Source organism: Streptomyces pseudoechinosporeus (assembly GCF_054783935.1).
The window spans coordinates 16,687-67,489 of the sequence record NZ_BAAGPS010000051.1 but is presented as its reverse complement, the minus strand read 5'-3'; the positions used below and the strand labels follow the sequence as shown (position 1 = coordinate 67,489).

47 protein-coding genes are annotated in these 50,803 nt (G+C 69.7%); 23 read left to right on the top strand and 24 right to left on the bottom strand.

The window, feature by feature from the left end:
- Positions 1-41 precede the first annotated feature (41 nt).
- Positions 42-446 (bottom strand): hypothetical protein, encoded by a 405-nt coding sequence (locus ACYVO6_RS35965; protein ID WP_461068733.1) that lies wholly within the window; start codon positions 444-446, stop codon positions 42-44.
- 205 nt (positions 447-651) lie between these two features.
- Between ACYVO6_RS35965 and ACYVO6_RS35960 the strand changes: the two genes are divergently transcribed.
- The 4 genes from ACYVO6_RS35960 to ACYVO6_RS35945 all read left to right on the top strand — a co-directional run bounded on the left by ACYVO6_RS35960 (position 652) and on the right by ACYVO6_RS35945 (position 4,713).
- Entirely contained in the window at positions 652-1,140 is a 489-nt protein-coding gene (locus ACYVO6_RS35960) for a hypothetical protein (protein ID WP_461068731.1), read from the top strand.
- A 7-nt stretch (positions 1,141-1,147) separates the two neighbouring features.
- Positions 1,148-2,629 (top strand): efflux RND transporter periplasmic adaptor subunit, encoded by a 1,482-nt coding sequence (locus ACYVO6_RS35955; RefSeq protein WP_461068729.1) that lies wholly within the window; start codon positions 1,148-1,150, stop codon positions 2,627-2,629.
- 129 nt (positions 2,630-2,758) lie between these two features.
- Complete coding sequence (locus ACYVO6_RS35950) at positions 2,759-3,445, top strand: ABC transporter ATP-binding protein (RefSeq protein WP_461068727.1); 687 nt, start codon at positions 2,759-2,761, stop codon at positions 3,443-3,445.
- A complete protein-coding gene (locus ACYVO6_RS35945; RefSeq protein ID WP_461068725.1) occupies positions 3,442-4,713 on the top strand; it encodes an ABC transporter permease in 1,272 nt (423 codons plus the stop codon). The genes ACYVO6_RS35950 and ACYVO6_RS35945 overlap by 4 nt, the downstream gene beginning before the upstream one ends.
- Positions 4,714-4,779: 66 nt before the next feature.
- Here the strand turns inward: ACYVO6_RS35945 and ACYVO6_RS35940 are convergent, their stop codons facing one another.
- Together ACYVO6_RS35940 and ACYVO6_RS35935 are read right to left on the bottom strand one after the other, a co-directional pair.
- Positions 4,780-6,444, bottom strand: coding sequence for an IS1182 family transposase (locus tag ACYVO6_RS35940; protein ID WP_461068723.1), 1,665 nt, complete (start codon positions 6,442-6,444; stop codon positions 4,780-4,782).
- Between the two features lie 103 nt (positions 6,445-6,547).
- The gene (locus ACYVO6_RS35935; RefSeq protein ID WP_461068721.1) at positions 6,548-6,934 is read right to left on the bottom strand and encodes a hypothetical protein; all 387 of its coding nucleotides are present in this window, start codon (positions 6,932-6,934) and stop codon (positions 6,548-6,550) included.
- Positions 6,935-6,992: 58 nt separating this feature from the next.
- On the opposite strand from ACYVO6_RS35935, the gene ACYVO6_RS35930 reads away from it, so the two are divergent.
- Entirely contained in the window at positions 6,993-7,211 is a 219-nt protein-coding gene (locus ACYVO6_RS35930; RefSeq protein WP_461068719.1) for a hypothetical protein, read from the top strand.
- A 461-nt stretch (positions 7,212-7,672) separates the two neighbouring features.
- Here the strand turns inward: ACYVO6_RS35930 and ACYVO6_RS35925 are convergent, their stop codons facing one another.
- Both ACYVO6_RS35925 and ACYVO6_RS35920 read right to left on the bottom strand, forming a co-directional pair.
- On the bottom strand, positions 7,673-9,325 hold the full coding sequence (locus ACYVO6_RS35925) for a hypothetical protein (RefSeq protein ID WP_461068717.1): 1,653 nt from the start codon (positions 9,323-9,325) through the stop codon (positions 7,673-7,675).
- Between the two features lie 270 nt (positions 9,326-9,595).
- The gene (locus ACYVO6_RS35920; RefSeq protein ID WP_461068715.1) at positions 9,596-10,369 is read right to left on the bottom strand and encodes a PH domain-containing protein; all 774 of its coding nucleotides are present in this window, start codon (positions 10,367-10,369) and stop codon (positions 9,596-9,598) included.
- Positions 10,370-10,538: 169 nt separating this feature from the next.
- Between ACYVO6_RS35920 and deoC the strand changes: the two genes are divergently transcribed.
- The 4 genes from deoC to ACYVO6_RS35900 all read left to right on the top strand — a co-directional run bounded on the left by deoC (position 10,539) and on the right by ACYVO6_RS35900 (position 14,627).
- Positions 10,539-11,498 (top strand): deoxyribose-phosphate aldolase, encoded by a 960-nt coding sequence (gene deoC / locus ACYVO6_RS35915; protein WP_461068796.1) that lies wholly within the window; start codon positions 10,539-10,541, stop codon positions 11,496-11,498.
- A gap of 5 nt (positions 11,499-11,503) precedes the next feature.
- Positions 11,504-12,940 carry an aldehyde dehydrogenase family protein gene (locus tag ACYVO6_RS35910; protein WP_461068713.1) on the top strand — a complete coding sequence of 479 codons (1,437 nt, stop codon included), beginning with the start codon at positions 11,504-11,506 and terminating at the stop codon, positions 12,938-12,940.
- Positions 12,933-13,829 (top strand): aldehyde dehydrogenase family protein, encoded by an 897-nt coding sequence (locus tag ACYVO6_RS35905; protein ID WP_461068711.1) that lies wholly within the window; start codon positions 12,933-12,935, stop codon positions 13,827-13,829. The genes ACYVO6_RS35910 and ACYVO6_RS35905 overlap by 8 nt, the downstream gene beginning before the upstream one ends.
- A 153-nt stretch (positions 13,830-13,982) precedes the next feature.
- Entirely contained in the window at positions 13,983-14,627 is a 645-nt protein-coding gene (locus ACYVO6_RS35900; protein WP_461068709.1) for a uridine kinase family protein, read from the top strand.
- Between the two features lie 253 nt (positions 14,628-14,880).
- Here ACYVO6_RS35900 and ACYVO6_RS35895 read toward each other — a convergent pair whose 3' ends face one another.
- A complete protein-coding gene (locus tag ACYVO6_RS35895; protein WP_461068707.1) occupies positions 14,881-15,639 on the bottom strand; it encodes a SigE family RNA polymerase sigma factor in 759 nt (252 codons plus the stop codon).
- Between the two features lie 275 nt (positions 15,640-15,914).
- Between ACYVO6_RS35895 and afsQ1 the strand changes: the two genes are divergently transcribed.
- The 5 genes from afsQ1 (at position 15,915) to ACYVO6_RS35870 (ending at position 19,982) form a co-directional block, all read left to right on the top strand.
- A complete protein-coding gene (gene afsQ1 / locus ACYVO6_RS35890; protein ID WP_128380879.1) occupies positions 15,915-16,592 on the top strand; it encodes a two-component system response regulator AfsQ1 in 678 nt (225 codons plus the stop codon).
- Positions 16,589-18,211 carry an ATP-binding protein gene (locus ACYVO6_RS35885; protein WP_461068704.1) on the top strand — a complete coding sequence of 541 codons (1,623 nt, stop codon included), beginning with the start codon at positions 16,589-16,591 and terminating at the stop codon, positions 18,209-18,211. The genes afsQ1 and ACYVO6_RS35885 overlap by 4 nt, the downstream gene beginning before the upstream one ends.
- Positions 18,208-18,855, top strand: coding sequence for a hypothetical protein (locus ACYVO6_RS35880; protein ID WP_461068702.1), 648 nt, complete (start codon positions 18,208-18,210; stop codon positions 18,853-18,855). The genes ACYVO6_RS35885 and ACYVO6_RS35880 overlap by 4 nt, the downstream gene beginning before the upstream one ends.
- A gap of 284 nt (positions 18,856-19,139) precedes the next feature.
- On the top strand, positions 19,140-19,688 hold the full coding sequence (locus tag ACYVO6_RS35875; RefSeq protein WP_461068700.1) for a VanZ family protein: 549 nt from the start codon (positions 19,140-19,142) through the stop codon (positions 19,686-19,688).
- Positions 19,689-19,778: 90 nt separating this feature from the next.
- Positions 19,779-19,982 (top strand): PspC domain-containing protein, encoded by a 204-nt coding sequence (locus ACYVO6_RS35870; protein WP_033325258.1) that lies wholly within the window; start codon positions 19,779-19,781, stop codon positions 19,980-19,982.
- A gap of 82 nt (positions 19,983-20,064) precedes the next feature.
- Here the strand turns inward: ACYVO6_RS35870 and ACYVO6_RS35865 are convergent, their stop codons facing one another.
- Positions 20,065-20,337: a hypothetical protein gene (locus ACYVO6_RS35865; protein WP_461068697.1), complete on the bottom strand. Its 273-nt coding sequence runs from the start codon at positions 20,335-20,337 to the stop codon at positions 20,065-20,067.
- 122 nt (positions 20,338-20,459) lie between these two features.
- Entirely contained in the window at positions 20,460-21,614 is a 1,155-nt protein-coding gene (locus ACYVO6_RS35860; RefSeq protein ID WP_461068695.1) for an adenosine deaminase, read from the bottom strand.
- A 113-nt stretch (positions 21,615-21,727) separates the two neighbouring features.
- Here ACYVO6_RS35860 and ACYVO6_RS35855 point away from each other — a divergent pair, with 113 nt between their 5' ends.
- Entirely contained in the window at positions 21,728-22,489 is a 762-nt protein-coding gene (locus tag ACYVO6_RS35855; protein ID WP_461068693.1) for an alpha/beta hydrolase, read from the top strand.
- A gap of 28 nt (positions 22,490-22,517) precedes the next feature.
- On the opposite strand, the gene ACYVO6_RS35850 is transcribed toward ACYVO6_RS35855, so the two are convergent.
- Positions 22,518-23,471 (bottom strand): LysR family transcriptional regulator, encoded by a 954-nt coding sequence (locus ACYVO6_RS35850; RefSeq protein ID WP_461068691.1) that lies wholly within the window; start codon positions 23,469-23,471, stop codon positions 22,518-22,520.
- Between the two features lie 62 nt (positions 23,472-23,533).
- On the opposite strand from ACYVO6_RS35850, the gene ACYVO6_RS35845 reads away from it, so the two are divergent.
- Both ACYVO6_RS35845 and ACYVO6_RS35840 read left to right on the top strand, forming a co-directional pair.
- The gene (locus ACYVO6_RS35845) at positions 23,534-24,829 is read left to right on the top strand and encodes an MFS transporter (RefSeq protein WP_461068689.1); all 1,296 of its coding nucleotides are present in this window, start codon (positions 23,534-23,536) and stop codon (positions 24,827-24,829) included.
- Positions 24,830-24,989: 160 nt separating this feature from the next.
- Positions 24,990-25,997, top strand: a complete 1,008-nt coding sequence (locus tag ACYVO6_RS35840; protein ID WP_461068687.1) for a sigma-70 family RNA polymerase sigma factor — start codon at positions 24,990-24,992, stop codon at positions 25,995-25,997.
- Here the strand turns inward: ACYVO6_RS35840 and ACYVO6_RS35835 are convergent.
- The 9 genes from ACYVO6_RS35835 to ACYVO6_RS35795 all read right to left on the bottom strand — a co-directional run bounded on the left by ACYVO6_RS35835 (position 25,890) and on the right by ACYVO6_RS35795 (position 36,064).
- Positions 25,890-26,276 carry an STAS domain-containing protein gene (locus ACYVO6_RS35835; protein WP_461068685.1) on the bottom strand — a complete coding sequence of 129 codons (387 nt, stop codon included), beginning with the start codon at positions 26,274-26,276 and terminating at the stop codon, positions 25,890-25,892. The two genes, ACYVO6_RS35840 and ACYVO6_RS35835, sit on opposite strands and share 108 nt — an antisense overlap.
- A 68-nt stretch (positions 26,277-26,344) precedes the next feature.
- Entirely contained in the window at positions 26,345-27,628 is a 1,284-nt protein-coding gene (locus ACYVO6_RS35830) for a thymidine phosphorylase (protein ID WP_461068683.1), read from the bottom strand.
- A 17-nt stretch (positions 27,629-27,645) separates the two neighbouring features.
- Positions 27,646-28,041 (bottom strand): cytidine deaminase, encoded by a 396-nt coding sequence (locus tag ACYVO6_RS35825; RefSeq protein ID WP_461068681.1) that lies wholly within the window; start codon positions 28,039-28,041, stop codon positions 27,646-27,648.
- Positions 28,038-29,303, bottom strand: a complete 1,266-nt coding sequence (locus ACYVO6_RS35820; RefSeq protein WP_461068679.1) for an ABC transporter permease — start codon at positions 29,301-29,303, stop codon at positions 28,038-28,040. Before ACYVO6_RS35820 ends, ACYVO6_RS35825 begins: the two co-directional genes overlap by 4 nt.
- Positions 29,300-30,430, bottom strand: a complete 1,131-nt coding sequence (locus ACYVO6_RS35815) for an ABC transporter permease (protein ID WP_461068677.1) — start codon at positions 30,428-30,430, stop codon at positions 29,300-29,302. Before ACYVO6_RS35815 ends, ACYVO6_RS35820 begins: the two co-directional genes overlap by 4 nt.
- Positions 30,430-32,013 carry an ABC transporter ATP-binding protein gene (locus ACYVO6_RS35810; protein WP_461068675.1) on the bottom strand — a complete coding sequence of 528 codons (1,584 nt, stop codon included), beginning with the start codon at positions 32,011-32,013 and terminating at the stop codon, positions 30,430-30,432. Before ACYVO6_RS35810 ends, ACYVO6_RS35815 begins: the two co-directional genes overlap by 1 nt.
- Before the next feature lie 225 nt (positions 32,014-32,238).
- Complete coding sequence (locus tag ACYVO6_RS35805) at positions 32,239-33,285, bottom strand: BMP family lipoprotein (protein WP_461068673.1); 1,047 nt, start codon at positions 33,283-33,285, stop codon at positions 32,239-32,241.
- 204 nt (positions 33,286-33,489) lie between these two features.
- Entirely contained in the window at positions 33,490-34,533 is a 1,044-nt protein-coding gene (locus ACYVO6_RS35800; RefSeq protein WP_461068671.1) for a BMP family lipoprotein, read from the bottom strand.
- A 310-nt stretch (positions 34,534-34,843) separates the two neighbouring features.
- A complete protein-coding gene (locus ACYVO6_RS35795) occupies positions 34,844-36,064 on the bottom strand; it encodes a M20 family metallopeptidase (protein ID WP_461068794.1) in 1,221 nt (406 codons plus the stop codon).
- A 310-nt stretch (positions 36,065-36,374) separates the two neighbouring features.
- Between ACYVO6_RS35795 and ACYVO6_RS35790 the strand changes: the two genes are divergently transcribed.
- Positions 36,375-37,022 (top strand): class I SAM-dependent methyltransferase, encoded by a 648-nt coding sequence (locus tag ACYVO6_RS35790; RefSeq protein ID WP_461068669.1) that lies wholly within the window; start codon positions 36,375-36,377, stop codon positions 37,020-37,022.
- Positions 37,023-37,080: 58 nt separating this feature from the next.
- Here the strand turns inward: ACYVO6_RS35790 and ACYVO6_RS35785 are convergent, their stop codons facing one another.
- From ACYVO6_RS35785 to ACYVO6_RS35770, 4 genes are all read right to left on the bottom strand, one after another.
- Positions 37,081-38,259 (bottom strand): hypothetical protein, encoded by a 1,179-nt coding sequence (locus tag ACYVO6_RS35785; protein WP_461068792.1) that lies wholly within the window; start codon positions 38,257-38,259, stop codon positions 37,081-37,083.
- Between the two features lie 286 nt (positions 38,260-38,545).
- Entirely contained in the window at positions 38,546-39,484 is a 939-nt protein-coding gene (locus ACYVO6_RS35780) for an N-acetylneuraminate synthase family protein (RefSeq protein WP_461068667.1), read from the bottom strand.
- An 11-nt stretch (positions 39,485-39,495) separates the two neighbouring features.
- Positions 39,496-40,794 (bottom strand): cytidylyltransferase domain-containing protein, encoded by a 1,299-nt coding sequence (locus ACYVO6_RS35775; protein WP_461068665.1) that lies wholly within the window; start codon positions 40,792-40,794, stop codon positions 39,496-39,498.
- A gap of 56 nt (positions 40,795-40,850) precedes the next feature.
- Positions 40,851-42,158: a DUF6716 putative glycosyltransferase gene (locus tag ACYVO6_RS35770; RefSeq protein WP_461068663.1), complete on the bottom strand. Its 1,308-nt coding sequence runs from the start codon at positions 42,156-42,158 to the stop codon at positions 40,851-40,853.
- Positions 42,159-42,356: 198 nt separating this feature from the next.
- Between ACYVO6_RS35770 and ACYVO6_RS35765 the strand changes: the two genes are divergently transcribed.
- Genes ACYVO6_RS35765 through ACYVO6_RS35755 form a run of 3 tightly spaced genes read left to right on the top strand, consistent with a single transcriptional unit; the run spans position 42,357 to position 45,843 of the window.
- Positions 42,357-43,334: a glycosyltransferase family 2 protein gene (locus ACYVO6_RS35765; RefSeq protein WP_461068661.1), complete on the top strand. Its 978-nt coding sequence runs from the start codon at positions 42,357-42,359 to the stop codon at positions 43,332-43,334.
- A complete protein-coding gene (locus ACYVO6_RS35760) occupies positions 43,331-44,665 on the top strand; it encodes an alpha-2,8-polysialyltransferase family protein (RefSeq protein ID WP_461068659.1) in 1,335 nt (444 codons plus the stop codon). Before ACYVO6_RS35765 ends, ACYVO6_RS35760 begins: the two co-directional genes overlap by 4 nt.
- Entirely contained in the window at positions 44,662-45,843 is a 1,182-nt protein-coding gene (locus tag ACYVO6_RS35755) for an acyltransferase family protein (RefSeq protein ID WP_461068657.1), read from the top strand. The genes ACYVO6_RS35760 and ACYVO6_RS35755 overlap by 4 nt, the downstream gene beginning before the upstream one ends.
- A gap of 20 nt (positions 45,844-45,863) precedes the next feature.
- Here the strand turns inward: ACYVO6_RS35755 and ACYVO6_RS35750 are convergent, their stop codons facing one another.
- Positions 45,864-46,499 (bottom strand): TetR/AcrR family transcriptional regulator C-terminal domain-containing protein, encoded by a 636-nt coding sequence (locus ACYVO6_RS35750; protein WP_461068790.1) that lies wholly within the window; start codon positions 46,497-46,499, stop codon positions 45,864-45,866.
- An 80-nt stretch (positions 46,500-46,579) separates the two neighbouring features.
- Between ACYVO6_RS35750 and ACYVO6_RS35745 the strand changes: the two genes are divergently transcribed.
- Positions 46,580-48,061: an FAD-dependent oxidoreductase gene (locus ACYVO6_RS35745; protein WP_461068655.1), complete on the top strand. Its 1,482-nt coding sequence runs from the start codon at positions 46,580-46,582 to the stop codon at positions 48,059-48,061.
- On the opposite strand, the gene ACYVO6_RS35740 is transcribed toward ACYVO6_RS35745, so the two are convergent.
- Positions 48,037-49,617, bottom strand: coding sequence for an acyl-CoA mutase large subunit family protein (locus tag ACYVO6_RS35740; protein ID WP_461068653.1), 1,581 nt, complete (start codon positions 49,615-49,617; stop codon positions 48,037-48,039). The genes ACYVO6_RS35745 and ACYVO6_RS35740 overlap by 25 nt on opposite strands.
- 253 nt (positions 49,618-49,870) lie before the next feature.
- On the opposite strand from ACYVO6_RS35740, the gene ACYVO6_RS35735 reads away from it, so the two are divergent.
- Complete coding sequence (locus ACYVO6_RS35735; protein ID WP_461068651.1) at positions 49,871-50,740, top strand: L,D-transpeptidase family protein; 870 nt, start codon at positions 49,871-49,873, stop codon at positions 50,738-50,740.
- Positions 50,741-50,803 lie beyond the last annotated feature (63 nt).

Sequence of the window (50,803 nt, the reverse complement as noted above, 5' to 3'; positions counted from 1 at the left end):
TCACGGGTTTCTCGTCGGGCGCCCGGTGGGCGCCGGTCGGCTCAGGCGTACCAGTAGGCCGAGGAGATGGTGTTCTGGAAGTTGGAGGACGCGTTGCCGACGTGCCCCTCCGGGATGGACCCTTGGGTCCCGAACCCGTAGGTACCGGTGTAGACGTACCAGGTCCAGTTGTCCCTGTTGCGGTACGACAGGGTGTTGTTGTCAGGGCTGAGGCTGCTGTTGGTCGGGTACTTGTCGTTGCCGAAGTCCCGGTCCGAGTACTCCAGGTCGAAGACCAGACCGCTGGAGCCGTAGTAGTAGTAGAAGCCCATCTCACCGGAGTTGACGGTGCCGTCGGTCGCGGCGGCGGAGGCCGTGCCAGCGGTGGCGAGGGCGCCGACGGCGAGGGCGGCGCTGGACAGGCCCAGCGCCGCCAGGCGCTGGAGGTTTCTGCGGTGTGCTCGCATGAGAACTCATCCCCCATCTGATCTGTTGCTTCTGATCGGTTCTGTTGCTTTGATCGCGAATGCGATCGACTCTGTGTGCCCTGGAACTCCAACATGATCAAAAGGTGGTGTCTACTGGCGCAACTGCCAGTATGAATCCCAGAAGTAACGCCCTAGCATGTGCGGAATGGTGGTTTTTGATGAGTTTCGTAGCCGAGGTGGCCTGGTGATCCGAACGCGTATGGCCGCGGCCGCCGTCGCACTGTCCTTGTGCGCCGTGGCCACCGGCTGTACGGCGGGCTCCGAGGACATCTCGTCCGGGTCGGCCGCCAAGGCGGCGCAGGACGCGTACTCGGACTGCCTCGCCGATCAGGGCCTGGTCATGGAGAAGACCACCGAGGGAATCGAAGTCCCCGACAAGACCGCCAACTCCCCGGAGGCTCTGGACTCGGGCACGAAGCGGTGTGCGCACCTCATCCCCGGCGACCAGTCGTCGCCGCCCGCGGAGATCCTGGCCCAGGCGCGCGAGGAGTCGAAGTGCATGCGCGCCAACGGCGTCGAGGACTACCCGGATCCCGATCCCGGCACGGCGGACATCGCCCTCTCCGACTCGCTCGGCGAACGGCTCAAGTCCGACCCCGAAGCACTCGCGGCGGTGCAGAAGTGCCTCGCCGGAAACACCAACAGCGACGGAACGACCATCGAAGGCGGCTGAGACGGCGGTGCAGGAACTCGCTCCACCGAATGCGGACGACCGCCACGATCTCTCCGACCGCGGCCTCGACCGGCGTCGGCGCTGGGTCGTCGTGGTCGCGGTCGGCGCGGCGCTGCTCGCCTCGGCGGGCGTGGCCGCCTCCTCCGTGATCAAGTCACCGGCGCAGGCGGCGGCGGAGGCCCGGCCGCCCGCCGAGAACGTGCTGACGGCCGTCGTCGAGAACCGGAGACTGATCTCCTCCGTGATCACCCGCGGCGAGGTGATCGCCGGCCAGTCCGTGGCGGTCTCGCCGCAGGTGTCGGGTGGGGACGAGGGCACGGTGGGCGCCGTCATCACCAAAATCTCGGTCGAGGCCGGGGAGACGGTGAAGAACGGGCAGGTGCTGATGGAGGTCTCCGGCCGCCCGGTGTTCGTACTGCGCGGCAAACTCCCTGTATACCGGGATCTGCGGCCGGGTGCCACCGGCGACGACGTGGCGCAGTTGCAGAAGGCCCTCGGCGACCTGGGGCACGGCACCGGCTCCGACACCGAGGGCACGTTCGGGGCGGGCACCAAGTCCGCCCTCGAATCCTTCTACGCGTTCATCGGCTACGACCCGCTGCCCGCCGTGGACGACGACGGTGAGACGCTCAAGGCCGCCGCCGACGCCGTGAAGGCCGCCGAACGCGCGCTGGAGGACGCGCGGGACGCGCTCGGCTCGGCCGCGTCAGGCGACGGTACGAACGGCGAGAGCGGCGAGACCGGTGATCTGCGGAAGGCCGTGGAGCGCGCGGAGGAGGACCTGGCCGACGCGCGCAGCGTGCACGCCGAGGCGCAGGCCGAGTCCGGTCCGATGCTCCCGGCCGGGGAGGCCCTTTTCCTGGAGAGCTTCCCGGCCCGGGTGGACTCGGTGTCCGGCGCCGTGGGCGGCGAAGTCTCCGGGACCGTGATGAGCGTCTCGTCGGGAAGGCTCGTCGTACGGGCGTATGTCCCGGAGTACCAGAAGGGGCTGCTGCGTCCCGGCCAGAAGGTGACCATCCTCTCGGAACTCAGCGGGATCTCGGCCACCGCGAAGGTCACCTCGGTCGCCGACACGATGACCACCGCCGGAGAGGGTGGCAGCGGCGAGCGCGGCGAGGGCGAGGACGCGGCGACTGCCGGGGAGTCCGGCTACCTGGTGCGCGTTACCCCGGACAAGACGCTCGACGCCCAGCTGACCGGCCAGGACGTCCGGCTGACCATCGAGGCCGCCTCCACGGACGGCAAGGCCCTCGTCGTGCCCATCACAGCCATCACCTCGGGCGCCGACGGCAGGACCGTCGTCACGGTGCTCGAAGAGTCCGGCGAGCGCCACCGGGTCGAGGTCCGGCCAGGCACGACCGGTGACGGATTCGTGGCCGTGGAGCCCATGCAGAACGGCGCTCTGGCCGCCGGGGACCGCGTGGTCACCGGAGTCTCCACGACCACTCGGGACACCGGCAACGCTCGGGACACTGGAGACGCCGGATGACCGCACGCGAGCCCGGCCCGGCGTCGGCGTCCGGCTCGGCGCGGGCATCCGACCCGGTGCCGATACCCGGTCCGGCGTCCGCGTCGATACCCGGCCCGGTGTCGGCACCCGCCCCCGACGCGCCCCCCCGTGATCGCATTCCGGCAGGTCGGGCTGACCTACCCGGGGCCGCCGCCCGTTGAGGCTTTGCGGCCGTGCGATCTGACCGTTCGGCGGGGCGAGTTCGTGGCCGTTGTCGGTCCCTCAGGCTCGGGCAAGTCGACGTTCCTGAACATCGCCGGGCTGCTGGACGCGGCCACGACGGGCACGTACCTTCTGGACGGCCTGGACACCGGCACGCTCAAGGACGCGGACCGCACCGCGCTGCGTGGGCGGCGGATCGGGTTCGTCTTCCAGTCCTTCCATCTGCTGCCGCACCGCAGCGCGCTGGAGAACGTCACGATGGCCATGGTCTATACGGGCGTGCCGCGCCGGGAGCGCCGGGACCGGGCGGCCGAGGCGCTGGAGCGGGTCGGACTCGGTCACCGCATCGGGTCGTTGCCCACCCGGCTGTCGGGCGGGGAACGGCAGCGGGTCGCCATAGCCCGCGCCCTGGTCGGCCGCCCGTCGCTGCTGCTGTGCGACGAACCGACCGGAAACCTCGACACCGCCAACGCCCAAGCCGTACTTCGGCTTCTGGAACAACTGCACGCGGACGGCATGACCGTCCTGGTCATCACGCACGATCCGGAGGTGGCGGCGAGGGGAGCCCGTACGGTGTCGATCCGCGACGGAGTGCTCAGTGAAGTCGGGGCGAACACGGTGGCGACCGGGTGACCCGACGCCTGCTCCGCCTCCGTACCCGTACGCGCACCCGCCGGGCCGGGCGTCCCGTGCCGCCCTCGGTCTTCTCCACCCGCGATCTGTTCTCCGAAGCGCTCGCCGGCATGCTGCAACGGCCCGCCCGTTCCACGCTGACCGCGCTCGGCACGGTGCTCGGCGTCGGAACCTTCGTGGCGATCCTCGGCCTGACCGCGACGACCTCTTCGCAGATCGACGCCCGCTTCAACAGCCTCACGGCGACCGAGGTCACCATCGAGGACGTCGCCGCGGAGCAGGACCAGTACGCCGGGTACGCCTTTCCCGACGACGCCGAGAGACGTGTCGAGCGGCTGAACGGCGTCCGCAGTGCCGGGGTGTACTGGCCGGTGCGCCTCGACAGCGACACCGTCGTGCGCTCCGCACCGGTGGGGAGCGCGGCGCAGGGCGAGCCGACGGAAGTGGTGGCCGCGTCCCCGGGAGTACTGGAGGCGGCCGGACCCACCGTCGCCCAGGGGCGTATCTATGACGACCGCATGTCCAAGAACGCCGACTTCGTGGCCGTCATCGGCTCCGGAGTGGCCGAGCGGCTCGGGATCACCACACTGGAGACCCGGCCCGCGGTCTTCATCGGCGACCAGCCGCTCACGGTCACGGGCATCATCACGGACACCAGGCGCAAGGCCGACCTGCTGGCGTCGGTGGTCGTTCCGCACACGACGGCGCGGAAGATCTGGGGAGAGCCCGGCGACGGGTCGGCCGCGATGCTGGTCTCCACGGAACTGGGCGCGGCCCAGCAGATAGCCCGGCTCGCCCCGACGGCACTGCGACCCGACCACCCCGAGTATCTGAAGGCCGTACCCCCGGCGGACCCCCGCACTCTCCGGTCGAGTGTGGGCAGCGACCTCAATCAGCTGTTCCTGCTGCTGGCGGCGGTCTGCCTGGTCATCGGTGCGGTCGGCATTGCCAACACCACCCTGGTCGCGGTTCTGGAGCGGACCGGCGAGATCGGTCTGCGCCGCGCGCTCGGCGCACGGAGCAGGCACATCACCGCCCAGTTCCTCGCCGAGTCGGCCGTGTTGGGGGGACTCGGGGGGCTGGTCGGCAGCTCTCTCGGCGTGATCACGGTGGTCTGCGTGGCACTGGCCCGCGACTGGACCGCCGTCGTCCATCCGGCGACGGCCGCGGCGGCTCCGGGGATCGGTCTGCTCACCGGCGTACTCGCCGGTCTGTACCCGGCCTGGCGCGCATCGCGGGTCGAGCCCGCGGAGGCCCTTCGCCGCTGAGGCCCAGCCGTGGATACGCGGGTCTTCGAAGTCAGGCGCAATGCCGTGACTCTGTTGGTGATCTTGTCAGGCTGGTGCGGGGAACATGGTCGTGCACAGAGCGTGGAAGCATCCTTCCCGGCGGCGCTTCCTTGGGGCACTGTCGAACCAGTCGGCGAGGCGGTGGAGGTTGCAGGCCATGGCGGTCAGGACATGCTGGACATGGGTGCGGGCGAGTCCTCGGTAGCGGGTTCTGCGCAGGCCGCAGGTGCGGATGTTCTGCGAGAGGGTGGCTTCGATACCGGCGCGGATCGCGTACCGCTGCTGCCATTCCTCGGTGGCCTGCTCAAGCCGGTTGTGCGTCTGGATCTCATGCAGGGGCCGGGGCAGGAGTGCGAGTGCCCGTGGCCGGACGGCGGAGTCGGTGCACTGGGCGCGGACCGGGCAGGCCAGGCAGTCCGCCTTGGCGAACTTGACCTGGATATAGTCGTGTCCGCTGATCCGTAGCGGTCTCCATTCCCGGCTGACGGCGCCTTGGGGGCAGGTGGCCTGCCGGTTGTCCCAGTCGATGGTGAACGCGGATTTGTCGAAGCCCTTCTCGGCCCGGGCCTGGTGGCTGTGGTCGGGGACGATCGGCCCGAGCAGGGTGATGCCGTGCACCCTGCGCGCCCGTTCGATATGGGCGGGCGAGAGGTAGGCGGTGTCCACCACGTGCTCGGCCGGGGCCAGGCCGCGGGCGGCGAGGTCGTCGTGGATCTGCTCGGTCACCTGCCCGTCCTGCACGGGGGCGATGGTGGTGGCCACATGCACCACCAGATGCGGTGCGTCCTGGTCACACGTCTCGGTGAGGTGGGCCCGGTAGCCGCTCCAGGAGGTGTCCCGTTTGACGCAGTAGTGCGCATCGGGGTCGTGGGGCGAGTCGAACCGCAGCGAGGCGGGCGGCAGCGCGGTCCCCTCCCGCCAGCGCAACTCTCCCTGCGGGTCCCAGTAGTAGTGGTGGAGCCAGACCTGTCGCAGGACCTCCACCTGCGGCAGCATCCGCAGGCGGGGCGGGGCGTCGGCCGCCCAGGCGGCGGTGAGGAGCTTTCGGCCGTCCCGGCCGAACTCCTCGGCCCGTGCCACCACGGCCGCCTTCCCGCCGGGCACCCGTGCGATCTCCACCTTCCGGCCGTAGCGTTTGGCCCACTCCGGTTCGATCAAGGGTGCCAGCCAGTCCGGGCCGGCCTCGGCGAGCTCCTCCAGCGCGGCCCGCACGGTCTCACCCGCCAGTTCCAGTCGGCTCAACCGCCGTACCGTGGCCAGCACATGGGTGGCATCGGTGCGCTGCCTGCCTCGCCCCGTGAGCAGCCCGGCCGTGACCAGCCGGTCGAGCATCACCCGCAGCAGCTGGTCGGCCCGGTCGCCTTCGGCGAGCCGGGCCCGGAACTCGCTGAGCACCGAGTAGTCGAACCCCGGGTCCTCCAGCTCCAGGCCCAGCGCATACTTCCAGTCGATCCGGGTGCGGACCGCGTCCGCCGCCGCGCGGTCGGAGAGGTTCTCGGCGAACTGCAGCACCGACACCAGCGCCAGTTGCCCCGGTGACAGCCCCGGCCGGCCGTCCGCCGGATACAAATCCGCGAACTCCTCGTCCTCGAACAGCACCTCCAGCCGGTCCCGCACCAGCATCGCAGGCGTTTCTTTCGGACACGCCGCCCGCGCCGTGCGCGCGGTCCTCGGTGGTATGCGCTGGTAGCTCTTGGGCCGTAGAGACATCACACTCGCCCCGATCCACATCTCACCCGGCCCCTCCAGCGAAGCACCACCGAGCCCCGCCGTCAGCACCTACAACATCACCAACAGAGTCATGCCGTTGACTTTAGGTGTCTGGGGCTGGTGCGGACAGGTAGACCAAGGAGACGGCGTCGAGGGGTCGTTTGCGGGGCTGCGGCGGCCGTGGGCGCTCGGGGTTCCAGGCGAGAAAGCGTGAGATCTTGCGCTTGACCTGTCGGATGACCGTGCGTAGCCGACGCGGCGGGTTGAGTTCCTCCAGCAGCTCGGCCTCCAGCCGTGCCCGGGCGGCGGGCGGATCCTCAGGGGGAAAGGCCCTGGGGGTGAGGCTGCGGTGGACGGCGCGCAGGGCGGCGGTGAAGGACAGCCGGTCGGGATCGAGGGGTGGGTCGCTGCGGGTGGCGGTGCGGTGCATCAGCGCGCGGATGCCGGCGTGGACGGCGAGGTGGGCGTAGATCTCCCGCCGATTCCGCAACTACTACACCAACCGGTTCAAGGGTAACGGCACCGACGCCGTCGACATCATCCGCAACATGCTCACCGCGGAAGACGACCCACCGATCAGCGCAGGCCGCATCTATCTGATTGAGCGCGTCGTCGACGGCGGAGCCAAGCTCCTGCCTTCGATGCTGCCGGCCGATAAGTTGACGGAGTTCTGCCAGGGCTTCGCCGACATCCTCCTGGAGAAGGTGGGCCAGGAGAACACCCTGTTCAAGCGGCGCCTGGCCGCTCTGCAGTCAAAGACCTCATAACGAAGATTTCGTAACGAAGAACTCGCAACGGAGCACGCCGTTTTCGTAACAGCCATCTTCCTGTCCATCCCCGCAGCCCTGTTCCTCGGCGGCAAGGCGATCACCTTCTGCTGACGCGGAGACTCACCTTCTCCCGCACCAAGGCGGCGCAATGGGGTGAAGGCGCCCTGCTGTGCCTGTGTGTGGCACTACTCGCCTTCACCGCAGGAAGCATGAGCGGTTTCGAAACCGATCCCGTACGAGCCTGTGAGACGCGCCGCACCGGGACATTTGACCCACAGTCCTTCCGGGACCCCGAGGCGGCCGGCATCACGGTCGCCTCGCGAACCTTCCCGCCCTCGACCACCTGCACATGGCCCGACGGCACACGTGTCGAGCTGGTCCCCCCGTGGGTCAACCCGCTGCTCATTGTCTCGTTGGCCGGTGCTGTCGTCCTCGCCGGATACGCCATGCGTGTCAGCTCACCGCAGCACCATCACCGCAACCACCCACCCCAGCGCCAGCACCACGGCCAGCGGCCACAGCGGGCGCCCCCGTTCGGGCGCCGTGCTCTCCCCGGTCGGCCGCAGCGCGGGATCTGTACGCATCGCGCTGAGCTCGGCGGCCAGTGCGTCGTACGGGTGGACCAGGCCGCGGGTGCGCTCCAGCCAGCCCCAGTGGGGGGCGGCGACAGCCCAGTTGTCGCCGCGCCAGCGCAGCTTCAGCTCGAAGCGTCGGCGTCGTACGGAGCGGAGGTCCTCCCAGGGGACGTGCTGAGGTCCGCGCAGCCCGGTGACCCATAGGCCCGTACGGTCGGCTGTGATGCGCCAGGCCAGCTTCACGGGGACGCGGACCGCGCCGTAGACGCCGAGTACGACGACGAGGGCCAGCTTCCACACGGCGGTGCCGGATTCGGTGAACCAGGCCCAGCAGAGCCAGATGCCCCAGGCCACCAGCAGCGCGGCCGCCAGCCGGTCCAGCCACCCGGCATGCCAGCGGCGCACTGCCACGGGTGTCCGGGTCCCGGCCAACTCCCTGGCCTGCTCCTCCAGTTGGCGGCTCTGCGCCTCCCGGACCTTCTCCCGCTCGATACGCCGCCGGCCCGCGCTCAGCGACAACGGGCGTACGGGCCCCGTCGACCACTCGATCAGCGGAGGCTGGGCCGGGTCCACGTCGGCGCTGAGGACGAGGACCTCGGCGCCGTCGAAGGGCACGCCGTAGAGGACGGCTTCGCGGACCGGGCCCGGGGTGTCGGCGTCCACGACCTCCAGGAGCCGCTCGAGCTCCTCTTCGTCGTCCTCGCCCTCGTCTTCGTCATCCGCCTCGTCCTCCTCATCGTCGTCGAACGAGGTCAGGTCGACCGTGAACAGGGGGCGGATGGCTCGGACGTCGTCCGCCGCGTACACCTCCGTGCTGCCCTCCGCGTCGTCGCGCACGAGGACGCGCAGTACCGGTGCGGGCTCCCGGCGCAGTCCGACGGCCCGGTGCCGGCCGAACCAGGCCGAGGCCAGGGCGGTCGCGCCGAGGCCGGCCACGAAGAAGGCGGCGGCCCAGGCGCCCCGGCGGTCGGCGGCCGAGCCCCAGAGGCCCGAGGTGGCACCGGTCAGCACGCCGAGGGCGAGGACCACGAGGCCGAGGTTGCGCAGGAAGCTGCCGCGCCGCACCGGTTCCTCCGCGTCCGGCAGCCACGCCGTGATGCCCTCGGATGCCTCCAGCGCCCGCTCGTACTGCGCGCTCCGGGCCCGCAGGCGTACGGCGACGACCGCCCAGGCAGCCCCGACGACGAGCACGAAGAGTGCCGTCACCACCCACGGCTGCGACGGTGCCTGGAACGCGAGCGCGAGGAGCAGCGCGGGAGCCCCGGCCCAGACGAGCTCGGGGCGGGCGAGCACCCACAGGACGTACACCGCGAAGGCCGCCGCGAGGAACGGCCACATCCCGCCGAGCAGCACGGCCCAGCCGCCCGCGCACAGCGCGAAGGTGGTCGCTCCGGCCGCGACCGACCTGCGTACGCGCAGGAACGTCCAGCGCGGCGGCAGCGCCGCCGACCAGACCCCGGCCTGCCCGGCCGTCCAGTCCCGGCAGCCGTCGGGTATCGCCATGGCGGGCAGCCGCAGAGGCTCGTCGTACGACACATCTACTCCCTCGGTGCGTGGCTACGCCGGTGACGCCTGAACCGGTGGTGACGGGACACCCGGACGGCGAAGGAGCCACCACCCTCTCGTACGGCCGAAATCGCCCATCTCCTCAAGATCCCGGGTATGCGGGCCGCATCCTCGGCGCCTGACCGGGTGTGCGGACCGCCTCGGTCCCCTGAGCGCGCGGCCTCGACGGATCGGGATCGCTGACCGACGCGCGAGGTCACCGTAGCCCCATCGGCCCCAGTCGCCTCGTGGCCCGAGCGGTCACCCCATCGCGAGCAGAATGGCCAGCAGCACCGCACCGGCCAGCGCCGGCGCCACGATCTCATAGGCCCACCGCACCGACGGCTCGCCCTGCGCCCGCTTGTCCGGCCCACGCGCCGCCACCAGCTCGCGCAGCTCGTCCATGATCTGGTCGGCATGGGCGCGCACGGGCCCGGTCGGCTCCGGCATCCGCGACGGACGGACGGCGCCGCCCTCCTTGTCCGCGCGGGCCTGCTGCCGCGCCGCCTTCTTGCGGGCGCGCAGCGAGACGGGTATCGCCCACAGCTGGTACCTGGTGCCGGACTTGTCGAGCACCTCGTTCGAGTAGCCGGAGCGCAGTGTCTCGACTGTGCCCCAGGGCAGCACGATGATGCGGAAAGGGTTGCGGATGCGCAGCCGGTCCTCGTTCGCGAAGACGGCCGGGCGCAGGGTGAAGGCGACGACCAGCGGGACGAAGAAGACGAGCCCGGCGAGCGCCAGCCACGGCGTCCGGCCCTCCCCCACGATCAGCGCGTCGATACCGAGCCAGCCCGCGATGGCGAGCAGCAGCACACCGCCCGCGATACCTGCGGGCGACCGATAGATCCGGTCCTTGTATTCCGGACCCGAGGGCCGCGACGCTTCCGACGAGCCTGGGGAATCAGGAGAGCCCTGGGAATCCGGGGTACCAGGAGAAGCCGGGGTACCAGGAGAACCCGAAGTGCCCGGAGTCTCCGGGGAGTCCGAAGATCCCGAGGAGTCCGGTGGCGGTGACTGATGGTCCGGGTTCGTCATGCTCCCGATTCTGCCCGACGCCTCTGACAACGCTCATCCGCGGTCCCCGAGCCCTCGATGAGCGCCGGGCTCAATTCTCGACGGGCACCAGGCCGAGCTCTCGACGAGCGCCGGAAAGCCCATGGGGCTGTACAGCTGCTACGCGCGTAGATATGCTCCCCTCGTGACCATGCCCACCACAGCACCAGCCGCACACGCACTCGGCGACGTAACCGCGTCCGACAGCACGCTGCGCCGCTTCCTCCACGGGCTGCCCGGCGTCGACGCGGTCGGCCTGGAGGCGCGCGCCGCCTCGCTCGGCACCCGTTCCATCAAGACGACCGCGAAGGCGTACGCCATCGACCTCGCCATCTCGATGGTCGACCTGACGACGCTGGAAGGCGCGGACACCCCCGGCAAGGTCCGGGCGCTCGGCGCCAAGGCCGTCCACCCCGACCCCACGGACCGTACGACCCCCACCACGGCGGCCGTCTGCGTCTACCCCGACATGGTGGCCACCGCCAAGGAAGCCGTCGCGGGCTCGGGCGTGAAGGTCGCGTCCGTCGCCACCGCCTTCCCGGCCGGCCGCGCCGCGCTCGGCGTCAAGCTGGCCGACGTACGCGACGCCGTCTCGGCCGGGGCGGACGAGGTCGACATGGTCATCGACCGCGGTGCCTTCCTCGCGGGGAACTACATGAAGGTGTACGACGAGATCGTCGCCGTGAAGGAGACCTGCGGGACGAGCGCCCGCCTGAAGGTCATCTTCGAGACCGGCGAGCTGTCGACGTACGACAACATCCGGCGCGCCTCCTGGCTCGGCATGCTTGCGGGTGCCGACTTCATCAAGACGTCGACCGGCAAGGTCGCCGTCAACGCGACGCCCGCGAACACCCTGCTCATGCTGGAGGCCGTACGTGACTTCCGCGCGCAGACCGGGGTACAGGTCGGGGTGAAGCCCGCGGGCGGGATCCGCACCAGCAAGGACGCGATCAAGTTCCTGGTCCTGGTGAACGAGACGGCGGGTGAGGACTGGCTGGACAACCACTGGTTCCGCTTCGGCGCGTCCTCGCTCCTGAACGACCTGCTGATGCAGCGCCAGAAGCTGGCCACCGGCCGTTACTCCGGCCCCGACTACGTGACGGTGGATTGATCATCATGGCTTCCGTATTCGAGTACGCGCCGGCCCCCGAGTCCCGGTCCGTCGTCGACATCGCGCCCTCGTACGGCCTGTTCATCGACGGCGAGTTCACCGAGGCCGCGGACGGCAAGGTCTTCAAGTCGATCTCGCCCTCCACCGAAGAGGTCCTCTCCGAGGTCGCCCAGGCGGGCGCCGAGGACGTCGACCGTGCGGTGAAGGCCGCCCGCAAAGCCTTCGAGAAGTGGTCCGCGCTGCCCGGCTCCGAGCGCGCCAAGTACCTCTTCCGTATCGCCCGCATCATCCAGGAGCGCAGCCGTGAACTGGCCGTCCTGGAGACGCTGGACAACGGAAAGCCCATCAAGGAGACACGCGACACCGACCTCCCCCTGGTCGCCGCGCACTTCTTCTACTACGCGGGCTGGGCGGACAAGCTGGACCACGCCGGCTTCGGCGCGAACCCGCAGCCCCTGGGCGTCGCGGGCCAAGTCATCCCCTGGAACTTCCCCCTCCTCATGCTGGCGTGGAAGATCGCCCCGGCCCTCGCGACCGGCAACACGGTGGTCCTGAAGCCCGCCGAGACGACCCCCCTCTCGGCGCTGTTCTTCGCGGACATCTGCCGCCAGGCGGGCCTGCCCAAGGGCGTCGTCAACATCCTTCCGGGATACGGCGACACGGGCGCGGCCCTAGTCGCGCACGAGGACGTGAACAAGGTCGCGTTCACAGGCTCGACAGCCGTCGGCAAGGAGATCGCGCGCACCGTCGCGGGCACCCGCAAGAAGCTCACCCTCGAACTCGGCGGCAAGGGCGCCAACATCGTCTTCGACGACGCCCCCATCGACCAGGCCGTCGAGGGCATCGTCACGGGCATCTTCTTCAACCAGGGCCAGGTCTGCTGCGCGGGCTCCCGTCTCCTCGTACAGGAGTCGATCCAGGACGAGCTGCTGGACTCCCTGAAGCGCCGCCTGTCGACCCTGCGCCTGGGCGATCCCCTCGACAAGAACACCGACATCGGCGCGATCAACTCCGCCGAACAGCTGGCCCGTATCACCGCGCTCACCGAGCAGGGCGAGGCGGAGGGCGCCGAGCGCTGGTCCCCGGCCTGCGAACTGCCGTCCTCCGGCTACTGGTTCGCCCCGACGCTCTTCACGAACGTCACCCAGGCGCACACCATCGCCCGCGACGAGATCTTCGGCCCGGTCCTGTCCGTACTGTCCTTCCGCACGCCGGACGAGGCGGTCGCCAAGGCCAACAACAGCCAGTACGGCCTCTCGGCGGGCATCTGGACGGAGAAGGGCTCCCGGATCCTGGCCGTCGCGAACAAGCTCCGCGCGGGCGTCGTCTGGTCCAACACGTTCAACAAGTTCGACCCGACCTCGCCGTTCGGCGGCTACAAGGAGTCGGGCTTCGGCCGCGAGGGCGGTCGTCACGGCCTGGAGGCGTACCTCGATGTCTGACGCAAGGCTCAGTGTCTTCAAGACCTACAAGCTGTACGTAGGCGGGAAGTTCCCGCGTTCCGAGAGCGGCCGGGTGTACGAGGTGACGGACTCCAAGGGCAAGTGGCTGGCGAACGCACCCCTTGCGTCCCGTAAGGACGCCCGTGACGCGGTGGTCGCCGCCCGCAAGGCGTTCGGCCCCTGGTCCGGCGCTACGGCGTACAACCGCGGCCAGATCCTTTACCGCATCGCCGAGATGCTGGAGGGCCGCAAGGAGCAGTTCGTACGCGAGGTCGCGGAAGCGGAGGGCCTGTCGAAGTCCAAGGCTGCCGCCCAGGTCGACGCGGCGATCGACCGCTGGGTCTGGTACGCGGGCTGGACCGACAAGATCGCCCAGGTGGTGGGCGGTGGCAACCCGGTGGCGGGCCCGTTCTTCAACCTGTCGACGCCGGAGCCGACGGGCGTCGTGGTAGTACTCGCGCCGCAGGAGTCGTCGTTCCTGGGCCTGGTCTCGGTGGTCGCCCCGGTGATCGCGACCGGCAACACCGCGATCGTGGTGGCGTCCGAGAAGTCCCCCCTCCCGGCCCTCTCCCTCGGCGAGGTCCTGGCCACCTCCGACCTCCCCGGCGGCGTGGTCAACGTTCTCTCCGGCCGTACGGCGGAGATCGCGACGCCCCTCGCGGCCCACCAGGACGTCAACGCGATCGATCTGGCCGGCGCGGACGGCGTACTCGCGAAGGAGCTGGAGATCGCGGCGGCGGACAACCTCAAGCGGGTTCTGCGTCCACAGCCTGTGGATAACGCGGATTACTTCGCGAATCCCGGCGCCGAGCGCTTGACGGCCTTCCTGGAGACGAAGACGGTCTGGCACCCGACGGGATCGCTGGGCGCATCCGGTTCCTCGTACTAGCCGTACTGGGCACGCTGGGCGCGTCACGGACCGCACAAGCCAGCAGCCCTGGCCCTCCTCCGTCCAGGAGAGCCAGGGCTGCGATGTGATGCGTGCTCCAAAGGCGACTCGCAGGGTCGGCAAGGAGCCCTCGATGCCGCACACTGTTGCCTCGTGAGTTCCCATCCCCCGATACCCACCCGGGTCGTGCTGCTGTGCGGCCCTTCCGGCTCCGGCAAGTCCCTCCTCGCGGCCCGCTCCGGCCTCCCGGTGCTGCGGCTCGACGACTTCTACAAGGAGGGCGGCGACCCGACGCTGCCGCAGGTGGCGGGCAGTTCGGACATCGACTGGGACCACCCTCTGTCCTGGGACGCGGACACGGCCGTCGCGGCGATCGCCGAGCTGTGCCGCAGGGGGCGTACGAAGGTTCCCGTGTACGACATCTCCCTCAGCGCCCGTACCGGCGAGGAGACCGTCGACATCGGGCGGACTCCACTGTTCATCGCGGAAGGCATCTTCGCCGCCGAGATCGTCGAGCGGTGTCAGGAGATCGGGGTGCTGGCGGACGCGCTGTGTCTGAGCCGCGGGCCGGTGCGTACCTTCCGCCGCCGCTTTCTGCGGGACCTCAAGGAGGGCCGCAAGTCCGTCCCGTTCCTGCTTCGCCGCGGCTGGCGCCTGATGCGCGCCGAACGCTCCATCGTGTCCCGCCAGACATCCCTGGGCGCCCACGCCTGCGACAAGGACGAGGCACTGGGCAGGCTGGCAGCCGCCGCTGCGGGAAGGTGTGTAAAAGCGAGGAACACCGCAACCATCAATTGAGGAACCCCGACGGCGAGCAATCAGGTCCGCGAGAGCGGCGCCGGTTTAGGCGCAAAAGGGGAGCGGGACTGGATGGACCCCCCGGCCCTCCAGTCCCGCTCCCTTTTCCCCGTGATCCCCCGTGGTCCCCCGTTGACCCCGTGATCCCCCCTGCAGTGCCCCCGTTACCTGTCCGCCGCCTCCCCCCAGAGTGACGAACAGCCCCCGTGCTTCCCCCGTACTTTCTTTCCCCCGTTGCCCTCGGGCGGGCCTGTCAGGCGACAAGCTCCCCGAAGGACTCCTCCTCGTCACGGCCGAAGCTGAGGACCTCGTCCTCACGCAGCCGGCGGAGAGACCGCCAGATGCTGGACTTCACCGTGCCGACACTGATGTCGAGGATCTCCGCGATCTCCGGGTCCGTGCGGCCCTCGTAGTAGCGCAGGACCAGCATGGTGCGTTGGAGTTCAGGCAGCCGTGCGAGCGCCTGCCACAGGACGGCGCGCAGCTCGGTGCCGCGCATCGCGTCCGTGTCGCCGGCCGTCTCCGGCAGTTCCTCGGTCGGGTACTCGTTCAGCTTGCGGCGGCGCCACGCGCTGATGTGCAGATTGGTCATGGTGCGGCGGAGGTAGCCCCCGACCGCGGCCTTGTCACTGATCCGGTCCCATGCCTTGTACGTCGAGAAGAGGGCGCTCTGCAGCAGGTCCTCGGCCTCGAAGCGGTCACCGGTCAGGTGGTAGGCGGTTGCGTACAGGGAGGCGCGGCGCTCCTGGACGTAGGCGGTGAACTCCGCCTCCGACACCGAACGACGCTCCCCCGAGTCCTCCCCGTACGCGGATCCCCCGTGCGTTCCCCCGTTGCCCCCCACCAGATGTGCGTCAACCACCGTCATGTACGACCCGGTGTGCTGACGCCCGGTGCCGCGAGCGCACCCCCGCCCGCTCACGGCACCGGACTTCTCGGTGTTGCGCGTGACGTCGTGAAGACGCGTGACAACTGCGACCGCGCTAGTGCTGGTGCTGTGCAGCGTGTTCATCTCGCGCCCCCCGTCGTGGAGTTCCGGTTTCTCGGTACTGCTCTGTGGTGCTTCCTTGCCTGTGCCGAAAAGCTTGCCTACGCGACTTCATGACGGTGTCAGCCGACTGTCACAGGCGTGCAACAGGGTGGGGCCCAGGCGCAGCACAGGTTGATCACAGAGAAGCGTCGTACGGCTACGCATTCGGTATCTCGGACGATCACTCCTATGGGTGAGATGTGTGGGAGCGCTCCAGGAGTCGATACGGCGCCATGTCATGAGACAGAATGACGTCCGTGCCTTCCCTGTTGCTGATCGAGGACGACGACGCCATCCGTACGGCCCTGGAGCTGTCGCTGACGCGCCAGGGGCACCGTGTGGCCACCGCTGCCACCGGCGAGGACGGTCTGAAGCTGCTGCGCGAGCAGCGGCCGGACCTGATCGTGCTGGATGTGATGCTGCCCGGCATCGACGGGTTCGAGGTGTGCCGGCGCATCCGGCGCACGGACCAGCTGCCGATCATCCTGCTCACCGCCCGCAGTGACGACATCGACGTGGTGGTCGGGCTGGAGTCGGGGGCCGACGACTACGTCGTCAAACCGGTACAGGGGCGGGTGCTGGACGCCCGCATCCGGGCCGTGCTGCGGCGTGGCGAGCGGGAGGCCAACGACTCGGCGACGTTCGGCAGCCTGGTGATCGACCGCGCGGCGATGACGGTCACCAAGAACGGCGAGGACCTCCAACTGACGCCCACCGAGCTGCGGTTGCTCCTGGAGCTCAGCCGCCGACCGGGACAGGCGCTGTCCCGCCAGCAGTTGCTGCGACTGGTGTGGGAGCACGACTACCTCGGTGACTCACGGCTCGTCGACGCCTGTGTGCAGCGGCTGCGCGCGAAGGTGGAGGACGTGCCGTCCTCGCCGACGCTGATCCGTACCGTACGCGGCGTGGGGTACCGGCTGGACAGTCCTCAGTGACCCCATCGCAGGGCAAGCTCCGCGGCTGGGCCGCGGCGCGCAGGACGATACTGGCGGGGCTGCGCTTCACGAGCCTGCGGCTGCGTCTGGTCGTCGTGTTCGGGCTCGTCGCGCTCACCGCGGCGGTGTCGGCGTCGGGAATCGCGTACTGGCTCAACCGCGAGGCCGTGCTGACCCGTACGCAGGACGCGGTGCTGCGCGACTTCCAGCAGGAGATGCAGAACCGCGCGAGCGCGCTGGCGGTGCACCCGTCGCGGGACGATCTGGAAGCCGCCGCACGCCGGATGGCGAACAGCCCGCAGGGGTTCAGTGTGCTGCTGATCGCCGAGGACGAGGCGGGGCGGACCGTCGTCGGCAACTCCGATCTGGACGACTTCTCCCTGGCCGATGTGCCTAAGTCCCTCCAGAAGGCGGTGAACAGGGAGCAGGAGCTCACCTCGGGCAACAAGCACCCGTACCACCTGTACTGGCAGCGGATCGTCGACGGCGACAAACCGTATCTGGTGGGCGGCGCGAAGGTGATCGGCGGCGGGCCGACCGGCTACATGCTCAAGTCCCTGGAGCCGGAGGCCGAGGACCTCAACTCCCTTGCCTGGTCGCTGGGTATCGCGACCGGGCTCGCGCTGATCGGTTCGGCGCTGCTCGCGCAGGCCGCCGCGACGACCGTACTCAAGCCGGTGCACCGCCTCGGCACGGCGGCCCGGCGGCTCGGCGAGGGCAAGCTGGACACCCGGCTGCGGGTGTCGGGCACGGACGAACTCGCGGATCTGTCACGGACGTTCAACCGTGCCGCGGAGGCGCTGGAGAAGCGGGTCGCGGACATGAGCGCGCGCGATGAGGCCTCCCGCCGCTTCGTGGCGGACATGTCGCACGAGCTGCGGACGCCGCTGACCGCGATCACCGCTGTGACCGAGGTCCTTGAGGAGGAGCTCGACGCGGAGACCGGCAGCGTGGACCCGATGATCGAGCCCGCCGTACGCCTCGTCGTCAGCGAGACACGGCGCCTGAACGACCTCGTGGAGAACCTCATGGAGGTCACCCGCTTCGACGCGGGCACGGCCCGGCTCGTCCTGGACGACGTCGACATAGCCGACCAGATCACCGCGTGCATCGACGCGCGCGCCTGGCTGGACGCGGTGGAGCTGGACGCCGAACGCGGCATCACCGCGTGTCTCGACCCGCGCCGCCTGGACGTGATCCTGGCGAATCTGATCGGCAACGCCCTCAAGCACGGCGGCTCTCCGGTGCGCGTGTCCGTGCGCGAGGAGGGGGACGACGTGCTCATCGAGGTGCAGGACCACGGCCCCGGCATCCCTGAGGAGGTCCTCCCGCACGTCTTCGACCGCTTCTACAAGGCGAGCGCCTCCCGCCCGCGCTCGGAGGGCAGCGGCCTGGGCCTGTCCATCGCCCTGGAGAACGCGCACATCCACGGCGGCGAGCTCACCGCCGCCAACTCCCCCGAGTCGGGCGCGGTGTTCACCCTGAGACTGCCGCAGGACGCCTCGGTTCTGACGGACCAGGAGGACCGGCAGGACCGGGGAGGCCGGGGAAACCGGAAGAAGAACGGTAAGTCCGGCAAGTCCTGTGAGGGCAATGGCTCCAAGGGGGAGGCGCGATGACCGTACGCGGCCGATGGGGCGTACGCGGCTCACAGGGCGTACGCCGGTTGCGTACCGCCCTGCTCGCCGTGACGTTGCTCGCCCTGGCGTCGGCCGGGTGCGGGATCCGGCCGACGGAGGTGCCGACCGAGTTCGGGCCCGCGCCGTCCCGGTTGTCCTGTACGGCGAGTGGCCCGGATCTCGCTACGCAGTCCCCTGGCGGGATACTCGTCCAGGTCTTCCTGCTGTGCTCCTCGCAACTGGTGCGGGTCGACCGGATCGTGCGCGTCACCGACGGCACCACGGAGACGGACCGTGCACAGGCCGCGCAGGCGCTGCTCGACCAGCTGACCGCGGACCCGGCCGAGGCCGAGCGGCAGGCGGGCTACACGACGGACGTCCAAGGCGGCCTGACGGTCGGCGAGCCGCGCCCGGAGGACCCGGAGGGCGCGCTGCGGCTGAGCACCGAGCCCGCCGCGCTGACCTCGTACGCGCTGGCCCAGATCATCTGCACCTTCAACGCTTCGGCCGCCGCCTCCGACGGCGGCGCGGTCATCCTCGGCGGCCCCGGCATGGACCCCGTACGCCGCTACGAGTGCACGCCTGAGGTCCTCTCCCGGCCGGGCACCGAGTCCCCGCCGTCGACGGAGGTCGGCGGGCCCTGAGGACCGGGCGGGGGCGGGCGCGTCCCTTCTGAGCGGCTTTTGGCGCCGGTGCGGTATCGCGCCCGTTTGAGGGGCCGCAGGCCCCGATAGGGGCGCGGGGCTGTGACATATGCGGCTCCGCCGCGATGGGGGTCCCCCCGCTCGAGCGAAGCCGAGAGTGGGGGAGCGACCAGCCCCCACCGGCCCGCAGGTTCATCACCATGCTTCCAGCGGAGCGCACCCGTGTGAGGCAAGCCCTTGCGACACACGGAACCGATCCTGCCGAAGGCCGCGTCTTGGGGGGCGTGCGTCAAGGCTCAAACGGCGGCAGCGCCGCGTTCCGCATCCGTGCGGCGGGAGGTGTTCTTCTCGTCGCACATCTCGCGCTCGTCGCCTGGCTCACGCTGCGTCCCCTGGACGTGCCGTGGGTGAGCGCCGCGAACCTGCGTCCGTTCGCGAGCATCAGAGCCGATCTGGCCCTGGGCCCAGAGGCGGCGGCCCGCAATATCGGCAAGGGGCTGCTGCTGCTCGCTCCGCTCGGCGTACTGCTGCCCATGGCCGGCGGCAGACTGTCCGCCTCCCCACTGCTGTCCCTGCTCCGTACGGTCGCCGCCGGCGCCCTGCTCTCCATGGGCATCGAGCTGCTGCAGACCGGGGTTCCCGGCCAGGTCGTGGACGTCGACTCGCTGCTGCTCAACACCGTGGGCGTGGCCCTGGCCCATGTGGCGTTCGTCCCCGCCGCGCGCGCCGTACTGCGCCGCCGGACGGAGACGCGGCGCCGGGCCGCCCTCCACCGGGAGGATGCGGCTCAGGGTCGGACCCCGACGATTCCCAGGGTCGGCATCGCCCCGTAGAGCGACGCTTTGTCCCCTTCGTGGTCGTAGCGTGGAAGGCAGATGAGGCAGCCAGAAGGGAGGCCTCGTACGCTCACGAAGGAGCCGTAGATGAACCGCCTTGCCCGCCCCACGAACGACCGGATGATCGGCGGAGTGTGCGCTGCGCTGGCACGGCGCTTCGGTACCTCCGCGACCACGATGCGCGTGATCTTCCTGGTGTCCTGTCTGCTGCCGGGTCCGCAGTTCCTGCTCTACATAGCGCTGTGGATCCTGTTCCCCTCGGAGGGCAAGGCGGCTCGTACGGCCTGGTGATCCACGCACCCCATACGCACGTACGCCGATGGGGCGCCCCTCGGATTCGAGGAGGCGCCCCACGGCGCGTACAGGTGCGGACTCAGGCGGGGGGAAGCCCGAGGCCCGCGGCCGGCGCGGTCAGGCCCGTGACCGGCGCGGCCGCGTCCGTGACCAGCGCGGCCTGGTCCGTGACCGGCGCGGCCGCGTCCGTGACCAGCGCGGCCTGGTCCGTGACCGGCGTGGTGACGGCGCCCACGACCCCGGAGGGGGCGGGCACGGCGGCCGGGGCCGCGTTGGCGGCGCCCGCACCGGCGGCGGCGAAGGCGGCACCGAGAACGGCGACACCGAGGGTCTTGACAGCAGACTTCTTCATCTTCGTCCTTGCGCTGTGACGGATTCGAGCGGTTCGAAACCGTAAGCACGGGGGAGCGCGCCCTGCAAACGTCGAAAAGCGGCCGTGTCGGCATGCGCCCGGCCGCTTTTCCTACGAGCCGATCAGCCCGCTTCGACCGCAGAACCGCTGGTCGAAGCGGTCTGCCAGAACAGCCATTCGGACTTCAGCTCCGCATAGCCGGGCTTGATCACGTCATTGATCATCGCCAGCCGTTCGTCGAAAGGAATGAATGCTGATTTCATCGCATTGACTGTGAACCACTGCATGTCGTCGAGCGAATAACCGAAGGCGTCGACAAGGTGCTCGAATTCCCGGCTCATACTGGTGCCCGACATCAACCTGTTGTCCGTGTTCACGGTCGCCCGGAAATGCAGCCGTCGCAGCAGCCCGATGGGGTGCTCGGCGTACGAGTCGGCGGCACCCGTCTGGAGGTTGGAGCTGGGGCACAGCTCCAACGGGATGCGCTTGTCGCGTACGTACGAGGCGAGGCGGCCGAGCTTCACGGAGCCGTCGCCGCCGACGTGGATGTCATCGATGATGCGCACCCCGTGGCCGAGCCGGTCGGCGCCGCACCACTGGAGGGCCTGCCAGATGGAGGGCAGCCCGAAGGCTTCGCCGGCGTGGATCGTGAAGTGGTTGTTCTCCCGCTTCAGATACTCGAAGGCGTCCAGGTGACGGGTGGGCGGGAAGCCGGCCTCGGCGCCCGCGATGTCGAAGCCGACGACGCCCACGTCGCGGTAGCGGTTGGCGAGTTCGGCGATCTCCAGGGCGCGGGCCGCGTGCCGCATGGCGGTCAGGAGGGCGCCGACGCGGATCCGGTGACCGCTCTCGCGGGCGAGCCGCTCACCTTCCCGGAAGCCCTCGTTGACGGCTTCGACGACCTCTTCGAGGGTGAGCCCCTTCTCCAGGTGCTGCTCGGGCGCGTACCGCACCTCGGCGTAGACGACGCCGTCCTCGGCGAGGTCCTGGGCGCACTCGGCGGCCACCCGCACCAGCGCCTCGCGGGTCTGCATGACGGCGCAGGTGTGCGCGAAGGTCTCCAGATACCGCTCCAGGGAACCGGAGTCGGCGGCCTCGCGGAACCAGACGCCGAGCTTGTCGGGGTCGGTCTCGGGGAGGTTGGTGTAGCCCGTCTCGCGGGCGAGGTCGACGACGGTCCCGGGGCGCAGGCCCCCGTCGAGGTGGTCGTGCAGCAGGACCTTGGGGGCCCGGCGGATCTGGTCCGCACCGGGTGTGTGCTGGTGCTGGCTCGTCATTTCCGAATCCTAACGCCTACGCGCGTAGATCCCTTCCTCGGGAGATCCGTCGATACGCAACGGTGACCCTGCGGACGACTCACGTACACCCTTGCTTCTGACAATGTTCTGTCATGGCACAGCAAGTGACGCCGGTTCGCAGGGCCCGGCTGGGGCGGGCACTCGGCACGGAACCGACGGCGGTGAGCGGCGTGGTGCTGCTGCTGCCGGGCGGTGAGGAGACCTCCGCCCGCAGACCGTCACCGATGCTGGCGACCGCCTCCGTACGCTCGCTGGGGCGCCGCCTCACGCGCGCGGGGCGTACGGACGGGCTGGTCGCGCACGTGGTGCACTACAGGTTTCGCGGCTGGAACGGCAGCGAGGCGCATCTCGCACATGACGCCGCCTGGGCCGCCGATGAGGTCGTACGCCGCTACGGAGACGTGCCCGTGTGTCTCGCCGGGCTGGACATGGGCGGTCGGGCTGCCCTGCACGCGGCCGGGCACACCGCCGTCAACTCCGTGCTGTCGCTGTCCCCTTGGCTGCCGGAGGACGACGTGGCGGCACCCGAGGAACCGGTGAAGCAGCTCGGGGGACGGCGGGTGCTGATCGTGCACGGGACGATGGATGCGCGCAGTGATCCGGAGCTGTCCTTTCGGCTCGCGGCGCGGGCGAAGAAGGCGAACCGGGACATCTGCCGGTTCGAGGTGCACTCCGACGGGCATGGGCTGTCCCAGCATCGGGAGGAAGTTCTCGCGCTTGCCGAGGACTTTGTGATGGGGGCGTTGTTCGGGCGGGGGTTTTCCCGGCCTGTGGAGGACGCGTTTGCGGCTCCACCTCCGCTTGGCTTGCGGATGCCGTTGGCTTCTGGGTTCGGGAAGTCGTTGCGGCGGTGAGCGCCGGGAGAGCGCAAGCACGCCAGTGTCAGTCCGGGAGCAGGTTGCCCCTTCTCGACAGCAGGAACTTCTTGAAGGCTGCCACCGGTGGGGTGTCCGGGTGGCCGTCCAGCCAGGCGACGCCGATCTCGCGGGCCGCTCGTGGGGCGGTGACCGTCAGTTCGACAACTCCTGGGCGCGGTACGGCCGGTGGTGGCAGGAGGGCTACTCCCAGTCCCGCCGCCACCAGGCCCCGTAGCGTTTCGGCCTCCTCGCCCTCGAAGGCGATACGGGGGCGGAAGCCGGCCTCCTTGCAGAGGTCGTCGGTGATGCGGCGCAGGCCGTAGCCGGGTTCGAGGGTGACGAAGGTTTCGTCGGCGGCCTCGGCCAGGCGGGCGCGTTTGCGGCCGGCGAGGCGGTGGTCGGCGGGGACCACGAGGCGCAGCTTCTGCTCGTCGAGGCGGCGGGCGACGAGGTCGGGGGCGTCCGGCATCGGCGAGGTGAGGCAGAGGTCCAGCTCGCCCGAGCGCAGCCCCTCGATCATCGCCTCGCCGTAGTTCTGTACGAGGCTGAAGCGGACCCGTGGATGGTCGGCCCGGAAGGCGCGGATGAGCCCGGGCACGGTCTCGGAGCCCATGGTGTGCAGAAAGCCGAAGGCGACCTTGCCGGAGGTGGCGTCGGCGTCGGCCCGTACCGCGTCGGCCGCCCGCTCGATCTCGGCGAGCGCCCGCTCCACGGAGGCGAGGAACGTACGCCCGGCGGGTGTGAGCGAGACCGTACGGCCCCGGCGGGCGAACAGGTCGACGCCCAGGTCCTGTTCGAGGCGGACCATGGCGCGGGACAGGGTCGACTGCGGGACCTGCATCTCCTGCGCGGCGCGGGTGACGTGCTCGGTACGGGCGACTCCCGCGAAGTACGCCAGGCGTGGGGCGAGCAGCGCGACGATGTCTTCTGTGTCACTGGATGGTGACAGGTGAGGCTCTGACCTTTGCTGATGCTTCATGGGAACGATTATGGCGATTCCATGCATTGGACGGATGAGAGGTCGTTCTTTAGGTTCGAAGCATGCCTTCCGCCAGTACCGAGGCGTCCACCACCGTGGGCGCCGCCTCGACCGTTTCCGTCACTTCCGCCGCTTCCACCACCGACTCCCGTATGACCCCGGGCGGGCCCGGCTACCGCCGGATGAGCTTTGCCCTGTTCCTCGCGGGTGTCGCGACCTTCGCGCTGCTCTACTCCACGCAGGCCCTTCTCCCGCTGATCTCCAGCGACTTCGGGGTGACGGCGAGCGCGGCGAGCTGGACGGTGTCGGCGGCGACCGGCGCGCTGGCGCTGTTCGTCCTGCCGATGAGCGCGCTGTCGGAGCGGTTCGGTCGGCGTACGGTCATGACGGCGTCCCTGGGGATCGCGGTGACCGTCGGTCTGCTGGTTCCCTTCGCCCCGTCGGTCGGCACGCTGATCGCGCTGCGGGCGGTGCAGGGTGCGGCGCTGGCCGGGCTGCCGGCTTCGGCGACGGCGTATCTGGCGGAAGAAGTGCGGCCGAAGGCGCTGATCACCGCGATCGGTCTGTTCGTCGCGGGCAACAGCGTCGGCGGCATGAGCGGCCGGGTCATCACCGGCTGGGTCGCGCAGGAGTGGGGCTGGCGGGTCGCCGTCGGCGCGATCGGGGTCGTCGCGGTGGCGTGCGCGGTCGCGTTCCGGCTGCTGCTTCCGGCGCCGAAGCACTTCAAGGCGGGCTCGCTGCAGCCGCGGGTGCTGGCCCGCACGGTCCGTGCACACCTCTCGAATCCGCTGATGCGTCGGCTGTACGCGATCGGTGCGCTGTTCATGACGGTCTTCGGGGCCGTCTACACGGTGATCGGTTACCGGCTGACCGACGCTCCGTTCTCCCTCCCCCAGGGGATCATCGGCTCGATCTTCCTGGTCTACCTGGTCGGTACGGTCTCGGCGTCGACGGCGGGCAAGCTGGTGGGCCGCCTCGGCCGCCGCGGCTCCCTCTACCTGGCGGGCGGCACGACGACAGCGGGTCTGCTCCTGTCGCTGGCGGACTCGCTGGTGCTGGTGCTGCTCGGCCTGGTCCTGATCACGGCGGGCTTCTTCGCGGGCCACGCGGTCGCCTCGTCGTCCGTGAGCCACACGGCCAAGGAGGGCCGCGCTCAGGCTTCCGCCCTGTACCAGTCCGCGTACTACGTCGGGTCCAGCGCGGGCAGCACGCTCGGGGCGGTCGCGTTCCATGCGGGGGGCTGGGGCGGGACGGTTGCGCTTGGGCTGCTGGCGGTGGTCGGGGTCGTGGGGATCACGGTGCTGGGGTCGCGTGCGGCTCGAGTGCAGGCGCGGCGGGGTCTGCTGGCGGCGCACTGACGCCGACGCGCTGGCGCGGGCCGTTGAGCGGCGGGGCGGACCCACCCTGACCTGGGCCTTCGTGTGGTTCGGGGGCCATTGTCAGTGGGCTGCTGTAGCTTCCGAAGTGGTGGCGCGCAAAGGTGCGTGCGAGGGACTGAGCCACAGGGGTGGGTTGGCCATGAGCGACGGTACGGCGACTGCAGCGGATCTCGATGTCCGGCTGGAGAAGCACCGGGTCGAGCTGACGGGGTACTGCTACCGGATGCTCGGCTCGTCCTTCGAGGCGGAGGACGCGGTGCAGGACACACTGGTGCGCGCCTGGCGCAGCTACGACAAGTTTGAGGGCCGTTCCTCGATGCGTTCGTGGCTGTACCGAATCGCGACGAACGTATGCCTGGACATGCTGACGGCGGGCAACAAGAGGGCCCGTCCCATGGACCTGACGGACTCGACACCACTGGCGCAGGCGGCACTGACCCCGCGCCCGGACAACACCTGGCTGGAACCCATGCCGGACAACCGCGTACTGCCCACACCCAGCGACCCGGCCGAGGCGGCGGTGGCCAAGGAGTCGGTGCGCCTCGCCTTCATGGCCGCCCTCCAGCAACTGCCGCCCAAGCAGCGGGCCGTACTGATCCTGCGCGAGGTCCTGGCCTGGAAGGCGAGCGAGGTCGCCGAGCTGCTCGACACCACGGTCGCCTCGGTCAACAGCGCGCTCCAGCGGGCCCGCGCGACCCTCGCCGAGCGCGACGGCGCGGCCGAGGAGGGCGCCGTCTCCGACCCGCTCGACGAGGAGCAGCAGAAGCTCCTGGAGCGCTATGTCGCGGCGTTCGAGGGGTACGACATGACGGCGCTGACGGCGCTGCTGCACGAGGACGCGGTGATGACGATGCCGCCGTTCGACCTGTGGCTGAGCGGCCACGAGGACATCACGGGCTTCATGACGACACTGGGCGCCCCCTGTGCGAACTCGCGCCTGGTGCCGGTCGAGGTCAATGGGCTGCCGGGCTTCGCGCAGTACAAGCCGGATCCGGACGAGGGCGGCTACATGCCGTGGGCGGTGCAGGTCCTGGAGATATCAGGGGGCCGGATCGCGGGGTTCCACTGCTTCCTCGACACGAAGCGGTGGTTCCCGCTCTTCGGGCTGCCCCTCCACCTCGAAGCGGAGGCCGACCAGAGCGAGTAGCGCGTGCAGGGCCGGGTCGGGGTCGCGCAGGCGTATCCGGCCTCCGGCCCGGCGGGCGGCGAGCTGGAGTCTGGCCAGTACGTCGACGGTGGTCAGTCCGGGCGGACCGAGGCCCGCGACATCGCAGACCACGACACCGGCGCCGGAGGCCTCCAGTCTCGCGCGCACGTCCTCGCACAGCCGGGGCACGTCATCACGGGTGACGGAGCCGGGCAGCACGAGTACGGCGGGTGTCATGGAGTTCACGAACGGTAGACCGGGCGACGGCGCGGAACTCATCGCCGAGCCGACGTGAGGTCGCGTCGTCCAAGGTCACATTGACCTGACCGAGGAGCCCCGTGCCCAGGTCAGGCAATACGTTCCAGCACCACCGGCGCAGCCGTGAACTCCGTGCCCGGCGCCGCGACGTCGTACGAACCCTCGACCGCCTCCAGCGCGTACGCGAAGCGCTCCGGCGTGTCCGTGTGCAGCGTCAGCAGCGGCTGGCCCTCCGTCACCGTGTCGCCCGGCTTGGCGTGGAGTTCCACGCCTGCGGCGGCCTGGACCGGGTCCTCCTTGCGGGCGCGGCCTGCGCCGAGGCGCCAGGCGGCGATGCCGATGGCGTAGGCGTCCAGGCGGGTCAGGACGCCCGAGGAGGGAGCCTTGACCACGTGTTGCTCACGCGAGGTGGGCAGTGGAGCCTCCGGGTCGCCGCCCTGGGCCGCGATCATGCGGCGCCATACGTCCATCGCCGAGCCGTCCGCCAGTGCCTTCGCCGGGTCCGCGTCCTTCACGCCCGCCGCGTCGAGCATCTCGCGGGCCAGGGCGAGGGTCAGTTCCACCACGTCCGACGGACCGCCGCCCGCCAGGACCTCCACCGACTCGCGGACTTCCAGGGCGTTGCCCGCCGTCAGGCCCAGCGGGGTCGACATGTCCGTCAGCAGGGCGACCGTCTTCACACCGTGGTCCGTGCCCAACCCGACCATCGTGGACGCCAGTTCACGCGCGTCCTCGATCGTCTTCATGAAGGCGCCCGTACCCACCTTCACGTCCAGGACCAGCGACCCCGTGCCCTCCGCGATCTTCTTCGACATGATGGACGAGGCGATCAGGGGGATCGACTCGACCGTCCCCGTCACATCCCGCAGCGCGTACAGCTTCTTGTCCGCCGGGGCCAGACCGTCGCCCGCCGCGCAGATGACCGCGCCGACGCCGTCCAGCACGTTCAGCATCTCCTCGTTCGACAGCAGCGCCCGCCAGCCCGGGATCGACTCCAGCTTGTCCAGGGTGCCGCCGGTGTGGCCGAGGCCACGCCCCGACAGCTGCGGGACCGCCGCGCCGCACGCCGCCACCAACGGAGCCAGCGGGAGCGTGATCTTGTCGCCCACGCCGCCCGTGGAGTGCTTGTCGGCCGTCGGCCGGGAGAGTGCCGAGAAGTCCATGCGCTCGCCGGAGGCGATCATCGCCGCCGTCCAGCGGGCGATCTCACCCCGGTTCATGCCGTTGAGCAGGATGGCCATCGCAAGGGCGGACATCTGCTCGTCGGCGACCTCACCGCGGGTGTACGCGTCGATGACCCAGTCGATCTGCTCGTCGCTGAGCTCACCACGGTCCCGCTTGGTGCGGATGACGGAGATGGCGTCCATGGCCACGGCTTTCCTTCCAGAGTTCACTTGGTGAGATGGCCCGGCCCGAAAGCCTGCGGCAGCATCTCCGACAACGGCACGATCCCCGCCGGGGTCTCCAGGAGCAGATCGGGGCCCCCGAACTCGTACAGCAGCTGGCGGCAGCGCCCGCACGGGACCAGGATCTCGCCGCGGCCGTCCACGCACGTGAAGTGCGTCAGCCGACCGCCGCCGGTGAGCTGGAGCTGCGAGACCAGCCCGCACTCGGCGCACAGCCCGAGCCCGTACGACGCGTTCTCGACATTGCAGCCCGACACCGTGCGGCCGTCCTCGACCAGGGCCGCCGCACCGACTGGGAAGCCCGAATACGGGGCGTACGCACGGGACATGGCCGTACGCGCCGCTTCCCGGAGGGCCTCCCAGTCGACTGGGGGTGTCACTTGCCCTGGCCCTTGCGATACGGCATGCCGTTCGCCCTCGGCATGCGCAGGCGCTGCGCGGAGAGTGCGAGAACAAGCAGCGTGATGACGTACGGAGTGGCGGAGACGACCTGGTTCGGGACCTCGTCGGTGAGGGCATACCAGGTGAACACCAGCGCGCCGACGGCCAGGGTGAGCACGGCGGCCACGTACTTCTTCTTGACCACCAGCCAGATCGCGCCGATGACCAGCAGGATGGCGGCGAGCAGCAGCAGCGCGTGGACGTTCTCGGCGCCGCCGCGCAGGTTGAGGCTGTCGGTGTAGCCGAACAGGCCGGCGCCGATGGCGAGTCCGCCCGGCATCCAGTTGCCGAAGATCATCGCGGCGAGGCCGATATAGCCGCGTCCGCTGACCTGGCCCTCCAGGTAGAAGGGGTTGGCCACGATGGAGAGGAAGACGCCGCCGAGGCCGGCCAGTCCGCCGGAGATGATCACGGCCAGGTACTTGTACTTGTAGACGTTCACGCCGAGCGACTCGGCGGCGACCGGGTTCTCGCCGCAAGAGCGCAGCCGCAGACCGAAGGGCGTACGCCACAGGATCCACCAGGTGGCGGGGACCAGCGCGACGGCGATCAGGGTCAGCCAGGAGACGTTGGTGACCAGGCCGCCGAGGAGGCCCGCTATGTCGGAGATCAGGAACCAGCCCTCGCGGTTGAGGTCACTGAGCCCGTCGGAGAGGCCGGGCACCGTGAAGTCGCCGAGGGACTCCACCGGCGGGGACTGCTTGGCCGAGCCGCCCTGGGTGCCCTCGAAGGCGAGTGGGGCGAGGTAGCGGGTGGCGCCGAGGGCGAGGATGTTGAGGGCCACACCGGAGACGATGTGGTTGACGTTGAAGGTGATGGTGACGACGGCGTGCAGCAGTCCACCGACGCAGCCGCCGATGATGCCGACGAGGATGCCGGTCCACGGACCCCACTGGTAGCCGGCCCAGGCGCCGAACCAGGTGCCGAGGATCATCATGCCCTCGAGGCCGATGTTGACGACGCCCGCGCGCTCCGCCCACAGACCGCCGAGACCGGCGAGGCCGATCGGGACGGCCAGTTCGAGCGCGGTGGACATCTGGCTGACGTTGGTGATGCCGTCGGCGCCGGTGATGATGCGGACGATCGAGGTCAGCGCCAGGGCGCCCGCGATGATCAGCAGGAGGACGGGGAGTGTCAGGCGACGGCCGACGGGGGCCGCGGGCTGCAGCGTGGGCTGGTTGAGGTCGGTTGCGGTGGTCATCGGCCCGCCACCTCCTTCTCGGTCGAGTTGTCAGAGGAGGCGCCGAGGACGTGGCCCGCGGCGAGTTCCGCGCCGACGCGGCGCTGCTGGCGGCGCAGACCCCATTCGCGTACGGCCTCGTAGGAGACGACGACCGAGAGCACGATCAGGCCCTGCATGATGACCGCGATCTCCTTGTCGTAGTCGTGGAAGTCCAGCTCGGGCGAGGCTTTGTCGAGCCAGGCCCACAGCAGGGCCGCGAAGGCGATGCCGGTCGGGTTGTTACGGCCGAGCAGGGCGATACCGATGCCCAGGAAGCCGATGCCGGTGGGGAAGTTGAGGCTGTACGTGTGTGTGTCGCCGAGCAGGATCGGCAGGCCCGCCATTCCCGCGAGACCGCCGGAGAGCAGCATGGCGGTGAGCACCATGCGCTTGGGGTCGACTCCGCTGGCCGCGGCGGCGGTCTCCGAGGCGCCGGAGGAGCGCAGGTCGAAGCCGAAGCGGGTGCGGTTGAGGACGACCCAGTAGCCGATGCCGAGCAGCACCGCGATGATCACGAAGCCGTAGATCTCGCCGGCCGCGCCCATGTCGATGCCGGGCATCCAGCCGGACTCGTGCATCTCGCCGGTGGTGTTGTTGTTGCCGACCTTCACGCCGAAGACGTTGGGCAGCCACAGGTAGCCGATGACGGAGGTGGCGATCGCGTTGAGCATGATCGTCGCGACGACCTCGCTGACGCCCCGGGTCACCTTCAACACGCCCGCGATGCCCGACCAGAACATGCCGGTGAAGACCGCGGTGAGGATCAGCAGTGGGATCTGCAGGGCCGCCGGCAGCGCGACATGGGCGCCGACGATCGCGGCCATCATGGCGGCGAGCTGGTACTGCCCGTCCACGCCGATGTTGAACAGGTTCATCCGGAAGCCGATGGCCACCGCGAGCGCCGCGATGTAGTACATCGAGGCCTGGTTGATGATCAGGACCTGGATGTCGGAGAACGTGGCCTGCTCGAACATCAGCGTGTACGGCTCGACCGGGTTCTTGCCGGAGGCGACCAGCACGATCGAGGTCAGGGCCACGGCCACGACGAGCGCGATGACCGGCCCGGCCACCGCGAGGAGCACGCGCTCCCTGTCGAACTTCTTCATCAGCGGGCCTCGTCTTCCGGGGCGTCTGCCTTGGTCATCGCCGGACCGTCTGCCGGGGGCTGTGCGTCCTCGTCGTGTTCGAGGTGTCCGGAGGCGGCGCCGGTCATGGCCGAGCCGAGTTCCTCCGGGGTGATGGTGGCCGGGTCGGCGTCCGCGACCAGCCTGCCGTTGTAGATCACCCGGAGGGTGTCGGAGAGACCGATCAGCTCGTCCAGATCGGCGGAGATCAGCAGCACGGCCAGGCCCTCGCGGCGTGCCTCGCGGATCTGGTCCCAGATCGCGGCCTGCGCGCCGACGTCCACACCGCGGGTGGGGTGCGCGGCGAGCAGGAAGCGCGGCTTGTGGCTCATCTCGCGGCCGACGATCAGCTTCTGCTGGTTGCCGCCGGACAGGGAGGCGGCCGTGACGTCGATACCGGGAGTGCGGACGTCGTACGCCTCGACGATGCGCCGTGTGTCCTCCTGCGCGGCCTTCGGGTCGAGCCAGATGCCCTTCGCGTTGGGCCGCTCGGTGACGTGGCCGAGGATGCGGTTCTCCCAGAGCGGGGCTTCCAGGAGCAGTCCGTGGCGGTGCCGGTCCTCGGGGATGTAGCCGACGCCCTGCTCACGGCGCTTACGGGTGGGCCAGGCGGTGACCTCTTCCTCCCCCAGCTTGATGGTGCCGGAGTCGGCGTGCTTGAGGCCGATGAGCGCGTCGACCAGCTCGGTCTGTCCGTTGCCCTCGACTCCGGCCAGGCCCAGAACCTCGCCCGCGTGGATGGTGAAGCTGATGTCGTCGAGCAGGGCCTTGCCGCCGGCCATCTCCAGACGCAGGTCCTTGACGGTCAGTACGGGGCGGTCGGTGACCGTGGACTCCGCCGTCTCCGGCGTCGGCAGTTCGCTGCCCACCATCATCTCGGCGAGCTGACGCGAGGTCGTCTCGGCGGGCACAGCCGTACCGACCGTCGTCCCGCGCCGGATGACCGTGATCTCGTCGGCGACCGAGAGCACCTCGCCCAGCTTGTGGGAGATGAAGATGACCGACAGGCCCTCGGACCTGAGCTCCCGCAGGTTGGCGAAGAGCGCGTCCACCTCCTGCGGTACGAGTACGGCGGTGGGCTCGTCCAGGATCAGTGTGCGGGCGCCGCGGTAGAGGACCTTGAGGATCTCCACGCGCTGGCGGGCGGCCACACCGAGTTCCTCGACCAGGAGGTCGGGGCGCACGCCGAGGCCGTACCGCTCGGAGATCTCCTGGATCTTGCGGCGGGCCTTGCCGCCGATGCCGTACAGCTTCTCGCTGCCCAGCACGACGTTCTCGAGGACGGTCAGGTTGTCCGCGAGCATGAAGTGCTGGTGCACCATGCCGATGCCGCGGGCGATGGCGTCGGCGGGCGACGAGAAGGTCACCTGCTGGCCGTCGATCGCGATCGTGCCCTCGTCCGGCTTCTGCATACCGTAGAGGATCTTCATCAGGGTCGACTTGCCGGCGCCGTTCTCGCCGACGAGCGCGTGGACGGTGCCCTTGTGGACACTGAGGTGGATGTCGTGGTTGGCCACGACCCCGGGGAATCGCTTGGTGATCCCGGCGAGTTCGACTGCGGTCACCTGACCGCCCGCCGCATCGGCCGGAGGGCTGCTGGACGCGTTGATGGCGCACTCTCCTGGGGAAGGGGGTCGTCTACGCGCGCCCCTACGGCATCGGAAGAGGGGCGACGTACCGCCGAGAACGGGGTACGGGGAGCCAGACTCCCGGTGCCCCGTTGAGCGGATGTAACCCCACGGTTACCGGCGACCCCTCGGGTTCGCCGCACTGCTCGTGGTCCTGCCGGATCAGCTGGTCTTGACCTTGATCTCGCCGCTGATGATCTTCTCCTTGGCCGTCGTGATGGCTTCCTGGAGCTCGGTGTTGTTCTTGAACTCCGGGTTGGAGTCCGCGAGGCCGACCTGACCTGCCTTGAGATCGCCCCTGACGATACCGGTCTCGGGTTTGCCGTCCTCGACCGACTTCGCAAGGTTGTACACCGCCTTGGCGACGTCCTTCGTCGCCGAGGTCAGGATGGAGTTCTTGTACTTGGCCAGGGCTTCCTGCCGGTACTGGTCGGAGTCGACGCCGATCGCCCACACCTTGTTGGCGGCGGCGGCCTCGATCACACCCTGGCCCGAAAGACCGGCCGCCTGGTAGACGACGTCGGCCTTCTTCTCGATCTGGCTCTCGGCGGCCGTCTTGCCCTTGTCTGGGCTGGAGAAGCCGCCCTCTTCGGCGGTCTGCGTCAGGTACTGCGAGAGGACCTTGACCTTGGGGTTGGTGTCGGCGACGCCCTGCTTGTAGCCCGCCTCGAACTTGTGGATCAGCGGGATGTCCACACCGCCCACGAAGCCGACCGTGTTCGTCTTGGTGGCCTTGGCGGCGGCGACACCGGCGAGGTACGAGGCCTGCTCCTCGGAGAAGACCAGGTCCGCGACGTTCTTCGCCTCGATGGTGGAGTCGTCGACGATGCCGAACGTGGTGTCCGGGTACTTCTCCGCCGCCTCCTTCACAGCCGTCGCGTAGGCGTAGCCGACGCCGACCACCGGGTTGTAGCCCTGCTTGGCCAGCGAGATCAGGCGCTGCGTCTTGTCGGCGTCCGTCTCACCCTCGGTGGGCTCGACGTCCGTGGTCTCGTAGCCGAACTCCTTCTTCGCCCTCTCCAGGCCCGCGTACGCCGCGTCGTTGAAGGACTGGTCGCCCTTGCCACCGACGTCGTACGCGATGGCGAGACCCTGATTGCCGTCCGCCTCCGAGGAGGCGGAGGTCGACGTGCCGCCACAGGCGGTCAGTGCGAGGGCGAGAGAGGTGGTCGCGGCGCCTGCGAGGGCGAGGCGGGAAACCCGGCGCATGAGTTGTTGCTCCTGTCGTACAAGCGCCTGACGGTAGGGCTCTGGCGCTGGCTTCGCCGCAGAGTAACGCGCGTAGACCCCCGAGAAAACCCCTACCGTTCACCTTGTTATCCGGCCGTGAACAACACCGCGGGCCCCGGCGAAAGACGAGCAGGCGGGCGCCATGGACGCCCGCCTGCCTCCCCCAGCCGTGCCGAGCAATCGTTACTCGGCCTTGACCTTGATGGTGCCGTCAATGATGGCCGCCTTGGCCTTGTCCACCGCGTCCTTGAGGCCCGCGATCTTGGCGTACTCCGGGTTGGTCTCGGAGAGGCCGACGCCGTCCACCTTCAGGTCGAAGGTCTGCATGCCCGTCAACGGCTTGCTGTCCTCGACGGACTTGGCGAGCGCGTACACGGCGCCGCCGACATCCTTGAGCGCCGAGGTCAGGATGTAGTTCTTGTACTTGGCGAGGGCCTGCTGCTCGTACTGGTCGGAGTCGACGCCGATCGCCCACTTCTTCTGGGTGGCGGCGGCCTCGATCACACCCTGGCCGGAGAGACCGGCGGCCTGGTAGACGACGTCCGCGTTGTTCTCCAGCTGGGACTCGGCGGCGGCCTTGCCCTTGTCGGGGCTGGAGAAGCCACCCTCTTCGGCGGTCTGCGTCAGGTACTGCGAGAGGACCTTGACCTTGGGGTTCGTGTCGGCGACACCCTGCTTGTAACCGGCCTCGAACTTGTGGATCAGCGGGATGTCCACACCGCCCACGAAGCCGACCGTGTTGGTCTTGGTGGCCTTGGCGGCGGCGACACCGGCGAGGTACGAGGCCTCGTTCTCGGCGAAGACCAGGGACGCCACGTTCTCGCCCTCGACGACCGAGTCGACGATGCCGAAGCTGACCTTCGGGTACTTCTTGGAGACTTCGGTCATCGCGGGCCCGTAGGCGAACCCGACACCCACGATGGGGTTGTAACCCTGCTTGGCCAGCGAGGTCAGACGCTGCACCTTGTCGGCGTCGGTCTCACCCTCGGTGGGCTCGATGTCGGCCGTCTCGTAGTTGAACTCGGTCTTGGCCTTCTCCAGGCCGGAGTACGCGGCGTCGTTGAAGGACTGGTCGCCCTTGCCGCCGATGTCGTAGGCGATGGCGAGGCCCTTCTCGCTCTCGCCCTCGCTTCCGGCTTCGTCACTGGTGCCGCCACAGGCCGTGGCAGCGAGCGCGAGCGACGCGACCCCCACCGCGACCCGGGTCAGTTTGGATATCCGACGCATCTCGAAGTTCCCCATTCTCAAAAGCCCCGCAGTGGGTGCTGAGTTCGGCGCACAGTAACGCGCGTAGACCCTCCGGGGAATGGGGTATCGCTTGGCCGTTATCCATTCGTGCCAATGGCCGGTTAAGTCCTTGTGAACCACGGTCCCGAAAGGTGCGAACGACACATAACATCCCGTGTGGACCTCACACTCCGTATGCCCTGGGCGGCCTCTACGTAACGGTACGCGTGCCGTGGGGACACGCGCACCGGGCTGCTCCTGGGTGGCCGGGACGCAACCGGAGTGACGCCGTCCCGGCCTACCCGATCGCTTACTGGGTCGCGTCGAGGAGGGCGGTCGCCGTGAAGAGCTCGACACCGACCGTGATGGCGTGCTCGTCCGCGTCGAAGTCACCCTGATGCAGATCCCGTACGCCGCGCTCACCGGGCGTACGCACACCGAGACGGGCCATCGCGCCGGGCACGTGCTCCAGGTACCAGGAGAAGTCCTCACCGCCCAGGCTCTGCTCGGTGTCCTCGATGGACTGGGCGCCGAAGCGGGCGGCCATCGCCTCGCGGAGCAGTTCGGTCGTCACCGGATCGTTGACGACGGGCGGGACGCCACGGATGTAGTTGATCTCCGACTTGGCCTTGTAGAGGTTGGCGATCTCGTCGATCGCGGCGTGTACGAGGTCGGGGGCGGCCCGCCAGGAGTCGAGGTCCAGGCAGCGCACGGTCCCGGACAGCTCGGCGTGCTGCGGGATGACGTTGCAGGCGTGCCCCGACTCGATACGGCCCCAGGTGACGGCGAGCCCGCTGCGGGCGTCGACGCGTCGGGCGACCAGGGCGGGCACGTCGGTGACGACGCGGGCGGCGGCGGTGACGAGGTCGGTGGTGAGGTGAGGGCGCGCGGTATGTCCGCCGGCGCCGTCGAGCGCGACCTCGAGCCGGTCGCACGCCGACGTGATGGGTCCGTGCCGCAGCCCGATGCGCCCCGCGTCGACCCGCGGATCGCAGTGCACGGCGACGATACGTCCGACACCGTCCAGGGCTCCGGACTCGATGGCGTCGGGCGCACCGCCGGGCAGCACTTCCTCGGCAGGCTGGAAGATCAGCCGCACGGCACGCCGCAGCAGCCCCTTCTTGTGCAGCTCGGCGAGGACGAGCCCCGCGCCCAGCACCACCGTCGTATGGACGTCGTGCCCACAGGCATGCGTGCGATCAGGCACGGTCGAGCGATACGCACAGTCGACCTTCATGTCCGGGATCGGCAGCGCGTCGATGTCCGCGCGCAGGGCGAGCATGGGCTGGGCGGGGTCCGGTTCGCCGATGTCACAGATGAGCCCGGTTCCGATGGCGAGCACCCGGGGCTGAAGCCCGGCGCGCTCCAGCCGCGCCTTGATCGCCGCGGTGGTACGGAACTCCTGGTTGCCGAGCTCCGGGTGCATGTGGAGATCCCGGCGGAACGCTACAAGCTCAACGCGCAGGCCCTCCGGGAGCGTGCCGGGGAGCACGGCTCCGCCGGTCGTTTCGGACTCGGACTCTGGGGACATCAGCTGGTTCACCCTTTGAAGGGTAGGGCGACATGGGGCCCGCCCGCCCCACGATCAACAAAAATTCAGCCCGCCGGCCGAGAAAACCCGACCGCGTCACGCATAGATATCAGCCGCGATGGGTACACTCGCCTGGCTTTCGGGCCGCGAAGGTCAGACCTCGGTACCCGGACTTCTACGCATACCACGCATCCGAATCGCGGGCAGTTCTGCCCACCCGCCGGGACACCCACCCTCGAAGCCGACGTTCGGCCGAAGAACGCGTGAACCGCGGCCACCGGACCCATGCCGCGCAGTATCGTCCCGGACCGTGAGCGAACCGGACTTCATACGCAGCACCCGTGCGTCCTACGACTCGATAGCCACCGAGTACGCGGACCGCTTTCCCGACGACCTGGAACGCAAGCCTCTGGACAAGGCGCTGATCAACGGGTTCGCCGAGCTCGTGCGGAGCGCCGGGGTCGGCCCCGTGGCCGATGTCGGATGCGGGCCGGGCCATGTGACGGCGTATCTCAGCAGCCTGGACACGCCCGTGTTCGGCATCGACCTGTCACCGAAGATGGTCGCGACAGCCCGGCAGACATACCCCGAGCTCCGCTTCCACGTGGGCTCGATGACAGCCATCGACCTCCCCGACGACGTACTCGGCGGAATCACAGCCCTGTACTCCACCATCCACGTCCCCGACGACCAACTCCCGGACGTCTTCACCGAGTTCCACCGCGTACTCGCCCCCGGCGGCCACCTGCTCCTCGCCTTCCAGGCCGGCGACGAGCACTTCGAACTGACGGAACGCTTCGGCCACGCCATCTCCCTGCCCTACCACTGGCGGCGCCCCGAAAACGTCACCGAACTCATCGACAAGGCCGGACTGGTCATGCACGCCCAAGTCATCCGCGAGCCCCACGAGAACGAGAAGCTCCCCCGCGCCTTCCTGCTGGCCCGCAAACCCCACTGAGCCCGCATTGAGCTCACACCACTGAGCCCTCGGCTGAGCCCGTACCACTGAGCCCGCCTCAGGTCGCCGAGACCGCCGACAACCGGTGTACGTCCCGCGCCGTCCCCGTGACCCCCGACAGGAAGCCCTGGGCGCGCGGCGAGGCGGTCGCCGTGAGCCACGCCGGGTCGATGTCGCAGACGGCGACCCGGACTTCGGTGCCGACGAGCGCCAGCGGGAGGGTGTGCACGACCGTCGAGGGGAAGCTGAGGATCGTACGGCCGATGGGGCCGCGGCGGGCGATCAGTTCGAGGGGGAGGTCGGGGCGGACGATCTCCAGGCCGGTCTCGACGGCCAGCCGGTGGAGTTTGTCGGTGCTTTCGCGGCGGTGGGCGAAGTAACGGGTCGCGCCGTAGGTCTTGGTGAGGTTCTTCACCGCTTCGAGGTAGCGGTCGGGGTCCACGACGCCCGTCTCCACGAGGGAGGTGCCCACGAGGTCGGCGCCCTTGGTGAGGCGCGGCGGGCCGAAGCGGGCGCGGGTCCAGGCGAAGTCGTTGGCCGTGACGTGGACGCCCTCGGGCGTCTCGGTGATCGGCATGGAGGAGAACACCTCCACGCGGCGCCCGGAGCCGGGCGTGAGACGGCGCCGGGCCGAGGCCGAGACCGGTGCGAACACCAGGTCGCGCGGGCCGGGTCGGCCACCGCGCCGGTGCCAGCGCACCAGGCGTTCACCGCGGGCGAGTTGGGAGACGAACTCCATCGTCGCGGTGCCGTCGTCCACGACGACGAGGTCGCGGGCGCGGGTGATGGTGAGAAGGAGTTGTACGTAGCGCGAGAACGGGTCGCCCATGACGATCCGCTTCGCCCGGCGCAACAGCGGCGCCAGACCGCCCACCGTATGAAAGGGCGCTGTCGCCCCACCACGTGCCTCCTCCCAGCGCACCTCATGCCCCTCACCACGAGCGAGCTCCGCCATACGACGCAACTGCCCCCGGGTCATGGGGTCGTTGGGAGAAAGAACAACCAGGGTGAGCCCCGCGTGGACCACCGCGGCGGCGTCCCGGGCCGGGTCGACGGCGGGATCGGCGCCCACGGCGGTGCTCTCCGGCCGCTCGCCGAAAGCCGCCCCCGGCACGGGTGCCAATCCCGCCGCAGGCGTCGGCCCCGCAGTCCCGGGCGTGGAACCGGACGCCGCCGCAGCACCATCCGGCGCCGCGCCGACCGTCGGCTCATCGGCACCCGGACCCGCTGCGGGCATCGGCCCCGCCGCAGGTGCGGGCGCCGGTCCCCCGGCCTCCGTCCCCGCGCCGGACGCGGATCCGGTCGCCTCCCCCGCAGCCCGGAGGGCATCAGCATGCGCCCACTCCAGGACGTTGAGGAGCTGCACCGGGCTCTCCACAAAGGCGAGCGTCTGCGTGGCAGGCCGCCGTGTGGAGGCCGAGCGGGGGCCGGCGGATCCGGCGCGGGGGCTCATCGACGTATAACCGTCGCTTCCGTGAGTACGGACTGGGGGATCCGTGGATACGGACTGGTGGGGGCCGGGATCAGACCGAGACCGGCTCGCCCGCCGCCGCGGCGATCTCCGCCTCGGCGACGACACCGGAGACGCGGCGCAGCTTCTTCATCGGGCCGAGCTCGGACTCGTACACCTTCTTGACGCCGTCGCCGAGCGAGGCCTCGATGGTGCGGATGTCGCGGACGAGGCGCGTAAGGCCCTGCGGCTCCACCGACGCGGCCTGGTCCGAACCCCACATCGCGCGGTCCAGCGTGATGTGGCGCTCGACGAAGGTGGCGCCCAGCGCGACCGCGGCGAGCGTGGTCTGCAGACCCGTCTCGTGGCCGGAGTAGCCGATCGGGACGTTCGGGTACTCGGCCTGCAGGGTGTTGATGACGCGGAGGTTGAGCTCCTCGGCCTTCGCCGGGTATGTCGAAGTGGCGTGGCAGAGCAGGATGTTGTCGCTGCCCAGGACCTCGACCGCGTGGCGGATCTGCTTCGGCGTCGACATGCCCGTGGAGAGGATGACCGTGCGGCCGGTGGCACGCAGGGCGCGCAGCAGCTCGTCGTCCGTCAAGGAGGCGGAGGCCACCTTGTGGGCGGGTACGTCGAACTTCTCCAGGAAGGCGACGGCCTCGGTGTCCCACGGGGAGGCGAACCAGTCGATGCCGCGCTTCTTGCAGTGCTCGTCGATCTGGCGGTACTCGTCCTCACCGAACTCCACCCGGTGGCGGTAGTCGATGTAGGTCATACGGCCCCAGGGGGTGTCGCGCTCGATGTCCCACTGGTCGCGCGGGGTGCAGATCTCCGGGGTGCGCTTCTGGAACTTCACCGCGTCGCAGCCGGCCTCGGCCGCCGCGTCGATCAGCTTGAAGGCGTTCTCGAGCTCGCCGTTGTGGTTGATGCCGATCTCACCGGTGACGTAGACCGGCTGGCCGGGGCCGGCGGTCTTCGAACCGAAGGTGCGCAGACGGGAGTTGGAGCTCATGACAGCTTTCCTTACTTGTCGAGGGAGTCGAGAGAAGGGCCGAGGATCCAGCTGGCGATCTCTCGGATCGCGCCGTCGCCGCCGGGAACGGTGGTGACCGCGCGTGCGGCGCCGCGCACGACGTCGTGGGCGCTCGCGACCGCCACGGGCCAGCCCACGAGGGCGAAGCACGGGAGGTCGTTGACGTCGTTGCCGACGTAGAGCACGCGCTCAGGCGCGATGCCCTGCTCCTCGCACCACTGCTTCAGTGCGAGGTCTTTCCGGTCGATGCCGTGGAGGACCGGGATCTTGAGCTTCCGGGCTCTGGCGGCGACGACCGGGTTCTGCTCCGTGGACAGGATCAGCATCGTCAGGCCGCTCTTACGGAGGGCCGCGATACCGAGTCCGTCCCCGCGGTGCACGGAGACGAACTCCCGTCCGTCGGAGTCGATCAGCACCCTGTCGTCCGTCTGGGTGCCGTCGAAGTCGAGGACGACCGCGTCGATGTCGGCGGCGGTCGGGAGGGCGCCGGGGCGGTTGGCGTCGAAGAGGGGCGCCAACGCCCGGGCGCGGGCGAGGTCGTGCGGGTCGTCGATCTCAAGGACCCGCGCGGGGTCGGTGCGGACGAGCTCCGTACGCCCGAAGAAGCGGTGCTTGTGCTCCCGCAGCCCGGCGGCGTCCATGGCGTACGCGGCGCCGGTCTCCAGCAGGTCCTGCGGACGGTCCTGGCGGCGGGGGCGGAACGACTTGTCGTGGTTGACGCCGTAACCGCCGTCCGTGGCCGTGGTGTTGGCGACGGCCGTGCCACCGCCGACGGCCTGGGTGGCCTGGGTGTCGACCACGGCCGGGTCGTCGTCGGCGTCCCGCCAGATGAACCCGTGGAAGGGAGCCACCGTCAGCGCGGTGTCCGCGCCGTTCTCCACGACCGCGCCCGCGACCCCGTCGAGGTCCTCGCGGACGATGAACGGGCTGGTGCACTGCACCAGGAGCACCACGTCGACCGCGGCGCCGTGCAGCGCCTCGTGCGCGTCCATGGCGTGCAGGACGGCCGCCTCGGAGGTGGCCGTGTCGCCGGCGATGGCGGCGGGGCGCAGCACCACTTCGGCGCCGGCCTCGCGGGCGGCGGCGGCGATCGCCTGGTCGTCGGTGGAGACCACGACGTCCGTCACCAGGCGGGCCGCGCGGCACTCGCGCACCGCGCGGGCCACCAGCGGCACACCGCCGACCGGGAGGAGGTTCTTGGCGGGGACGCCCTTGGAGCCGCCCCGAGCGGGGATCACCGCGAGCACGCGACGTACCGAAGTCGCTGGGCCCGCTTCCGAGTTGGACATGCGATGTACTCCTTGCGAGGGGATCGGGGCGCCCGCGCCCGTTGTCTCGGGGGCGCTCACAGCTCGCCCATCCGCCGGATGACGGGCGCCACACGCTGCACGCCGTGCCGGTAGGCGCCGCGCGCCGCCCGGCGCACGATCTGCCGTACGGGCCCCGGCTCGGTGTCGGCGGCGGGCGCGCCGGGCAGCGGGCTGCCGTCCGGGGCGAGGTGGTGGCGGGCGAGGATGCCGGGCAGATAGCCGGGGGCGGTGACGGGCGTGTAGTAGGGGGCGAGGGAAGGGAGTTCGCCCTTGTCGAGCAGCTCGGCGATGCGCGTACGGGCCGCGTCGAAGGCCGTCTCGTACGAGCCCTCGGCAGCGACGCCCTGCCGGGCCACCCACTCCTCGTCGGGCGCCGGCTGGTGCCCGGCGTCGAGCTGGTCCCAGGAGGCGAGGCAGCCGGAGCCGACGAAGTGGTGGTTGCCGAGGGACTCGCGCACGCCCAGGTCGGTGAGCAGGACGGTGGGGATGCGCCGGTGCAGAGACTCGAGGGCGGCCGTCGAGCTGACGGTGACCAGCAGATCGGTGCGGTCGAGGACCTCGCCCATGTGCCCGTACACGAGGCGGAAGTTGGCGGGCAGGTCGAGGCGCTGCGCCAGCTTCTGGTAGGGCTGCTCCTCGATGTGCGTGGTGTGCTCGCCGGGCTTGGAGCGCAGCTTCAGCAGGACCTCGCGGTCCGGGTGCAGCCGTGCGTGCTTGACGAGCCGCTCCAGCAGGTACATACGGTCCTTGCGGCTCTCCGGCACGGAGGGCTGCACGGCGAAGACGACGGTGTACGGGTCGTGCTTCTCGTACGAGTCTCCGCCGAGGAACGGCAGCGCGACCTCGGTCACGGAGGAGGCGTCGGCGCCCACTCCCTCGTACACGGTGGTGAAGCGTTCCGCGTCCTGGCGGGAGTTGGCGAGGACGAGGTCCGCGCCGTGCCGCAGCAGCAGCCCGTCGGCGAGCTTCTCGTATACGACGCCGACATAGCCGGTGACGACCACGGGCCGCTTCGCGCGCTCCCGCCAGGCGTGTCCGAGTCCGTGCAGCATCGCCTGGACGGCGCCGCCGACGAGGGCGAGCACGACGATGTCGTACTCCTCCTCCCGCAGGGTCCGCAGGAATTCGACGCCGGTGACCTCGCGGAGCGAGTCCGCGCGGACGCCGACCTCTTGGAGCTGGCGGGCGGTGGGGGTCGCACGGCCGCGCAGGAGATAACCGTCGAGGCGAATGTCCGATTCGGCCGGTGCAATGCGGTTCGCGGTGAGCGCGCCCCATTTCCACCGGGTATCGGAATCCGCGAGAACGGCGACTCGCAGGGACTTCGAAGTACTTGCTGGCACGCCCAAGACGCTAGGAAGCGATTCCGATGCGCGGCCCAACCGGAATACAACAAAGGGTTAACAGCACATCGACGAATGGCGAATCGAGCCCGGATCCGCGCAGGAAAAGGCTGGGTTCACCATTCCGCCACGCGCCGTTCACCTGACATCTCACCATCGGTCAAGACGAATGCCGGGCCGCCGCCTAACGTCACGTGGGTGGTCAAGCTCTCCGTCATCGTGCCGTTCTACAACGTGCAGCAATACGCACCCGACACCCTGAGGAGTCTGCGTGCCAACGCGCGTCAGGACTTCGAATTCATTCTCGTCGACGACTGTTCGCGCGACGAGACACCGGACATTCTCGCGCGCGCGGAGCGCGAGCTCCAGGGTGCCGTGTACGTCAGACACGAGCAGAACGGAGGTCTGGCGACCGCGCGCAACACGGGCATCGACGCGGCACGCGGCGAGTACCTGACGTTCCTCGACGGCGATGACTGGCTCGCACCCGGCTATTACGCCCAACTCCTCACCGCCATCGAGGAGTTGGGCGTCGATTTCGTCCGTACGGACCATGTGCAGACGACCGCTCGAGCCCGCTCGATCCACCGCGTTCCGCACGGCCGGCGCGGTGTCGTGCTGAACCCGCGCGAGGCGATCCTGCCCGCCGACCGCTCCACCTCCGTGGACTACGCGTACGCCTGGGCGGGCATCTACCACCGCCGCCTGGTCGACCGGGGTGTGCTGCACTTCACCGACGGGCTGCGCACGGCCGAGGACCGGCCGTGGATCTGGAAGCTGCACCGCGAGGCCGAGTCGTTCGGCGTGGTGGGGCTGCTCGGCGTGTTCTACCGGCGCGGGGTGTCGTCCTCGCTGACGCAGATCGGCGACGTACGGCAGCTGGATTTCATTCGCGCCTTCGACCAGGTCGTACGGGAAACGGCCGAGGACCGGGACGCGGACAAACTCCTGCCGAAGGCCGTACGGACCTACTGTGCGATTATTTCTCATCACCTGGGTTCCATCGAAAGGTTCGAGCCTCCCGTGGCACGAAAACTGAAGTCGATGAGTGCCGTCGCTTTGCGGCGTATGCCGCAGGACGTCCTCGACGAAGCCCTCGACTCCATGGACGTACAGCGCGCGACGCGGTTGCGCCGGCTGCGCCGCCGTCCCGTGGCCGCGGGGGTGGCCGCGTGACCACCCAGATCTTCATGGCGTCGACGCTGTACGGCACGGCGACGCTGGCGGCGGCCGTCGACGCCGACTGCTTCCGCCCTGCCGACCGGCGCATCCTGCTGGTCTCCAACAACTCGGCGACACCCGAGACGTCGCCAGGCATCGACGAGATGCCCGGCTTCGAGCGGCTGCGCGGCCGGTTCGACGACGTGGTCTCGTGGAACGAGACCATCTCCCCTTTCCACCCGGGCGGTTGGTCCCCGCGCCTGAACGACGTACCGCTGTGGGAGCGCCATCTGCGGCTCGCCTGGAACCTCGGTGACGACGACATCGAGCTGGCCGTCGAGTCGATCCAGGTGAATCCGGCGCTCGGGGTCGCGCAGATCTTCACGGGCGCGCCCATCACGGTCTACGCCGACGGTCTGATGAGTTACGGCCCCACCCGTAGCAAGATCGACCCGCTGGTCGGCACGCGCATCGACCGACTGCTCCACCTCGACCTGGTGCCGGGCCTCACGCCCCTGCTGCTCACCGAGTTCGGCGTCGGGCCCGAGATCGTGCCGACGGACGCGTTCTGCAAGGTGCTCGCCGAACTCGTCGACACGGGCGACGCGTTGCCCGCCATCGAGGAGCCGGCCCTGCTGCTCGGCCAGTACCTCTCCGCGCTCGGCATCCTCACCACCGAGCAGGAAGAGGACCTGCATGTACGGATGTTGAGGGGGGCCGTCCAACTCGGCCACCAGCGCGTGGTGTTCAAGCCGCACCCCAGCGCCCCGGCCCGCTGGTCGCGCGCCCTGGAGAAGGAGGCCGAGAAAATCGGCGCCGACCTCACGGTGCTCGACACTCCGGTCCTCGCCGAAGTGCTCTACCAGCGGATGCGGCCCGCGCTGGTCGCCGGCTGCTTCTCCACGGCACTGCTCACGGCCTCCGCGCTGTACGGACTGCCGGTCGCCCGGATCGGCACGGAGACGCTCCTCGAACGCCTCACGCCGTACGAGAACAGCAACCGCGTCCCCGTGACGATCGTGGACGCCATGCTGCCCGAGCTGACGGACCGCAAGGCGGTCACCGAGCAGCGCAAGGGGCTCGGCACGGGCGAACTGACCGAACTGCTGCGGGCGGTGGGCTACGCCATGCAGTCCAAGATCTACCCGGATCTGCGGCCGGCCGCCGAGCGGTATCTGTCGCGGCATCTGAACGCCCATACCTGGCGCTACTTCAAACGCCGAAGGCTCACCTCGCTGGCCCTGCCCGGCGCGGTGCCGACCCAGTTGGCCTTCATCCCGCGCAACGCCACCGTCCGCCGCGTGGCCCGCCGCGCCCGATCGCTCAAAAGGGCCACTCTGGGATGACTTCGGTGGACTCGAAGCCCGTCCCGACGTCCTCTCCGGAGACGGGCACCCCCCCACACAACACCACCGGCAGTACCAGCACCAACGGCACGACACAGAACCGGATAATCGCCCGGACCCGCACCCCTCGACTGCGCGCGCTGGACGGGCTGCGGCTGATCGCCGCGCTGATGGTCGCCGCGTACCACTACGGCGGCCGGGACGGCCAGGTCGCCGAGGCATGGGGCTCCTCCGCGAAGTTACAGTTCCCCACGCTGCACGAGTGGTTCGCGTACGGCTGCCTGGGCGTGCACATCTTCTTCGTCATCAGCGGCTTCGTGATCTGCATGAGCGGCTGGGGCAGGCCGCTGCGCTCGTTCTTCGCCTCACGCGCGTCACGGCTGCTGCCGTCCTACTGGGCGGCGGTGATCATCGTGACGGTGGTCTTCGCGCTGCCGATAGTGGCGTACGAGGCCGTCTCGCCGAGCGACGCGCTGGTGAACCTGACCATGATGCAGCAACCCCTGGGCGTGGACCGGGTGCTGGGCGTCTGCTGGACGCTCTGGGCGGAGCTCCGCTTCTACGCGCTGTTCGCGGTGTGCATCGTGCTGCCGGGTGCGAACCGCCAGGGCCTCATCATGTTCTGCGCGGGCTGGACCCTGGCCGCGGCGATCGCCCGGGCGGCGGACGAACGGCTGCTCGACCTCGTCCTCATGCCCGAGTACGCGCCGTTCTTCATCGGCGGCATCGGCCTCTACCTCATCCACCGCGACCGGCACGACGCGTACGCCTGGGGCATCGTGGGCGTCAGCTGGCTGATCGGCCAGCACTACGCCGTCTCCTCGCTGTGGCACGCGCCCAACCCGGACTTCTTCTCCTACCGCACCTCGTCCGGCATCATCCTGGTCGTCACCTTCGGCTTCATCGCGGTCGCCGCGATCGCCCTGGGCTGGCTGAACTGGGCCCACTGGCGCTGGCTGACGGTCGCAGGCGCGCTGACGTACCCCTTCTACTTGGTACACGAGCACCTCGGCTGGGTCGCCATCAAGGCCTACCACCAGACCCTGAACATCCCGTCGTACGCGACCTTCCTACTGACGATCGCGACGATGCTGCTACTGGCGTGGCTACTGAACCGCCTGGTCGAGGACCGCTTGGGACCCAGGTTACGCTCGGCGCTGTCGAGGCCTCGTCGCTGAACGCGCCTCGCTGAACGCCGTCAAGAGCCTCGCAGCGTCACGTCGATTCCGGCGATGATCGCCGCGAGGCCCTCCTCGAAACCACGGTCGTGGTCGCGGAACATCGCCTCACCCGCGGCCACGGCGAGCGGGTACGCAGCGAGCCGTTCGGCGCGGGCCGCCAGGTCGTAGCCCTCGCCGCCCCCGGCCGGGTCGGGCCCCATCGCCTGCTCCTCGATGACGTAGCCGATGGTGTAGCTGGTCGCGGTGAACCAGGCCCGGGCAGCGCGGGCCGGAGTGAAGCCCTCGTTCGTGAGCACCCGGAGGTTGCGCTCCATCGGGTCCGCGTACGAGGTGTCCGTGAAGTGCGTACCGCTGTAGACCTTGGCGCCGTCGCGGTAGCGCAGCAGGTGCGTGCGCAGTCCGCGCATCGCGGTGGTGACGGCGTCCTGCCAGCGCGCCGGCAGCTCGCCGAGGTCGGCGTTAATCCGCCGGAGCATCTCGGTCGCCATCTCGTCCAGCAGCGCCTGCTTGTCCTTGAAGTGCCAGTACAGGGCAGGGGCCTTGACGTCCAGTTCCTTGGCGATGGCACGCAGAGTGAGCCCTTCGAGGCCGACCTCGTTCAGCAGCCGCAGCGCGGCGTCGGCCACCAGCGCCCGGTCGATCTTCTTCGCCACAGCCACGTCCGCACCCTATCCGGACCCTGTCCGGCGGCATCCCCTTGACAACTTAACAACGTTAAGGAGATCCTCGCCATATGGAACTTAACAGCGTTAAGGAAACCGGCGTACTGGTGGTAGGCGCGGGCCCCACCGGCCTCACGCTCGCCTGCGACCTGGCCCGCCAGGGCATACGCGCCCTCGTCGTCGAGCGGGCCGACGGGCTCTTCCCCGGCTCGCGCGGCAAGGGCATCCAGCCGCGCACGATGGAGGTCTTCGACGACCTCGGCGTGCTGGACGCGGTGCGGGCGGCGGGCGGCCGCTATCCCGTCGGCGTGGTCTGGCAGGACGGGAAGCGGCAGGGCGAGCACCGGATGTTCGACGAGACCGAGGCGACGGAGACCGAACCGTACGCCGACGGCCCGTGGATGGTGCCCCAGTGGCGTACGCAGGAGATCCTCCTCGCGCGGCTGCGGGAGCTGGGCTCAGACGTCGCGTTTGGCCGCGAGCTGACCGGGCTCGCGCAGGACGCGGACGGGGTGACGGCGACGTTCGCGACGGGCGCCCCCGTACGGGCCCGGTACGCGGTGGCCGCCGACGGCGGACGCTCCACCGTGCGCCGGCTGCTCGGCATCGGCATGACGGGCGAGACAGTCGACCCGAACCCCACGCTGGTGGCGGACGTCCGCATCAGCGGACTCGACCGCGACAACCTGCATGTCTTCCCGCCCGCCGACGGCGAGGGCTTCCTGGTCCTCTGGCCACTCCCGGGCGTCGAGGACTTCCAGCTCGCGGCCAACTTCGAGGATCCGGCCGCCACCCCGGACCTCTCCCTCGACGGCATCCGGGGGCTCGTCGCCACCCGGACGCATCTCGCACCCGACGCCGTGACCGAGGTCCGCTGGGCCTCGGACTTCCGCCCACGGGCCGCACTGGCGGACCGCTTCCGCGAGGGCCGGGTGTTCCTCGCGGGAGACGCGGCCCACGTCCACTCACCGGCCGGCGGCCAGGGCCTCAACACGAGCGTCCAGGACGCTTACAACCTGGGCTGGAAGCTCGGCGCGGTCTTGCGGGGCGATGCACCGGACGCCCTCCTCGACTCGTACGAGGAGGAAAGGCTGCCGCTCGCCGCGCAGATGCTGGGCCTGTCAACCCGCGTCCACCGGGGCGAGGTCCGGCGCGGCGAGGCCACACAGCAGCTCGGGCTGGGTTACCGGGGCTCGTCGCTGTCCGTGGAGACCCGCGAGGGCCTCCCGGCCACCGCCCTCCACGCAGGCGACCGCGCCCCGGACGGCCATCCCGGCGACGTACGCCTTTTCGACGCGTTCCGAGGGCTGCACTGGACGTTGGTTGCGGTAGGCACGAACCTCGAACTCCCGTCGCTGGACAGCGACTTGATGCACACGATCCATGTCCCACCGTACGAGCCGTACGGCACCGGCGTGTTCCTGATCCGCCCGGACGGGTACGTCGGCTGGGCAGGCGAGACGGCGGAGGGGCTGGCCGAGTACTGGGCCCGGTTCGGCGACCGCCGCCGGTCAGCGAGTCACCGGGCTCAGAACGCGTCGCTCGGCACGTAATTCCCCCAAACCTCCCGCAACGCGTTGCACACCTCGCCCACCGTCGCGCGAGCCCTCAGCGCGTCCTTCATCGGGTACAGGACGTTGTCCGTACCCTCGGCGGCCTTCTTCAGCTCCGTAAGCGCCGCGTCCACCGCCCCCTGGTCCCGCTCGGCCCGCAGCTTCGCGAGCCGCTCCGCCTGCTGGGCCTCGATCGCCGGGTCCACCCGGAGGGGCTCGTACGGCTCTTCCTCGTCGAGCTGGAAGCGGTTGACGCCCACGACCACCCGCTCGCCGGAGTCCGTCTCCAGCGCGATGCGGTACGCCGAGCGCTCGATCTCGCCCTTCTGGAAGCCGTGCTCGATGGCGTTGACGGCGCCGCCCAACTCCTCGACCTTCGCCATCAGTTCGACTGCGGCAGCCTCAACCTCATCCGTCATCTTCTCGATCACGTACGAGCCCGCGAACGGGTCGACCGTCGCCGTCACATCCGTCTCGTACGCCAGCACCTGCTGCGTACGGAGCGCGAGGCGGGCGCTCTTGTCGGTGGGCAGGGCGATGGCCTCGTCGAAGGAGTTGGTGTGCAGGGACTGGGTGCCGCCCAGCACGGCGGCCAGGCCCTGGACGGCGACGCGGACCAGGTTCACCTCCGGCTGCTGGGCCGTCAGCTGCACGCCCGCCGTCTGCGTGTGGAAGCGCAGCATCAGCGACTTCGGGTTCTTCGCGCCGAACTCGTCCCGCATCACCCGGGCCCAGATGCGCCGCGCCGCACGGAACTTGGCGACCTCCTCCAGGATCGTCGTACGCGACACGAAGAAGAAGGAGAGGCGGGGGGCGAAGTCGTCCACGTCCATGCCGGCCGCGACCGCCGTGCGTACGTACTCGATGCCGTCCGCCAGCGTGAAGGCGATTTCCTGCACGGGTGAGGCGCCCGCCTCGGCCATGTGGTAGCCGGAGATCGAGATGGTGTTCCACTTCGGGATCTCGGTCTTGCAGTACTTGAAGATGTCCGCGATCAGGCGCAGGGAGGGCTTGGGCGGGAAGATGTACGTGCCGCGCGCGATGTACTCCTTGAGCACGTCGTTCTGGATCGTGCCCGTCAGCTGGTCGGCCGATACACCCTGCTCCTCCGCGACCAGTTGGTACAGCAGCAGGAGCAGCGAGGCGGGCGCGTTGATCGTCATCGACGTGGACACCTTGTCCAGCGGGATGCCGCCGAACAGGATCCGCATGTCCTCGATCGAGTCGATCGCCACGCCCACCTTGCCGACCTCGCCGCTCGCGATCGGGGCGTCCGAGTCGTGGCCCATCTGGGTGGGCAGGTCGAAGGCGACGGACAGACCCATCGTGCCGTTGGCGATGAGCTGCTTGTAGCGGGCGTTGGACTCGGTGGCGGTGCCGAAACCGGCGTACTGGCGCATCGTCCAGGGGCGGCCCGTGTACATCGAGGGGTAGACGCCGCGTGTGAACGGGTAGCGGCCCGGCTCCCCCAGCTTCTCGGCCGGGTCCCAGCCTTCCAGGGCGTCCGGCCCGTACACCGGCTCGATGGGCAGTCCGGACTCCGACTCGCGCGCCATGGGTGTGCCTCCGCGTTGCTTCACATACTCGCCAGTACAGACGACCCTCGCCACGGACTGTAGTGGTGGCCGTGCGGCCGGTGGAGAGGCCCAGGCTGGGAGCTTGCTCACAGCCCGGACGAGACCCCGGTCACAACCCGCGCGCAACCACGCGCCCGGTCACCACAATGCCCCTTAGTTCGCAACCAAGCACCCCCGGGAAACATCTAAGGGGCACAGTGAGCAACGGGGGGTCCAAATGCGTACTCCAGACATGTGGAGATCAGTCACGGCTGTCGTGGTACTGGCCGCGGTGAGCGGTTGCACGGTCCAGGCCGCCGGTACGTCCGCCAAGAAGGACCCGGTGCATATCGCGACGGCGCCGGTCGAGAGCCCCAACGACCCCAAGCCCAAGCAGCCGGCCCAGCCCGCCGAGCCCGCCGAGCCCGCCAGGGACGACGCCAAGCCCTCGCAGCCGCCCGCGAAGCCCCCGAAGCCGTCCCCGCCGCCTCCCGAGGTGCTCTGGTCGCGCGGCGACCAGGGCAGGGACGTACGCGAGGTGCAGGCCCGGCTGCGTCAGATCGCCTGGCTCTTCGAGGGCCCGACCGGGACGTACGGCCCGGCGACGGTCGCCGCCGTCAAGGGCTTCCAGGGCAAGCGCGGGCTGCCGCAGACCGGGAAGACGGACTCCGTGACCTGGCAGCGGCTGCTGAACATGACGCACGAGCCGGGCAAGTGGGAGCTGTACGCGGCGGGCGACCAGCCGGCCGCGAAGCCCGACCCGCGCTGTATGACGGGCCGTGTGATGTGCATCAGCAAGACGAGCCGCACGCTGCGCTGGATGATCGACGGCAGGACCCTTACGACGGTGGACGTGCGCTTCGGTTCGCAGTACACGCCCACCCGGGAAGGCGAGTTCAGCGTCACCTTCAAGTCACGCCACCATGTGTCGACGCTGTACGACACCCCCATGCCGTACGCGATGTTCTTCAGCGGCGGCCAGGCGGTCCACTACTCCTCGGACTTCGCGGCGACCGGCTACAACGGCGCCTCGCACGGCTGCGTGAACGTACGGGACGAGGGGAAGATCGCGGCGCTGTTCGGGCAGGTGCGGAGCGGTGACAAGGTCGTCGTCCACTGGTGAGCGTCGCCGGCGCCGCGAGGCGGCGAGGAGAGGTGTGGGGCGCGGGCGGGACCGGGGGAACGT

Excerpts from the sequence above, each read along its gene's own strand:
- ACYVO6_RS35850 (WP_461068691.1), bottom strand. The coding sequence starts at position 23,471 with ATGAAGCATCAGCAAAGGTCAGAGCCTCACCTGTCACCATCCAGTGAC.
- ACYVO6_RS35745 (WP_461068655.1), top strand. The coding sequence starts at position 46,580 with ATGGAACTTAACAGCGTTAAGGAAACCGGCGTACTGGTGGTAGGCGCG.
- ACYVO6_RS35755 (WP_461068657.1), top strand. The coding sequence starts at position 44,662 with ATGACTTCGGTGGACTCGAAGCCCGTCCCGACGTCCTCTCCGGAGACG.
- ACYVO6_RS35795 (WP_461068794.1), bottom strand. The coding sequence starts at position 36,064 with ATGTCCCCAGAGTCCGAGTCCGAAACGACCGGCGGAGCCGTGCTCCCC.
- ACYVO6_RS35870 (WP_033325258.1), top strand. The coding sequence starts at position 19,779 with ATGAACCGCCTTGCCCGCCCCACGAACGACCGGATGATCGGCGGAGTG.
- ACYVO6_RS35840 (WP_461068687.1), top strand. The coding sequence starts at position 24,990 with ATGAGCGACGGTACGGCGACTGCAGCGGATCTCGATGTCCGGCTGGAG.
- ACYVO6_RS35740 (WP_461068653.1), bottom strand. The coding sequence starts at position 49,617 with ATGGCGCGCGAGTCGGAGTCCGGACTGCCCATCGAGCCGGTGTACGGG.
- ACYVO6_RS35785 (WP_461068792.1), bottom strand. The coding sequence starts at position 38,259 with ATGCCCGCAGCGGGTCCGGGTGCCGATGAGCCGACGGTCGGCGCGGCG.
- ACYVO6_RS35940 (WP_461068723.1), bottom strand. The coding sequence starts at position 6,444 with ATGTCTCTACGGCCCAAGAGCTACCAGCGCATACCACCGAGGACCGCG.
- ACYVO6_RS35820 (WP_461068679.1), bottom strand. The coding sequence starts at position 29,303 with ATGACCACCGCAACCGACCTCAACCAGCCCACGCTGCAGCCCGCGGCC.
- ACYVO6_RS35895 (WP_461068707.1), bottom strand. The coding sequence starts at position 15,639 with ATGAACACGCTGCACAGCACCAGCACTAGCGCGGTCGCAGTTGTCACG.
- ACYVO6_RS35815 (WP_461068677.1), bottom strand. The coding sequence starts at position 30,430 with ATGAAGAAGTTCGACAGGGAGCGCGTGCTCCTCGCGGTGGCCGGGCCG.
- ACYVO6_RS35865 (WP_461068697.1), bottom strand. The coding sequence starts at position 20,337 with ATGAAGAAGTCTGCTGTCAAGACCCTCGGTGTCGCCGTTCTCGGTGCC.
- ACYVO6_RS35910 (WP_461068713.1), top strand. The coding sequence starts at position 11,504 with ATGGCTTCCGTATTCGAGTACGCGCCGGCCCCCGAGTCCCGGTCCGTC.
- ACYVO6_RS35855 (WP_461068693.1), top strand. The coding sequence starts at position 21,728 with ATGGCACAGCAAGTGACGCCGGTTCGCAGGGCCCGGCTGGGGCGGGCA.
- ACYVO6_RS35880 (WP_461068702.1), top strand. The coding sequence starts at position 18,208 with ATGACCGTACGCGGCCGATGGGGCGTACGCGGCTCACAGGGCGTACGC.
- ACYVO6_RS35905 (WP_461068711.1), top strand. The coding sequence starts at position 12,933 with ATGTCTGACGCAAGGCTCAGTGTCTTCAAGACCTACAAGCTGTACGTA.
- ACYVO6_RS35965 (WP_461068733.1), bottom strand. The coding sequence starts at position 446 with ATGCGAGCACACCGCAGAAACCTCCAGCGCCTGGCGGCGCTGGGCCTG.
- ACYVO6_RS35920 (WP_461068715.1), bottom strand. The coding sequence starts at position 10,369 with ATGACGAACCCGGACCATCAGTCACCGCCACCGGACTCCTCGGGATCT.
- ACYVO6_RS35805 (WP_461068673.1), bottom strand. The coding sequence starts at position 33,285 with ATGCGCCGGGTTTCCCGCCTCGCCCTCGCAGGCGCCGCGACCACCTCT.
- ACYVO6_RS35930 (WP_461068719.1), top strand. The coding sequence starts at position 6,993 with ATGCTCACCGCGGAAGACGACCCACCGATCAGCGCAGGCCGCATCTAT.
- ACYVO6_RS35735 (WP_461068651.1), top strand. The coding sequence starts at position 49,871 with ATGTGGAGATCAGTCACGGCTGTCGTGGTACTGGCCGCGGTGAGCGGT.
- ACYVO6_RS35860 (WP_461068695.1), bottom strand. The coding sequence starts at position 21,614 with ATGACGAGCCAGCACCAGCACACACCCGGTGCGGACCAGATCCGCCGG.
- ACYVO6_RS35775 (WP_461068665.1), bottom strand. The coding sequence starts at position 40,794 with ATGTCCAACTCGGAAGCGGGCCCAGCGACTTCGGTACGTCGCGTGCTC.
- ACYVO6_RS35845 (WP_461068689.1), top strand. The coding sequence starts at position 23,534 with ATGCCTTCCGCCAGTACCGAGGCGTCCACCACCGTGGGCGCCGCCTCG.
- ACYVO6_RS35800 (WP_461068671.1), bottom strand. The coding sequence starts at position 34,533 with ATGCGTCGGATATCCAAACTGACCCGGGTCGCGGTGGGGGTCGCGTCG.
- ACYVO6_RS35780 (WP_461068667.1), bottom strand. The coding sequence starts at position 39,484 with ATGAGCTCCAACTCCCGTCTGCGCACCTTCGGTTCGAAGACCGCCGGC.
- ACYVO6_RS35835 (WP_461068685.1), bottom strand. The coding sequence starts at position 26,276 with ATGAGTTCCGCGCCGTCGCCCGGTCTACCGTTCGTGAACTCCATGACA.
- deoC (WP_461068796.1), top strand. The coding sequence starts at position 10,539 with ATGCCCACCACAGCACCAGCCGCACACGCACTCGGCGACGTAACCGCG.